The organism is Segetibacter sp., assembly GCF_025963695.1.
GTDB lineage: Bacteria > Bacteroidota > Bacteroidia > Chitinophagales > Chitinophagaceae > Segetibacter.
Map to the genome: position 1 here is coordinate 1 of NZ_JAOQAH010000028.1, position 57,671 is coordinate 57,671.

The following is a 57,671-nucleotide window of genomic DNA, read 5'->3' on the forward strand; positions in this document are numbered from 1 at the left end:
ACCGAACAGAGAAGTTAAGTCCCCCATGGCCGATGGTACTGGTACACCAACCGGGAGAGTAGGTAGCTGCCATATTTATTATATCTCTAACCCTTCACAAATCAATGTGAGGGGTTTTTGATTCTATCATAAATTGGCGCATCAATTTTACCCGTGTCTTCATTATTGCTTAGTAGCTTCATCGTTCTACTATGTTTTGGGAACTTCAGGATCAGGAGTGGCTCGGGCAAAACCTTAATTTCCTTAAGATCTATTTTTTAAATTGGGTATTGTTCCCGATGTCTTTCATTTTCAGCAGTTTTACTTTAATCGAGATAATCCTAGAGTTTTTTATCTCCTTGTTATCACTATAGGTTTAATCTGCCCGCACACCTGTATTACCAATCTTACTTTCAAAATAAAATTTTAATACTTGTCTCTTATTGATTGCCTTCCTGTCTTTCAATAAGGTTTTTTATTATTTGCGGCACTTCCGTTTCTTCCTCTATCATTTTCATAAATTAAAGACACCTAGTAATAGTGATCTTACCATTTGCCAGTCTTCCGGTAACCTTTCTAAAACATCTATCTGTATAACAAAAAAAGTCCGGCAATAGCCAGACTTTACAGTTTTTTGAGTAACAGGATTAATAACGATTGTATCCACCACCGCTACCGCCAGTGCTTCCACCGCTACCGCCACCGCGATTGCGATTAAATCCACCACCACCGCCGCTTCCGCCACGGTTAAATCCACCGCCACCGCCGCTTTCGCCGCCGAAGCTTCTCTTTTTAAATCCACCACCACCAGAACCGTCTTTTGGACGTGGCTGTGATTCGTTAACAACGATTTTGCGACCCATGATGTCGCTTTCGTTTAACTGACTGATTGCAGTACGACCTGCTTCATCATCAGACATTTCTACGAAACCAAAACCTTTGCTACGGTTACCGTTAAATTTGTCGGTAACAATTTTTGAAGATACTACCTCACCGAATGGAGTGAATAAATCGGCTAAATCCTGCTCAGTCATTGTCCAACTGAGGTTTCCTACGTAAATGTTCATTTGTAAAAAATTAAGAAAATAAAAATAAAAAATCCATAATGAACACAGTGAACAATATACCAGAGAAACATTTACTTAAAACGTCCAGAGAAAAATTGTGAAACTGTAAAGATCATTAAGGCCAAAACGAAGATAGACATTTTATTTATAAATCAAATAATTCTTGAAGAATAATATTAATGTGTACAAGTTTTGTAAAAGCCTTCACTTTTCAAGGGGTATAAATGAATTTAGAACAGGCTTTAGACACCACGTCTTGCTGTTTAACGAATGGGATTGTACAAGAACGCTATAAGCGCTGCTAATGTCTCGTTAGTTTCAACTTAAAATGAATTTGCCTAATCAAAAACTCTTTGCAGCCAAGCCTTTCCTCGAATGGATTATTACTTCTTGCAGAGTGTGGTTCTGCTACCTGAATGAGTTTAAAATTGACCGTTCGCGGTCAATAGAAGAGTAGAACTTTTAAAGCTGCAGGCAAGGGGTTTTGATTTGTATAAAGCAGGGTTATGAGCAATAAAGTAGTAACAGAAAAAGAGAATAAAAGATGGTTGCAATGCCACTGATAAAACCAAACTCAGCTGGAATAGACATTTGATAAGGCAGTACCTGGGGATGCTTGGACGAGAGCGTTTCAAGGTGTAACTGGTAAATTCAAAACATGCAAAAATGCAACCCGGGCGGAATACAGAGAAAGATGGTTCAAGGCGGATCCAGAAGATGCACGGGTGCGGGTTTCTAAAGAGTTCCTATTTACCTTATGAGCAGGGCAATTTGTGGCCCGTGGTAAGATACGGCAGAACGTTATACAAGGCGGCTGCGGTTTTGTGAACCGGATGCTAAATCAAAGGAATCGATGGTCATTCAATTCCTTACCATTATTAGTGACATTAGAAGTAACAGGCATAGCTGTTGTAGAAGCAATTATTGGAGTAATAGAAACTGAAAAAGCAGCGACAGAAGAAAGTGATGCTGATAACTCTAAAGGCGCTAAAAAAGGTGAAAAGATGAGGAGGAAGGACAAGAACCCCCATCTTTGAATGTAGGAGGGTTGTTGCAGAAATACATGTGGATGTACTCGCTATTTATAATTTTAGTGAAACAGGTAACCTTGAAATACTGTCAGAAATAGACTAAGCGGTGGGGAAAGCGGAGCGCACGTTAGGTCGTGGCTAAAGTCCCCAATAATATAATATCCGGCGGAAAAATCATAAGGAGTGCGACCCATCCATCTTACATAGTCGCAATTCAACTTACACCATAACAACCTCTTCAATACTACGCTGAATGCAATAAAAAAGTCCGCCTAAAAAAGACGGACCTAAAGTCATTATAACAATGGAGCTATTATTCAGCTACAACTTCAAACTCAACATCAGTAGAATTACCGTTGCCAAAATCAATGCTTGCTTTGTATGTACCAAGTTCTTTAACCTCATCGTTAATTGAAATCCGCTTACGGTCTATTTCGTAACCTTTTTGGTCACGAATAGCGCGGCTGATCTGTAGCGATGTAACACTTCCGAAGATCTTGCCACTTGTGCCGGTTTTTGCCCCAATTCTTAAAGGAGATTGGTTTAGAACAGCAATTACGCTGTTGATCTCAGAAAGTAGTTTAGCTTCTTTCTTCGCCAGCTGCTTTTGCTTTTCCTGCATTTGCTTTAGGTTAGAAGAGTTCGCTTCAACAGCTTTTTTCTGAGGAATTAGAAAGTTACGTGCATAACCATTTTTAACGTTCACTAACTCGTTAGTGCCGCCTAGGTTGTCTACGTCTTGAATTAATATTACTTGCATGGTTGCCTCCTACTTTAAAAGATCAGTTACGTAAGGTAATAAAGCCATTTGACGGGCTTTTTTGATTGCTACAGAAACCTTGCGCTGGTACTTAAGAGAGTTACCGGTAAGGCGACGAGGTAACAATTTACCTTGTTCGTTCAAAAATTTCTTCAGGAACTCAGCGTCTTTGTAGTCGATGTACTTAATGCCATACTTTTCGAAACGGCTAAATTTCTTTGCACGCTTCTCTTGTTTGATGGCCGTTAGATACTTAATTTCATTTGCTTTTGCCATGATTTACGCCTCCACTGCTTTTTCGTTTCCTGTTGGTAAGCCACTTCTCTTTTTGTAGTTGTACTCGATGGCATACTTGTCGAGTCTTGTAACCATGTGACGAAGCACCTGTTCGTCTCTCAGGAGCTGGATCTTCAGCTTCTCATTGAAGTCGGATTGCCCTTTAAATTCCGCTACCCAGTAGATGGCTGTTGTCTTCTTCTGGATGGGGTAGGCAAGTGATTTTAATCCCCATGGGTTGGTGCTAACGACTTCACCACCATTGCTGGTGATCATGTCTAAAAATTTGCTCTGAGCGGCTTTAAAGTCCTCTTCAGAAAGCACCGGGGTAAAAATCACCATCAATTCATAATTGTTCATTAATCCCTGATTTGATTGTTAAAAAATAATTTGGGCTGCAAAGGTAAGGGTTCAACATTAGAAACCGATATTGAGTTTGAAAAGAGATGAGAGGAAAGGTTAGGAGATGGTTAAAAAACTCAACTTCACAAGATAAATACACGCCTTTTGGAAATACCTTTTCTATTTTACTTATTTTTTGGCTACAAACATTTGTACTTTGATGAGTCATCGTTGCGTCGCATTACGTTCATCTGACAGTAATGCTATTAGCGTTTTTTATGTTTTGCTTTTGGAGCCGTTGCTAAGAGATGTGCCACACCTTATAGAGTGCAGCACATCTGCATTTATTGTCTGACAAACGAAACTCCTTCGTTCGAGCCTACAAAAGGCGTTGAAAAGTTAGAAATTATTGTATCATTAATTTCTCAGTTATTACGGTTTTGTTATCTATGATTTTTAAAAGATATAGCCCCTTAGATACAGCGTTCAATTTTAATGCTGTTCTGGTTGCACCATTATTGACTAACTGTTGCGCAACTATTTTACCATTGATATCTACCAGTTGTATTAATACCTGCTCTCTAACATTATTTAAAGTGATATTAACAACATCTTTTGCAGGATTTGGGCTAAAGCTAACTGTAACACCCGAACCTAAAATTACATTCAACACTTTAGACAGTTCCTGTTTGTTATCCTTATCAACTTGTCTCAGGCGATAATAATTATAACCATCGTACGGGCTGTTATCAGTAAAAAAATAGTTTTGCTGACTGGAAGTTCCACCGCTGGCTGCTACAGTTCCGATAACGTTGAAGTTAATCCCATCCGCACTACGTTCTATTACAAACTCTTTGCTATTAATTTCCTGTGCTGTTTTCCACGTCAAATCAACGGAACTTGCTTTTTTAGCAGCGCTAAACTCAATTAGCTTTGTTGGAAGGCTCGTGCCATCAAATGCATAACGGCTGTAAACAGGGTAGTGGTCAGTTGTTGTAGAACCATAATTTGATACGAGGCTTGTGACATCTGTAAGTACGCTTGCAGAGCCGCTTATGTAAAAAGGTCTCATTTCATTAGATACAACTACATGGTCAATCATGTCGCTGAAGCTAAGGCTAGACTTTTTTCCAACACGGCTAAGAGGCAATGTAAGTGTAGGGTAATTAACCGAGTCGTTTACAAATGAGGAGTAAGAAGTAATGCGTGGAGTAATTCCTGAAGTGATCGTTGAGTCAAAATCATCGTTGAAATCGCCCAAAATAATAATGTTGTCTGTAGGATAAGTGGTGTTCAAAAGTTTGTACAGCGAGTCAGCCCCTTCCTTTCTGCGATTATAAGAAGTTACGGTTGGGGAGGTATTTGCTTTTGCATGTATTACAATAAACTTGATGTTTTTGGTAATACCATGTAAAGTAACATCTGCATTCATCATAAAAGGATAACGCCCGCTTGACCAGTTGTCGTAATTTTTACTTGCCGCGTCCCCGGCAGTGTTTGTCGCGAGGTTAAGTAAAGGGGTTGTGGTTATGTTACTAAACATAGAAGTCTTGTAAACAAAACCAAGTTTCTGAGCTTCTGATAAAGGACCGTCGCCAGTGACGGTCGGATTTGTATGAGACCCGTAATTAGAAACGACATAACTATACCCCGGCATTGACCTAACTACGTTTCCAAGGCGGGTTGTGTCTACAATCTCTACCAAAGCGTATAAATCTGCCCCGATATTCTGAAATATTTTCTTTACGTTTTGTTCCTGAAGGCTATCGTTTGCAGGACCGTTAGCCGAACTTCCAAACCATTCAATATTCCAGTTTACTATTTCAAGTGTCTTACCAGGATCGATACTTGTTCCTGTAAGGTTTATGGTGGTGGTTAAACCTGATGAAGCAACTGTTACAGTGCCATTGTAGTTCGTGTCGTTTTGTGTTGGATTGAATCTTACAAAAATTGTATCAGCTTTATTATTAGCTGCAGCTTGTGGCGATGTGATTGAGTAACTAAAATCAGTGCCATTTAAAGAAAGCAGAAAATTAGCACTAGAAGTAAGCGTAATATCAGATGTTATATCATTTCCGGTGACGACTAAAGTCTTTGTAGTGCTGCTTCCCGAAGCGGCGTAACCAAATTGAATATCGGAAGTATTTGTTGCAAGATTTGCTGAAGGCGGATTTAGTGAATTGTCTATGCTAATATCATCTAATGTCCACCGGGCACCCTCTTCGGCAGTAGCTTTATAGACAAAGGCGAAATACACATTGGATTGTTTAAAAGCTGAAAGATTGATTTGCGAAGAAAGTGTCCAGGTGTCTGAAGCCTGTGAAGGAAAACGTCCTTCAATATCAGTCCATGTTGCTAATCTTGGATCTCCTGAACCGGAATAATTTGTAGAGACTTTTAATTGAAGGGGTGAACCATTGAATGCCGTCCGGCTATAGAAAGTAAGCAAAGGATACGTGGTGGCAGTTAAGTTTAACGGAGGTGAAATAAGCCAATCTTCGTTAGGAACGTTGGTGCCTCCACTAAAGCCATTAATCTGAATACCGTTGGGAGCGCTTCCGGATGGTGAATTTAAAGAGTCTCTCCCAAACGTTGTACATGCCCAGGTTTCAACGCCTGTAATACTATATTGCGTAAAACCTTCCGTAAGGGCTGATGAGCAAACACCGAAGGCTGCATTCAATAACAATCTACCTGTAGTAAACTTTAGCGTACTGTTTCCTGAAATACCTGCAAAATCATTATTAGCTGTGTCTTTGAAAGCACCAGCAGCTATTTCAATAAAATAACCGGTATTTTCAGATAAACCTGAATAAGAAAACGTAACAGATTTATCGGATACACTTACCTCGCTTGAGGTTACATCAATTGTTTTGATGATGGTATTATCTGAGAACTTTTTAAGATTGATATTTCCGGTGCCTTTTTTTACGGTTTCAGCGAAATTGAGGGTAGCGTTGACTGATATTGCAACGTTAGTAGCATTGTTTGCAGGTGATGAAGCTGTGATGGTTGGCGGTGTTACATCAGCAGTTGCACCGGATGCAGTGGGGCTTGGAGAGCCTGTTTTAAAATCAGTGCTGTTATTATTGGTGTCGGTACCAGTAGGGGTTCTTTGAATGGAAGTTGTATTGGATGGAGCCGGAGCAACTGCACCTTCGAAACAGGTAGCGGTACCAAAACCAACAAGGTCGATTATTTGGGTTCCGGTTGGGCAGCTTCCGGAAAGAGCAGTGGAGTTATTAACTAACGCAACTTTACCTGTTGTTCCACTTAAGCTCAGATTTCCAGTAGCATTTGGCGTTGGCAGGTTTGTAGTACCCCCTGTTCCTGCAGCTTGCTGTATCAGGTAATAACTTTTGGGTGGAATTGAACCTGACAAAATTGTTGTGGCCCAAGTAGTGCCTGTTGCAGATGCATACTGCACCGTCCAGCCACTGACAGTTACAGCAGCGTCACCGTTATTATATAACTCAATAAAATCGTTCTTGTATGTAGTACCTGAATTACCGCCTCCACCGTATACTTCGTTAATTACGACTTGCGCTTTAGCTGATAAGCTTACTAAAAAGATGAAAACAGTAAAAGCCGGAAAATAAATTTTTTTCATTTTTGATATTTTTTCAAAAGGTGAACGGAACTGCCGGACATTATATGAAAGAATTAGCTATACGGGCAAATTTAGGAGATATGGTGTACTAAAGATTGGGAGATAGAGGAACAAATTATTAAGTCGGTAAATACAATTGACAGAGTGTCAGAAATTGCAGGATGGCACTTGCTTTGTTAAAACCTTGCCCAATAGCACTAACAATTGTTGCAGTGTGCGACGCAACGGCTGTTGACCAAATCTGAAATGTTGACATCATAAAAATAAAAACTATGGCTAAAGGAAGTATCAGGGTGCAAACGGAAAACATTTTTCCGATCATTAAAAAATTCTTGTATAGTGATCACGAAATTTTTGTGCGTGAATTGGTAAGTAACGCGGTGGATGCCTCCCGCAAGTTGAAAACGTTGTCGTCAATTGGTGAAGCGAAAGGTGACCTCGGTGATTTGAGAATCGACGTTGAACTTGACGTTAAGGAAAAGACTCTAAGCATTATTGACCGCGGTGTTGGTATGACACAGGAAGAAGTTGATAAATACCTTAACCAGGTTGCTTTTAGCGGAGCGGAGGAATTTCTGAAAAAATATAAGGGCCAGAATGAGGAGAACATTATAGGAAAATTCGGTTTGGGTTTCTATAGTGCTTTCATGGTAAGTGAAAGAGTAGAAGTGTATACTAAAAGTTTTAAAGATGAGCCCGCGACTTATTGGAGTTGTGATGGCAGTCCGGAGTTTGAATTATACTCAATTGAAAAGCCTGACAGGGGAACTAAAATTGTATTACACATAAACGAAGAAAGTAAGGAGTTTTTAGATGCCGACAGAATTAAAGGAATTCTAACCAAGTTTTGTCGCTTTCTTCCTGTTCCCATTTATTTCATTGATAAAAATGCCGTAACAGAAGATAAAGAAAAAGAGGGTGCGGAAGAAGAAAAGCCAATTAATAATACTACTCCCGCCTGGACAAAAAAGCCGGCAGATTTAAGCAAAGAGGATTACGAAAACTTCTATAAAGAACTGTATCCTTTTGGAGAGACTCCTTTGTTTTGGATTCATCTTAACGTAGACTATCCGTTCAACCTTACAGGTATTTTATACTTCCCTAAAATTAAACAGAGCTACGAAATTCAGAAGGATAAAATACAGTTGTACAGTAACCAGGTGTTTGTAACGGATGAGGTTAAAGATATTGTTCCTGAATTTTTAATGCTGTTGCATGGTGTAATTGATAGCCCTGATATTCCATTAAACGTTAGCCGTAGCTACTTACAAGGCGATCCTAACGTAAAGAAAATAAATGCACACATAACTAAAAAGGTTGCTGACAAACTTGAAGAAATATTCAGAAACGAAAGACCATCATTTGAAGAAAAATGGGAGAGCCTGGGACTTTTTGTTAAGTACGGCATGATGACAGACGATAAGTTCCTGGATAAGGCAAACAAGTTTTTGGTAATGGAGGACGCTCTTGAGCAAGACGGTAAAAAGAAGTTTTATACACTTGATGAGTATAAAATGGAAGCTGAAACTTTGCAAAAAAATAAAGATGGTAAAGTTGTTGTTTTATATACCACTGACCCCGTACAACAAGATGCTTATATACAGTCAGCGCAACGCAAGGGTTATAAGGTTATAAAGATGGAAACTTTAGTTGATGCTGCATTTATAAATCAGATGGAAACAAAATGGGAGAATGTACAATTTACCCGTGTAGATGCTGACATTACTGAGAATTTGATTGATAAGAATGAGGAACAATCGAGCGTACTGAGTAAAGAGGAAGAAGAGAAACTAAGGGGCCTTTTTGGAATACAAATTCCTGAATTACATGTGACAGTGGAGGTAAAGGGGTTAAGTACTGATGCACCTCCGGTTGTTGCTACCCGGCCAGAATTTATGCGTCGTATGAAAGACATGGGGGCAATGGGTGGTGGTATGGCGAGCTGGTATGCAAACATGCCTGATGAAGTAACCCTGACAGTAAACGGAAACCACAAAATTTACCAGGCGTTATTGAAGGAGGACGATACACAGATGCAGGAAAAACAGGTTAAAAACCTTGCAGACCTTGCCTTGCTTGGACAGGGATTACTAAAGGGGAATGCACTTACTTCATTTATTAATCGTAGTGTGGAATTGATGCAGGGAGAAAAGAAATCAGATCTTGTTATTGAAGCCTAGTAACATAATTGTCAAGAAAAAGCCGTCTCAAAATTATGAGCGGCTTTTTCATTTTTACCAAATTCTGAATATTTTTCCTCCGGTTCAATCTTTCCTTATGCGGTTCGCACAAGATATGGGAAGGAATAATAAGACCCTACCTGTAACCTGATAGCAACGATTTTGTATGATGAGGTTACATAAAAAAAGCACCTGATAAGGATGCTTTATAGAAATTATTCTTGTATTACCGGTAATCTTGGGTTTGGTCCTAGTCCTGTTGATCGTTTGCACCTTCAACAATGACGGGTAATTCTTCATCCAAATTACCCTCGCCAACTAATCCTTCATTGCGCATTTCGCCGTCACCAATATTTGTAACTCCATCTTTCTTAGGCTTGTCTACATCATAATAATGATCCTTCTCATTCGTCTTATCGTTCTCAAACTCTTGCTTAGACTGTAATACCCCATCTCCGGCGAAAATTCTACTTGTATCGTTTTTTGCTCCTAAAGCTTCTTCAGCAGCATTCTGTTCTTCGTTCATTATTATAAGTTTTAAAATTTCTCTTATGGTTACCAAAGTTGTGCCACGAGCATAAAAGTAAATTTTGAATAATACTACATACAATCCTATATTAAACCTCTATGGCCGTTTGATTCAGGGTAAATAAGCAGAAGCAATGGCAGGAAAATTGCACTTCTGCTTCTATTCACTATTATCTCAAACAATCATTCTACAATTATGACACTTCATCCAAATGAATTTCCGATTACTATCCAGGCGTTTGACATAAGTGACAATAAAGAGTTTTTTGTTGCAGAGCAGATTGTAAATAGTCAACAAGAAGTAGAAACCTTTTCTAACAGGTACGCAGGTAAGGTAATAAAGGCAAAGGCACTATCATCAACCGAGAAAAGTACCACTGTTACCAAGACCCGCAAGAGCACAGGATCAGGTTTGAGAGTTTTTCTCTTGATTTTAATTATTCTGATTATTCTGATAGCAGTCGGTTTTTACACAGGTTGGATACAGAGAAATACAGGTATTTCACTATAAAGTACAGGTGTAGCCTTAATGATAACTAGACTTATTGTTGATGGGTCCGTTCTCATTCAACCCAATTAAAAACAGCGTCAGTCACTTAGAATTGTCTGCTAAAAAAGCTTGTACTAATTTTTCCCATTCATCATTCAAACTATCCGAAGGTCTTGTCTTTCCTGCACGGTTATACCAGTAATCCGCATTCCAGATATCACCTTCTTTTCTATGCAGATAGGCATGTACCCAACACGCCTTTTTATCGTCTAAATCATCCACCAGGTTATGCGCCGACTTCCAGTTGTCTTTCGCATCGAACCATAATGCTTTCAGGTAAACCGATAATTCGGGTGGTGAGTTTCCTCTTAAACTTTCGGTGAAGGTTGATAAATGCATACGCTAGGTTTATTTCTAAAGATAAAACTCAGTAGTCAGAAAAGATCTCAATGGTTATTAAAAAGATCTGTTTAATTGAGGGATATGTAGCGCCGACAGTTATAGTTGAGATATTGGCTTAAAATACGGTACGAAAGGCTACATTTTCTGATACCTGCTGACGCGGGGTAAGAGACGGTAACAATTACAATGGTTCAGTTTTTATGAATTAATATATTAAGACAGGTTTTATTATGGTTCTATTACTGCACTTTCTGATTTTTATTGCTTTTTCTATTACCACCTTTGGCCAGTTGATTGTAAATGTTGAAAATAGCAGAATTCAGTCAGATACAACAGGCTGGAATGGTAGTGTTGGAACTTCCTTTTCTTATAGCAAAAATGTGCAACAAATTCTTAATATCAATGCAACTGCGCATGTGCAATACAAAACGGAAAAAGATTTATACCTTCTGTTAGCCAATTATAACAGGCTTACCAATTTTAATCAGCAGTTGCTTAACAACGTATTTTACCACTTAAGGTACAATCGAAAGCTAGGAAAAGTAGTACGGTGGGAAGCATTTACCCAGTGGCAGCAAAACAGGATTAGCAATATTGATTTGAGGGCTTTGTTTGGTACAGGACCCCGGTTTAAAGTACACGAGGATAAGAAATTTAGAATATATTCGGCTGCTTTAGCCATGTATGAATACGAGGTTGACCGCGATCCTAGAGTAGTGCTTCATGATATTCGAAGTGACAATTATGTTTCTTTTACCTTTAAGCCAAATCCTGTTTTTGATGTAACAAGTACTACTTTTTATCAGCCGCTTTTTAAGCAGTTTAGTGATTTTCGAATACTGAATCAGATTGTATTTAACATTAAAGCAACGCGGCATTTTTCCATCTCTACCAACTGGGATTATTCTTATGACTCCTTTCCTGCGCTCGGTACTCCGAACGTAAATTTTACTATCACAAACGGTTTTAGTTATACCTTTTGACCGTTAATTGCACTATATGTTCGGGGTTTTAATTACATACTTACCCTCATAAGTATTACGATGGAGGAATAAGTTTTGCACCTTCAATTTTTTGAATAAATACGTATTATACACTGTTATGATAAAATTAATTCCTCTTATTTTTCTTGTTTTTCTAATGGGTTGTTCCATCTCGCCTAAAAAAGAAAGTCCGTTGATCGTAAAAACGATCTTACCTAAAGAATTAAAGGAAATATCAGGAATTACTTCGGTAGGAGACGACCTGTGGGTGATAACAGACAAACCTAAGTCAAGAGTTTTTAAGCTGAGTGCTCAAGGCAGGCTTTTACAAATTGTAAATGTTTCAAATGTTGAAGCAACAGATGTTGAAGCAATTGCTTCTGACGCTACTTTTATTTATTTGGCAGATGTTGGTGATAATATGGGAGATAGGGTAGAGCGAAAAGTTATTAGAATTGCTATTGCAAGCATTCCTGCAGGAGAGGAAGTTGAGATAACTGGTGAGACAATTGAATTTACTTTTCCAAACGAGGTTGTAGTGGAAAGCAAGAAGCAAAATAACTACGACTGTGAATCCATGTTAAGCTTCAAAGACTCCTTGTATTTTTTTACAAAGGACAGAGAAGATAAGGAAACTAAATTGTATGCTATTCCTAAAGCTCCTGGTAAGTATGCAGCCCGGTATATCAATACTTTTAATAGTGAAGGACTAATTACAGATGCCGCGTTAAACAAGGCAGGTAATGAACTAGCGCTACTTGGATACCGCAAGGGTCATACTTTCCCGTTTATTTATTTATTCAACGATTTCCGGGGAGAAAATTTTTTTTCCGGCAAACATCAAAAGATTGAGCTGGCCGATAAAAACTGGGATTGGCAACTGGAAGGAATAGCTTATGGCAACAACAACAATCTCTACTTTTCGTGCGAGGAAACCAAGGAGGTGACGGCCACCTTATATGGAATAAACAGGAGTAGCCTTTTTAAATTAGCAAAACAGAAAAAAGAGAAGAAAAAGACTAAAGATAAAGAGGAGACAAGTGAAGATGAGCGTTTGAAAAGGTAGATCTTCTCATTCTTACTAAAACAATTTATCTAAACCGCATCGGCCTTATTACTCTTCCTTTTTGGGCCATGCCCCATTCTCTTCTTACGCTAATTCATCCCGCAAATCTTATTTAATCTGCTCTCAATACGTGAGAGGTGATAGTAATATGAACCGGTGCGTTCTGCCGCTGGCAGGTTTATAAGCCGCAACAAATTCTGTAGTAGGTGGCAAGTAGGAATTTTACGAGAAACGCTCTAGCCCTATTGCTTCTCTCATTAAAGAAAACTATTTTTAGTTCCAGGGATCTATTACTTTCTTTTTAAGATAATAAGAAGCTAACGGTCCTTTTTGATGCCTCGTCTTAACGCTAGTTTTATTAACCTACTAACTGCAAAAGAAATGGAAATTAAAGTTGTACGTTCTGTTCGTAATGAAAATTCAACATTTGGAAAAATGTTTATGAACAACGAGTTCTACGCATACACCTGCGAGGATAAAGTGAGAAACCTAAAGGGAGATAAGAGTAAAAAGATATACGGAAAAACAGCAATTGATGCTGGTCGTTACGAAGTAGTATTAAGCTACAGCGAACATTTTAAAAAGTACCTTCCATTATTGTTGAATGTTCCTTGCTTTCAAGGTATTAGAATACACGGAGGAAATACTTCAGAAGACTCCCTCGGCTGCATTTTAATTGGTGCGAACGGTGATTTAAAAAGTTGCATCTCTAATTGCGCAAGCAAGGTAAATAACCTTGTGTCGATATTAAAAGGAGTAGAAAAAAAGGAAAAAACCTGGATAGAAATAGTTGAGGAATAAGTTCTATTATTCAGTCGCATAAATTATCCCACCATTGGCTATTTCAATTAGCCGGATTATTCTTTCAATTAATTATTTTTCTACTACTGAGCAGAAGTAGTTTTTAGTCTTAGCGTTTGAACTGCCTCTTATTTTTGTTTCTACTTGCGCACTTCTTCTCCTATTTTTCTTCTTCTAATAAAGATTTTAAATTGTCTTACTTGAAATAACACAAGTGCAAGCAATTTTTCTTTTAGAAAGTAAAAACTCTTTTTGCTGTATTAATTGTAGTGCTTCACTTATTACTCGCTGCAAATAATAAATACGTATCCCTTTAGATGATATTGTTTTGTTTTAGATTTGGGAAGTAACTGAACGACATGTTTTAGTTAGGGGGCTTTTCTTATAGTTTCAATGGCGTAGAATTAACTTTGAGTATAAAAGCATCTACACACAGAACGGTGATCAATTTTAAATAAAAAGTAAAAATTATGTTTAGCCTTCAGAATAAGCAGGCAGTTATAACAGGTGCGGGAAGTGGAATAGGTAGGGCAGTTGCTGAATTATTTGTGGCGCAAGGTGCCGTAGTCCACGCAGTTGATTTGAATGCAGAAGCTCTAAGCGCATTTGAAGCTGAAGCGAAAGTAGGCGCTATAAAAACTTATGCTTGTGATGTAACAAATCAAAAGCAGGTAAACAAGATATTCGCTGAAATTGGGGTAATAGACATTCTTGTCAACAGTGCGGGCATTTCGCATATTGGTAATGCAGGTAATACTGAGGAGGCTGACTTTGAAAGGGTATTTAATGTGAATGTAAAAGGCGTTTACAATTGCCTTCATGAAGCTATTCCTGTAATGCAACAGGGTGGCGGTGGAGTAATAATTAATCTTGCTTCTATTGCAGGCAGTATTGGTTTGTCTGATCGCTTTGCTTACTCTATGAGCAAGGGGGCCGTTTACGCTATGACGTTGTCTGTAGCTAAGGATTACATAAAAAACGGCATTCGTTGCAACTGTGTATCTCCTGCTCGTGTTCATACCCCGTTTGTGGATGGCTTTCTGAAAAAGAACTATCCTGGTAAAGAGGAGGAAATGTTTGAAAAGCTAAGTAAAGCCCAGCCAATTGGCCGAATGGGAACGCCGCGGGAAATTGCTCATCTTATCTTGTATTTGTCTTCTGATGAGGCTTCTTTTATTACAGGGAGCGACTACCCGATTGATGGGGGTGCTATAAAACTAAACAACTAACAATTAATACAGACATATGAAATTGGTACGATTCCTAAACGGTAGCCAGGTTAAGCAAGGGGTAATGATAAATGAAGACTTGTACAATGCATCTTCTTTTGGAGAGGACTATGATGAAAAATTTTTCGAGAATGACGGCCTGGGTCGGTTGGAACAATTTATAAATGAAAATAAGCTAGAAAAATTGGCTGCGGACACGCCATTAGCAAGTCCTGTAGGCAGGCCTTCTAAGATAATTTGTATCGGTTTAAATTACATAGATCATGCACGCGAAACCAATGCCACCCCTCCTTCTGAGCCTGTTATTTTTCTAAAGTCAACCTCTGCTTTGTGTGGTCCTAATGACGATGTTATCATGCCCAAAAATTCAAAGAAAACAGACTGGGAAGTTGAGTTGGCGGTGGTAATTGGTAAGAGAGCAAGTTATGTTGAAGAAGCTGAGGCTATGGATTATGTAGCGGGATATTGCCTGCACAACGACATTAGCGAGCGAGAGTTTCAATTAGAAAGAGGTGGTACGTGGGATAAGGGAAAGGGGTGCGATACGTTTGCTCCTTTGGGTCCCTGGCTTGTTACAAAAGACGAAATAAAGGATGTAGGAAACCTGCGCCTTTGGTTGAAGTTGAACGGCAAAATGATGCAGGATGGCACTACCGCTAATCTAATTTTTAATGTACCCTTTGTTGTGGCATATGTTAGTCAGTACATGACGTTGCTTCCCGGAGATATTATTTCTACCGGTACACCTGCAGGTGTTGGGTTGGGAATGAACCCTCAATTGTATTTGAAAGAGGGTGATGTGATGGAACTGGGCATTGACGGGTTAGGAACTTCAAGACAGACTGTGAGGGCGTATACTGCAAAATAAGTATTGAGCGTCGGCAAGAAAAGCTCAATAAAGAATAACAAGTACAAGGGAGTGACACAAGGATGTTGAATACAGTTTTAAAAGCTCGTCTACAAAAAATGACATAAGCTTTCGAAGGGCTGACGATTACTTTTTTATTAATGCCATAAACGATTTTAAATGGATTTACAGTTAAAAGACAGAATAATTATAGTAACGGGTGGAGCAAAAGGCATAGGGCAAGGGATTGCAAAAGTATTGGCAGCCGAAGGAGCCATCCCGGTTATTGTTGGAAGGAATGCGGAGGATAATAATAAAGTAATAAATGAAATTGCTGAAACAGGCGGAAAAGCTTTCGAGGTGGAAGCAGAATTGACGAGGCCAGAGGAGTGTGAAAAAGTAATTAAAACTATTATTGAAAAGTTTGGTAGAATAGAAGGATTGGTGAATAATGCCGGCGTAAATGACGGAATAGGGTTGGAAAAGGGAAGTTATGAAGGTTTCATTTCATCTATGCATCGAAATGTGGTACACTATTACCTGCTGGCGCATTTTGCACTTCCGCAGTTGATTAAGTCGAGAGGGAGCATTGTAAACATTACGTCTAAAACGGCTGAGACCGGGCAAGGTAATACTTCTGCTTATGCTGCTGCTAACGGCGCCCGAAACGCTTTGACGCGGGAGTGGGCAGTGGAACTATTGAAATATCGCATTCGTGTAAATGCCATTGTAGTTGCCGAAAGCTGGACGCCTCAATATGAAACCTGGATACAAACGCTGTCAAATCCTGAAGCGAAGTTGAAAGAGATAACAGCAAAAATTCCGTTAGAACAAAGAATGACGACCCCTGAAGAAATTGCAAACATGGTTGCTTTTTTATTGTCCGAAAAATCGAGTCATACAACAGGCCAGATAATACATGTGGACGGCGGTTATGTTCATCTTGACCGGTCGCTTGCTAATGCATAGCACATTAACGGTACTCACAGAACGTATAATTTAAAAAAATCGTTATGCTAAAACACCTAGCCACTTTTTTGTTTCTTATTGTAATCTCTTTTACAGCCTGTTGCCAACGGGTAAGTATCATACCTCAACCGGTAAGTGTGAAGGAAGGAAAGGGGGATTTTGTAATTAGTCAGAAAACGATCATCTCAGCAATTGACAAGGAAGACGTTAAATCGGCGAACTTTTTTAATGATTACCTTTTTAAAATCTATGGATTTAAGCTTCCTGTTAACAAGCAAAAATCGGGTAAATTTATCGAGATTTCTACCAGGAAATCTACTAGAGCGCCTGCTACAGATAGGTATACTTTAACAGTTACTCCTAATGCAATCAGACTTGTTGGCGACACCTACAATGCCTCTTTTTATGGTATACAATCTTTAATTCAATTATTGCCTGTTCAGGTCAGTTCTTCACTTGCAGTTCCTGCGGTTACGATAGTTGATTCTCCTCGTTTTGCTTATAGGGGAATGCATCTTGATGTTGGCCGCCATTTCTTTCCTGTATCATTTGTAAAAAAATATATTGATTATATCGCTCTTCATAAAATGAATTACTTCCACTGGCATTTGACTGAAGACCAGGGTTGGAGAATGGAGATTAAAAAATATCCCAAATTAACAGAGATTGGAGCTTGTCGCAATGGAACAATTATCGGGCATCATCCGGGTATTGGCAACGACAGTATTCGCTATTGTGGTTTTTATACACAAGATGAAATAAAAGAAGTAGTGAAGTATGCAACTGACCGCCGTATTACTGTTATTCCTGAAATTGAAATGCCCGGTCATGCTGAGGCAGCGCTTACTTCTTACCCGTTTTTAGGTTGTCCCGGTACAGGCCCTTACCAGGTTCAACAGGGATGGGGCGTGTTTAATAATGTTTTTTGCGCTGGTAAAGACTCAACTTTTCAATTTATACAAGATGTGTTAGACGAGGTACTCACCTTGTTTCCTTCACAGTATATACATATTGGAGGTGACGAAAGCCCGAAAACAAATTGGAAAATTTGTCCGCGCTGCCAGGCAAGAATTAAAGAGCAGGGGTTGAAGGATGAGCATGAACTGCAAAGCTATTTCATACAAAGAATCGAAAAGTACCTTAATGGCAAGGGAAGACAAATAATTGGCTGGGATGAAATACTGGAAGGCGGGCTCGCACCTAATGCTACTGTTATGAGTTGGCGGGGAGAAGAAGGCGGTATTGCTGCAGCAAAGCAAAATCATAAAGTGATAATGACACCTGCTACGTACGTGTACTTTGATCATTCCCAGGTACAAAAAGAAGATTCTTTGCATATCGGCGGTTATCTTCCTCTTGAAAAAGTGTACAGCTACGAACCCGTGCCTAAAGAGTTAAACGAGGAGCAGGGGAAGTATGTATTAGGCGCCCAGGCAAATGTTTGGACAGAATATATGCCTTACGAAAGCAAAATTGAATACATGGTTTTTCCAAGGATGAGCGCTTTAAGCGAAGTGCTTTGGAGTCCTAAGGAGGCCCGCAATTGGAGCAATTTTCAACCGCGTCTACAAAACCAGTTTAAGCGCTATGACCTATGGAAGGCTAATTATAGTAAAGCGTTTTTAGAGGGAAAAGATAAATAATCGGGAAATCTTCAAAACACGATTTGGGGCGAAGACGGGTTTAAAATTTAAAAAATTATGACCCAGCTGTAAGTTGCTATTTGTGCAGAAGTAAACTAAAATAGGTTAAATAATAGGTCTGCTTTGATGCTTCGACCTGCCAGTTCGGGTTTCCCTGATTAGGCGCGTACCAAGAGCGATTTTTAAAAACAGCTTATTTAGCTGCAGTGTAGTTTTTCCTGATGTTTAATTTATACCGCATAATCACTTCATCGTTCATTACAATGCTTAACCACTTGTCAGCATCTGAAGAAACGATGTAAGTATATTTTACTTTATCGCCTGAAATAACTGCCGTGTTTTTAAATATATCGTGCCTGGCGGTAGCAATAACGGCAGAGTCTACAAAGGCAGTATCCAGCACCATCATGTGGTTCTTTTCGTTAAACGTTTCCAACTCGAAACGTAGAGTATCTCCTACGACGGCGTCAATCACTCCCGCCTGTGGTTTAAAAGAACGTACATTAAATTTTAAAAAACCATGGGTTTTAAAAGGGGAACTGCGAAACTCGCTTCGGTAAGGTGGCTCAGGCAAAAGAGTCCAGTGAAGGTCTTCGGGGTAATGATCCCGGGCAAAGTCCTGTGCAGGGGTTAAAAAGTAGTGATTGTTATAGGATTGTATAAAATCGTTGGTGCTGTAAGTTAAGTGACCACTTGCCCACGTCGGGTCAAGCAAATGCCATGCGCTATCCAGATACACTGCATTCCAACGATGATTAGACCTGAATTTTGCTCTGCCGATATTAGTAGAAGCATACCCGGTAATCACTTCTGACTTGATACCTGAGTAATCGCACATCGTTTTAAATAATCTCGCATACCCATCACAAAAAGCAATTCTTCTTTTTAAAACATCAACAGCCACTCTTTCGCTTAAGGACTTTAGCGCCGCGGTATCGTCATCATCCGGCAAATGTGCAGTGGAAGGGTTGTGAGTAGCGTTATAGAAAGGTCGTACGTTGTAGGTGATGTTTTCTGTTATCCAGCGAAAAATGGAAGTAACCTTTTCGCGATCAGTTGTATAGTTAGCAGTAAGTTGGCGGGCGAGAGAATCAGGAGTTAAAACATATTCAGGGCGTTTAATCGTATGCAAGTTTTTGGTTGAGTACTGGCATACAGCAAACAACGGTAACAATGCAATAACTGAACTTACCAGCAATTTCATACAACTTAATAATTAGCAAAATTCTTAATACAAACTGTAATTACCTATTTAAAACCTGTTGATTCTAGTAGTTTAACAATTCAAAATTTGCTTAAGCCTCTTCTAACCTGGGTAAAAAAACAAACAGGGCAATTATTAGTTGCCCTGTTTGTTTTTTATTTTTTTTCGTTGAACTTTTGCCCCCTGCCGGGCTTTTGTTGTGTCACTCACTGCAACAGTTTATTGCTGTTCAACTTCTTTGGCGTCTGGCTTATTGCTGCTTATTACTTCAAACCCAGGCCTTCCATCATCCTTTCTGCAACAAAAGTGTTGCCTTTTTCATTCAGGTGAACCCGGTCGGTAGTTAGTATGCCCGACTCTTTGTTATCTGTGTTGTTCTTTACGTTATAGTCGTGAAAATCCTTTCTCAAGTCAATTAACTTACAGTTATTGGCTTTTGCTAGCCTCCTGATAATATTGCTATAGTTATTCAAATCCCCATCCTGCTGATTTGAGTAATCCGTCTTTTCACCAATTGTTGAGGGCGTGCACAAGGCCAACTGTACGTTTTTTGCCTGGAACTTCTTAATCATTGCAGTATAAAATTTTTCAAACTTGTCGGCGTCTGTTCCTGTTCCTGAAGAAGCTTTGTGCCACACGTCGTTTACGCCTACCCAAATTACTACTACATCAGGATTTTTGGCAAGTGCATCATCTTCCATTCTCAGATACAAGTCGTATACTTTATTACCTCCAATGCCTGCCCCCATTAATTCATATTGTGCTGCTGTTCCTTTTTGCTGAAGCATCTCCTGCATCTTGGTAATATAGCCCGTTTTACCAACGCCTGCCTGGGTAATCGAATCTCCGAAAAATACAATTCGTGTCTTTTTTTGTTTTATCATAGACATAGCTGTTACACATAAAATTGCCAGAAGAAAAGTGCGGGAAAGAAATTTCATAAAGCTTATTGTTTTAGAACTGGATAAAGTTATAAGATAGAAGCGGGAAGAAAATAAAAAAGTTTAGAGGTAAATCTTGCAGCCACTATGATCACGCTTGTTGCATCTGGTGCAAACGTCTGTTGTTTATGTCGCGGCGGGTTTTGTAAGCAAGGGATTAGGAAACCCGGTGTAGAGATGCCGTACACGTGCTACCCGGTCGAAACACCTCCTGGCAACCAAGGGGGAAGGAGGGAAAGAAAAAGGTTCTTGTGTTGACGTTCTATAAGAATGTTTGGTGTAGAATGAAACCTGTATTATTGAAACAACGGACATCCCAAATGGGACGTTAAAAAGCATCTTCAAACTTCTATCTGCTAAATGTTCCGCTGGCACGTTGACACCTGTCACGTGGCGATTCTCGCACACGCAATTACAAGTAATTTTGCACAACCAGAGAAGCAATAGAAGCAAGCTACCGCTTACCATAAAAAAAATCCTCTATTTCAAATTCACCCATTCACTAACATTGTTATTTCTGTCAATGGAAGAAATGAAAATTCTTTCCCTGTCTGGTGTAGGAATGTCATCGAGGTTTATATCAATGGTTTTGTCTGCAACAATTACTTGAACCAGGGTAGCATTGTTTATGTTTTCGTCTTCACGCCGCGGTAAGGTGTAAACGGCAAAACCTTTAATTGGCTCTGCTCCACGATAATAAATCCTGAACTCGTCACGCTTTAGTTTATCGAACAAAGGAGCCAGCGGTGGTACGCTGTCTATCCAATGCATTGGCGGAACCAGCGCCGGATATTTATAATAATTATTTCTAAGGGAGTCGTTCCAGCCATTCGGATTTTTTGAAAAGGTAGCACTGCTAAAATAGACACTGCCCTGTGCGATACCATTTTCCCTGATTGCCTTTATCTGGTTAGGCAATTCGTTTTTCTTATGCCATGGAAGACTTTTTGGTTCCAGTGCCCTGTAAATACCCTGGCCGATAAACAACTGCCTGTCAAAAGTGTTGTTGGCCCACCAATCAAGAAGCATATAAAATCCAACGTAAGGATGCGTTGTTTCCCAATACAACTGTGGCACTACATAGTCAATCCAGCCATTTTGTAACCACAGCAGAATGTCGGCATATAAATCATCATAGTTAGTAACGCCGGCTTTAGAGTCGCTTCCACGCGGATCGGTTCTTTTATTCCGCCATACACCAAATGGGCTAATACCAAACTTTACCCTGGGATTGGCGCTTTTAATAGTTTTGCCAAGCATTATTATAATAGAATCAACATTGCTTCTACGCCAGTCACCTATGGCCATCCCGTTGCCATATTTTGCAAAACTTGCAGCATCTGGAAACTCTTTGCCTGCTATCCGGTACGGATAAAAATAGTCATCGAAATGAATGGCATCAAGGTCGTACCGCTCCACTAAATCTCTTACAACTTTGTTTACATGATCACGCACCTCTGGTAGTCCCGGATCAAAATACCTGGTACTTCCATAAGTGAGAAACCATTGAGGAAATAGTTTTGTAACGTGGTTTGGCGAAATCGAAGAACGATTAACATTGAACACAGCCCGGTACGGATTCATCCATGCATGAAATTCCATTGCCCGTTTATGCGTTTCTTCAATCATAAACTGCAAAGGGTCGTAATACGGATTTGGCTCCTGGCCTTGTTTACCTGTCAGGTATTCGCTCCAGGGTTCGAAACGCGAGGGGTAAAAAGCATCTGCAACCGGGCGTATTTGCATCACCACCGCGTTCATTCCGTTTCGTTGGTGCATGTCGAGCAGCCGAATAAATTCTTCTTTTTGTTTTTCAACAGGCAATCCTTTTCTGCTTGGCCAGTCGATGTTGTCAACTGTTGCAATCCATACTGCTCTGAATTCGTATTGTGGTGATTTTTGTGCTAGCGAAACAATTGAAAAAAAGATTGAAAATACCGTAACAATAAAACTCCTCATGCGCTCTTACTATTTTTTTTTTTTGATGTGTTGCAACAAAACCCCCCTATCCTTTTTCTCTCAATTTGTCCAACAAAGCATTAAGGGAGTCTGTTTCATGGTCGGTGAGGTTGGAAATAATAGAGTCTAGCTCATCCGTTTTTTTATCCAGCTTTTGCAAAAGTTGAACCCCCGTTTCGCTAATGGTTACATCCACAAGTCTTTTATCATAAGAGCATACTTGTTTGTTTACCAATTTCTTCTTTAGCAGACGTTCAACAATGCGGCTTGTATCGCTCATTTTATCCATCATCCGTTCTCTTATTTTCAAAGTAGAAAGGGGAATGTCGCTGGTTTGAAGAATGCGGAGAATGTTATATTGTTGAGGAGTAATATCGTCAGCTTCAAGAAATTTTTTAAGTCTTTCAGAAATCCAATTGGAAGTGAATAAGACGTTTACCAGTGCCTTATGCCTGTGGCTGCGAAAATAGCTTTTAGGAATTTCTTTTTCGATGCCCATTCTGCTTATTTTGAAAATTGATGTAATTGAAGTTAGGTAATTGCAATAATTAAAACAAGGCTAGTCTTCCCACACTTTCAGCCCCTCGCTACAGTTCGCACAAATGTCAATGTTTTTGCGGCTGGTCATAATTTCCTTCCGAAACTGTTTATAGTTATCATTGTTCCATACTTCTTTAAAGGTTTGCACCTGCAGGTTTCCCAAACGGTGTGCAGCATCTTTATCAAAACAACATGGTACAACTAACCCGTCCCACGATATTACATTGCCCTGCCAAAGCTTCCAGCAGTGGTTGCCCAACCCGCTTTTCGACTTCATTTTTCCGTCTTTACCTTTACGGTAGCGGCTATATTTTTCTATAGATGGAATTAGGTTGTTTGGATCGTTTTCATAGTCATACACCTGGGCTGTCTTAAACCGCACCTGGTCAACACCTATTTCCTTTGCCAGTTGTTTAACCTCTTCAATTTGGTGCTCGTTGTGTTTAACTACCAAAAATTGAAAAAACACAAATGGCTTTTTGCTGTTCAGCTCTTTTTTCCACTTCACTATGTTCTTAGCGCCCTGCATTACTTTCTCAAGGTTTCCGCCGACCCTGTATTGTTTATACACGTCTTGCGTAGTTCCGTCTATTGAAATAATCAAACGGTCAAGGCCGCTTTCCACGGTCTTTTTCGCATTTGCGTCTGTCAGGTAGTGCGCGTTTGTACTGGTTGCTGTGTAAATGCCTTTATCTGTGGCATATTTCACCATGTCTAAAAACTCAGTATTCAGGTAAGGCTCGCCTTGAAAATAAAATACCAGGTAAGTAAGTTCTTTATAAATATCATCGATAGTGCGTCGAAAAAAGTCTTTTTTAAGCATCCCGGTTGGACGGGTGAAGGCTCGTAAACCACTTGGACATTCGGGACAGCGTAAGTTGCAAGATGTAGTAGGTTCAAACGAAACGGATATTGGGTAGCCCCATTGTATTGGCCTGCCTAAAATTCTGCTGAGCCGGTAACTGGACCAAACCTTCAATGCATTCCAGCCACGCGCAGGCGTTATCTTAGAGATTAAGTTTAAGCTGTCATTCAGATTGAAATAAGGCATGATGTAAAATTAAAGCTTGTATTGCGTATTAAAGCAGTTAAAATTTAATCAGCCATATCTGCGGTTATTAGATTGAGCAAAGAATTAAGCACGTAATGTTCTTTTTGAGGCCAGGCGTAATAACATGTTTTAGCTGTTGTTGCGTCGCACTCTTGTACCTACATGCACATGGCATCAGCAACAAAAAGCCCTTCTTTTTATCTGCAGCTTACCACTTTGTAGCCGGTAAAAGCTGCGCATTGATACCGTTTTGAAAGGAGCGTCGCAAGCAATGCTAAATAGAATACTTATGCCGGCTACCTGAAAGTTTTCAATTTTACTTCACACATTATTAGTCATATTTGTTACAGCAGATGCTGCTGTGCTATGGCGAAACGCAAAACCAAAAGAAAAAAGTCGGTTAATAAATGGTGGTTCATTATCCCTGCTATTATGGTTGGAGCTGGTTTGAGTGCCTACATTTGGTACAAAGTTTTAAAAATAAACCATGCTCAATTTGTACGTTATCCTGCCTTTGGAATTGACATGCCTGCCTCTTATGAAATACATGGTATAGACGTAAGCAAATACCAGAGTTATATAGACTGGCCGTCGGTTAAAGAGATGAAAGTACGTGATGTGCGCATCGGTTTTGCCTTTATTAAAGCAACTGAAGGTTTGGGAAATACAGATCGGTTGTTTAAGCGCAATTGGAAGAAAACGAAGGAAGCGGGTATTGTAAGGGGCGCATACCATTTTTTTCTGGCTACCAAAAGCGGTAAAAAACAGGCAGAAAACTTTATCAGCCGGGTAAGCCTTGAACCGGGAGACTTACCCCCCGTTTTAGATATTGAACAGTTATACGGGGTAAAGCCGGAGAAAATGCGCAAAGAAGTACAGGACTGGCTTACCATTGTTGAGGATTATTATAAGGTAAAACCTATTATATATACTTACGTAAATTTCTATTCAAGCTACATGTCTGGCGAGTTTGATGACTACCCTTTGTGGGCGGCTCACTACCTCGAAAAAGATCGGCCCCGCATTCGCCGTCGGTGGATCTTCTGGCAACACAGTGAAAAGGGAAGAGTAAATGGGATTGGGATGCCAGTTGACTTTAATGTTTTTAACGGCGACAGTGCAGACTTCGAAAACCTGCTGATTAAGTAATACAAGACTTACATGTAACTTTACATCTACCCGAAAATTTATATAAATCATTACAGATGGAACCCGAGATGGTCGCTTTTTTAAGGCGTGTTGGTAAAAGCCTGACGATTGCTTTTTGCTGGCTCGCTATTACTGCCACTGCTGCCATAAAAGGCGACAATGCTTTTGTAGGAGAACATATTAGAACGGGGAATATTTTGTTTTATATATGGTTAATAGTAAGTACCATTATTCTTATTGTTATTTATAAAAAGATGTGGTTTACGAAGGGGTAAAGTGTGTATGCTAGCTACTATGATCTGAAATAATTACCCAGTTGTTTTTTATCTTTTTAAAGAGCAAAGTAAAGTAACCCTGCACATCGCCTATCGATCTTTTCAATGCCCATTTGCCTGTTACGTAATAATAGTCCACAGCCAGTTTCTGCAATTGCAACAAATCAAATTGAAGCTTTCCCATGGCTGCAGTGTCGGCATAACCTTTCTTGTAATTCTCAAGGGTAGTCTCATAGCCCCATTTCGGACCGCTCTTTCCAATAAACAGTAGGCTATCGCTTTGCCAATAGCCTTTCATGTATTCTTCCATATTGCCTTTGTTCCACCCTTGTAATTGTTTTTCAAGTACTTGTTTTATTGCCTGTTCATCTGCACTTTGGGCTTGTGCTACAATCGGCAAAACAATAATTATGAGGAGATAAAATATTTTTTTAAAAACTACAGTTGGTTTGTTTGTTTTCATGCCATTTGGTTTTTGTATCAGCCATCACACAATGTAAGGCACGATGTATTAATTTTAAAAAATGGATTATCTACTTCACTTGCAGAAAGATAAGAAACTGGCAAAAGTTCTAAAAGAACCTTTACCGCTGTTACAAATGCGCCAGAACATTCCGGTAAGATTAATGGCCAGCATTATGAGCCAACAGCTAAGTACCAAAGTGGCCAAAGTAATTTACAACCGCTTTCTTGAAATATTTGGTGGAGAGGAACCTGAGCCGGGTTTGGTACTTGATACCCCTTTTGAAACTTTGCGTGGTATCGGCCTTTCAAATGCCAAAGTAAATTATGTACAAAACGTTGCAAGATTTTGCCTCGAACATGAAATAACAGATACAAAACTTTTGTCTTTAAGTAACGAAGACATCATCAGTCTGCTAACCCAGATAAAAGGTGTAGGTAAATGGACTGTAGAAATGTTGCTGATGTTTACACTTGGTCGCGAAGATGTTTTTGCTGTAGACGATCTTGGCATTCAACAAGCGATGATAAAGGTGTACAAAATAGCATCTGAAGATAAAAAAGCAGTAAAGGAAAAAATGCTTAAAATATCTTCAAAGTGGGCTCCTTACCGCACCTATGCCTGCCTGCATTTGTGGAACTGGAAGGATGCGCCCGTGGTGGCGGAATAGCCATTACTACCAAAAGTTTTGCTGATAAAACAAATCTTCAATGTGCAGTAGGCAGTGTGCAATGAAATTGCTTTTTTTAAACCTTGCCTAATATTGCACATTGCATATTGCATATTGCTTCTTGCCTATTGCACATTGCACATTGCACAATTGCACATTGAAGTACTCTTCATCAAATCATTCCTGTTTCTTCAAGTTTAAAGCAGTAACAATAATTGCTGCGCCAAAAAAAGAAAGAATTAAAAAAGAAGTCTTTAAGCTGGTGGCACCTGCAATAAAACCTATGATAGGCGGACCAATCAAAAGACCAATCATACCAATTGAAGACACGGCAGCGATTGCTACCGGTGGAGGCAGAATTTTAGATTTACTGGCAGCACTAAAAACCAATGGAACCCCGGGCGATACACCCATTCCCACTAATAGCAACCCTATTGTTGCCGGCAACAAATAGGGAAAAAAAACAGTAGCTAATAAACCTACAGTCGTGAAAATGCCGCACCAAACAATTATCTTTTTAAACCCAATGCTTTCTGTCAGCCAATCGGTAACAAACCTTATTACCGCCATCGAAATCATAAAGGCTGTATAGCCAATTCCAATAAATGCGGGTTTAGCCATTACGACTTTTTTAAAATAAACACCACTCCAGTCAAACATCGCCCCCTGGCAAATCATTGAGCAAAAGGCAATAATTCCTAGCCCCCAAAAAGCCTTATCCGGCTTTGTAAAAAAGGGTCGTCTGTCCTGTTTCTTTAGGGTCTCTTTTAACAGGTAAGAAGAACAAAGTAAAAAGCTGGTAAGTGCTATTGCTGCAATCAGCAAAAAATGAGACGAAACAGCAAACGACCTACCAATGAAGTAGGTACCTAATGAAGCAGCTGCTAAGCCGGCCACGCTCCACATACCGTGAAAAGAAGAAATGATAGTTTTGCTATATAATTTTTCCAGCTCAAGAGCCTGGGTGTTTATTGCAATATTCATCATGTTTCCTGCAGACCCAAACAAAAAAAGGCAGGTTGTTAGCTGCCAGACTGTTTGCGAAAATCCTATCCCTAAAAAAATAAAAGAATATATTGTTGATGCTCCAATAACTACTTTTCGGCTTCCAATTTTTGACGTCAGGTAACCCGAAAAAGGCAGGGTTATAAAAGAGCCTACGGGCATTGCTAACAGAACCGCCCCCAACTCGGTTTCAGACAGGTTCAGTTGCTGCTGAATGTTGGGAATGCGCGAGGCCCAGGAGGCAAAGATGAAACCATAAAAAAAGAAAAATAAGCTTATTCTAATTCGCCTTGCCGTAAGAAACTGTTGATTAACTTCCATTCAAAAAATTAATAGATACAATGGTTATGAAATAACAGATGTTAGCAGGAGGTAGGAAAGAAAATTTTGTTGTCACAGCTTTATAACATCATCAACATTGTTGTGTCACTCACTTGTACTACAAACCAATAATCTTCACCTCCCGGCGTAACCGTCATTTTATAATCGTTTTGTTTATGATCGTTTAAAAAAACTCATCATTTCCTATCTATTCCCGCGCCACTTTCGTCCTTCATATTAATATTTACCACGAAGACCCCTGCAAAAATTAATAGTGCAGAAATGATTTTTGTAATTGTTATTCCTTCTCCAAATGCCAAAGCAGCAATAACAGCGGCAAAAACAGGCTGGGTGTAGATGTAGGTACCAGTTGCCGAAGATCCCAGGGTTTTAATGCCGTACACGTTTAGCAGGTAGGCTAGAAAAGTTGCTCCTATAGTTATGAATCCCAGCGCCACCCAATGATAACTGCTTATCGTTTTCCACTCAACCTCAAGAAATTGGTTCCAGCCAAAAAGAAGAATCATCAAGGTGCCCAGCGTAAATACCCACCGCAGCACGTGGATCGGAGAATATGCGTCCATTAAAGGCCGAACCAACACAAGAAAGAAGCCGTACGAGATAGCGTTTATTAGCACGAGCATATCTCCAAAAAAAATGTCGCTTCCGTGGCCTGCGAACTCTTTTGCAGTAATTAATAAAACACCGCCTGCAATTGCCAGCATTAATCCTGCAATTTTATTTATAGTAAGCTTTTCCTTTAGCAGCCATGCTGCAATAATCGTTATAAAGACAGGTGTCCCAAGGCTTAGCAGCGATGCATGAATAGAGGTTGTAAGCGACAGTCCTTTTATAAAAAGCAGTTGATTAATTACAATACCTGTTGCAGCACAGATAATAAAACGTCCAAGGTCTTCTTTCCGAATTCCTGGTTTTGACGGTTTCATCAAATAAAGTCCCCAAAACATGAAAACACTGACCAGGGCCCGCAACACGTTTAGACCAAAAGGTTTTATAATGGAAGGAGTTACGATTTTTACGATACTATAATTGGCAGCAAAAATCAGGTTGGCAGCCATAACGGAGAAGTGAGCCTTAGCACTATTACCCAAATGAATTAAAATTTTGTAAGATTACGGCTTAATGAAAAACTATCCATTAAGCGGAACTATTCGTATTTATTAAGAGCCAATCTTAATAACTGGACCAATAAAAAAGCTATTTATTGTTGTGAGATAACAACACTAATTGTAAATAAAAGTCGAAGCCCGTTTATTCGGTTTTAAAGCTATACAACCTGCATTAGCATTAGTTAATAGCTAAGTTTATCAACGAATTCCTTCACCACACTTTTGTAAGACTGCATACCCAGTTGAGGAAGCTTATACTCAAACTGTCGTGCATCGTTTAATAGTTTTTGTAGCGAAAAATTAGCCTGTGAAGCTGCAATGCACCAACCCTGGTGTTCGAAATGTGAGGCCAGGTATTCTTGCTCAGTCTGCCCCGGCGTGGCAATTAGGATCGATTTTTTTTCGAGTTTGCAAATGTCCATCAGAGTGGTATAACCGCTTCGGCTAATAACAAGATTGCTTTCGCAAAATGCATCTTGCAGTTCTTCAGAAGCTAAATGGTTTTTTATCACAATATTTTTTCTTGCTTCTAGTACTTTCTTCTGCCCTGGTAAACCGCGGACTAACAAAACACTGCCTTCAAAAGTTTCCAGTTCCGTCAGCATTTTTTTTTCGAGTAAAGTTCTTTGTGGTTCAGGGCCCGACAGGATAATAAGGAGATCGTATTTTATTTTACAGTTCAACTGCTTTGTCAGCCGGCTTAAGCCCCCCAGATACTGCAACTCTGTTTTAGGTAATTTTTTAGGATGCGATAATTCACCTCCAAGATTAATTTGTCCCTTTTCATCAGGAACCCAGCAAGCAGTAAACTTGCCTATCAAAGCATAATTTACCCGTTGCACCATCTTTTCAAGAAAAGTAAATGGTGCTTTAATAAGTAGCTGGTGCGTAATAAACACGCACGGCAAATGCTTCAACCGCATGCCATAGCGATTGTCAGAGATGACAGCATCTACAGGGGTGTGAGAAATAAAGGATTTTAGCCATCGGTTCTCTTTTCTTACAGCAAAAAAAATTTTCGGAAGCTGAAGGATAATTTTTAATAAAAAAAAACGTTGGTTACTAGAATATTTAATGCGGTAGCCAGGTAAGTGTACGAATACAAGATCGGGGAATTCTGTTTTTAACAATTTTTCCTGCGCTCCTTCTGCAGCAATTACTACTTTGCAGCCCAATTTAAGTAAATCAGTTATAAGGGGGATACATCTTGTTGCATGTCCCAAACCCCAATCTAGCGGAGCAACAAGGATTTTAATGTTAATTTTTTTTGTCACAAACAAATCTGCCCGCTTTTTGTAAAGAAATAAGAGAGTAATTATGAAAAAGATAAATCAAATATCCGCATTATTGTTTTTTACCCTTGCAATAGTTTTAACGGGATGTGGAGCCAGCAGATCGGCGAAAGGATGCGGTTGCCCGATGGTCAATAAAAAATCGGTTGGTTAAAAAGGAGATAACAATTTTCAGTTTAGTATTCCAGACAATTTAGAAAGTATGAGATCGTCGAAAAGAGATTTGTTGGTGTTAACAAAAAAAGTATCGGTTGACGAGAAAGAGTTGCAGTTAGAAGTAGAAAAGTTGCACAACTTGTTATTTCATGTTGAATCTGTAGATAATTTTTGCATTGCAAATGAGATTATTGACTTGAATAGTTACAGGATTATTGGAGATCCGATCAGAATTAAAAGAATAATTACAAAGAATAAATTAAAGTCGTTTCAGTTTGTCAACAATAAAAACTAGGTTGACAATAGTAAATTAAAAAGGGACCTAGAAGGTCTCTTTTTAATTTACTATTGTAGCTTTAACAGCGACTCCCTTAGTTTTCCTATCATTTCATTTATTTCCTCTTTTTTGCAAGTACCTACACTTAGCCGATACCACGAAGACGCCTTATCAGCTCCAAATGCATAAAAAGGTACTACAGCAAGTTTTGCTTCACTAAGTAAATAATCTGTTACATCCGACTGAGTTTGAAGCAAACGACCACCTTTTACAGTCTTTCCAGCCAAGTCTAATTTAATTGTCAGGTATATAGCAGCCTGGGGCGAAACTGCATCTACTTTAAATCCTTCATTTTTCAGACTGGTAAACCCCTCATATATTCTTCGTAGCCTTTCCTCGATTTCTGCTTTAAAATGTACCAGGTAGTTTTGGATATTTTCTTTTTGTAACAGGTATTTAGCAGTAGCTTTTTGTTCCGGCATTGGACTCCATGCGCCGAGGTGACTAAGGATAGCTTTCATCTTGGCAATAATAGTTGCAGGTCCTAAAGACCAGCCAACACGAACACCAGTGGCAGCGAAAACTTTAGAAATGCCATCAACAAAAATGGTATACGCTTTCATCTCAGGTCTAACAGAAATGGGATTATAATGAACCGTGTCACCATAAGTTAGAGTCCAATACATTTGGTCATACAACACGTACAATTTTTTGTCACTTTCGCCTCGTCTTTTGTTTTCCTGTAAAACGAGGTCGCATATTTTCTCAAGTTCGTCCTGCCTTATAGTGGTGCCGGTAGGGTTTTGTGGCGAACAAAGACAAAGTAAGGTAGCGCCATTAATATGTGGAGCGATATCAGATGCTAATGGCATGAAGTCGTTTTCAGGCTCCGCATTAATCATGCAGTGAACCCCCTCGGTCATATGCACGTAATGATTATTATTCCATGACGGGGTTGCATAAATTACTTTATCGCCTTTATCTACAATGGTTTTAAAAATGGTATAAATAAGCGGGCGACCGCCGGCAGCAATAAGAATTTCATTGTTACTGTAATCCAAACCTTCCCATTCTTTTAGAAAAGAGGAAACAGCGTTTCTTAATTCAAGGATGCCATCTGCAGGAGGATAATTTGTGTAGTGTGACTTATAAGCCTCTATAATCGCTTCTTCGAGTTCGGGTGGTATAGGAAAAATTTCGGGATCAAAATCGCCAATAGTAAAGTTGTAAATCTTTTCGCCCTGGCGTACCCGCTCACTAATAGCGTTTCCGAGTTTTACGATTTCTGAACCGATAAGGGTTTCAGCAAGGTTGCTTAATTTCATGCAGCAAAATTAACCCTAAACCCCTAAAAGGACTTTAAATGCTGTTAAATTAAATGCTGATTTTCTTACTATAAGTTCAAGTGAGTGACACAACGATGTTGAATAGAATTGGGGATGCTTGCTCAAAAAAAACTTTTGCAAGAAAACAGTTCAAACAAATAATGCTGCTAAAAAGATTTGATCTAAGTAGCAGCATTATTAAATAAAGGGATGTGGAAACAATTAGCTCGGGTCTTTAGGTTTAGCTGGTTGTGCATTAAAACTTTTTTCTGCAGCCTTTGCTTTTTCGAAATCCAACACTACACCGTTAATACAATATCTTAAACCTGTAGGGGGAGGGCCGTCTTCGAACACGTGCCCCAAATGAGACTTGCATTTTCCACATTCAACTTCAGTTCTAGTCATGCCGTGCGAGTTGTCAGGCAGATAGATAATGGAACTTTTACTAATAGGTTCGTAAAAACTCGGCCAGCCGCATCCGCTCTCGAACTTTGTATCGCTTTTAAAAAGTGCATTGCCACAAACAGCACAATAATAAGTACCAATCTCTTTAAAGTTTTCAAATTTGCTTGTCCCCGGCCTTTCCGTTCCTTTTTGGCGGGCTACGTAAAACACCTCCGGTGAAAGAACTTTTTTATATTCTTCATCACTCAATATAGCCTTACTGCTATCAGGTGTTGGGGTAGCAGAGTTGTCTTTTTTAGTAGTATCCATAATAATCTTTTTTTCTGTTTGAGAATAACAACCGTACCATGCGAAGGTTGTAACGACGATAAAGATCCAAAATTTCATAAAAGCTTTTTCATTTAAAGAAATACGATTTATGTTTCTAAAGGGTTTTATAAAATTATTGTGACGGATGGGCAGAAACACTAGCAAAAAACCGGAACTGTTAAAGGAATTTTAATACTCAACCCTTATATTTGCTGCTTATTCAAGATAAGTTCGATAATGTTCAATATTATTTTGTTTGGTCCTCCAGGCAGCGGTAAAGGTACACAAAGTGAAAGGCTTATTTCTAAATATGGATTGAAACATCTTTCTACGGGCGACATTTTGCGAAGTGAGATTGCGAGTCAAACAAGATTAGGACTGGAAGCAAAAAACTTCATGGATAAGGGAGAACTCGTACCGGACGATGTAGTGATAGGAATGATACGGTCTGCCCTTGAAAAAAATCCACAGGTAAATGGATTTCTTTTTGACGGTTTCCCCCGTACAGAAGCTCAATCAGAGGCTTTGGACAACTTGCTTCAATTAGAACAGACAGAAATTGCGGTAGTACTGGCTTTACAGGTAAGTGAGGAGGAACTGGTGAAACGTTTATTAAACCGCGGCCTGACGAGCGGAAGAAGTGATGATAATAGTGAAGCAGTGGTAAGGGCAAGAATTATAGAATATCACAAAAAAACTTCGGTAGTAGCAGATTATTACCGTAAATTCAATAAAGTAATTGATATACCTGGTGAGGGATCTGTTGACGAGATTTTTAACAGTCTCTGTGTCGAGATAGATAAACGAAGCTAATAAACTTTACATCGCACCAATACCAACTGCACGCCTTCCTTTTATAGGAGGGCTTTTTTTGTACCGTCATTGTTAGTCAGGAGCGGGCATATAAATTGAAGTTGGTAACCGTCGACATAGAGGTACAGCACATTTGGCACTAAGCAAGTTTGCAATTGTTAGATTAGCCCTCAAAAGTAACGGCCTAAAATTAAAATTATGATTACAGAACTTGATGCCGGGTATGTAAAAACGGATAAGGAACATGGTATAACGACCATAGAATTTTACCATGAGCAAAGCAATTCGATGCCTGCAAAATTATTGGAAGCACTCGCCCAAACAATACATAGCGAAGGGGTTAATGCAAATACAAAAGTTATTATTCTGAAGTCAGGAGGTGATCGGGTATTCTGTTCGGGTGCATCTTTTGGTGAGCTTGAAAAGATTACAAGTGCGCAGGAAGGGGCACTTTACTTTGGCGGAGTGGCGAAGGTTATAAATGCAATGCGGAAAGCATCTCAATTTGTAATAGCACGCATACATGGAAAATGCCTTGGAGGCGGGGTTGGGATAGTAGCCGCGGCAGACTATGCTATCGCGGTAGAGGGTGCAGACATCAAACTCACAGAGCTTGCAATAGGTATTGGACCCTTTGTTATTGGTCCGGCTATTCAGCGTAGAATTGGTCTTTCTTCTTTTTCTCAATTGACCATAGACTCTAATACCTGGCGTTCTGCTGATTGGGCCAAACGCAAGGGTTTGTATGCAGAGTTACACCCTGAAGCTGCCGGTATGGAAGAGTCGATTGAAAGGCTTTCCTTTACCTTATCTCAAAGTAATCCTGAAGCGATGAAAGAATTGAAACGAGAGTTTTGGGCAGGTACAGAAGATTGGGATGAACTCTTGAAAGAAAGGGCTAGCATCAGCGGCCGTTTAATCTTAAGCGAACATAGCAGAGCTGCGATTCAAAAGTTTAAGAGCAAGAGTAAGTCTGTATAAATTTTCATCTCCCGACATGATTTGTGGTTGGAAATAAAAGTTTGAAGAAATTTCTTAGTCAACTTCTGTGGCCGTAAATAATATCCGTTTTAGATTTTCGATATGCACTTCCATTTCCTTTGCAAGACCAAGGTGACGTTCAGATGTTTTGGCATAACCTCGTTCAACATCTTTTTTAAACAGGGTCATTAACAATGTGCGCCTTTCTTCCATCATTCGTAACGAGGTCCAAAAGGTATTTTCCATGACTTCAGATACGCGGATTAAAAGTTCTCTTTCTGAATAAGAGTGACCGACATGGCATCGAAAATGAACAGGAGCTTCCTTTTGAGCTAAATAAAGCCCTCCACCGCAATCGGGGCAATTGATATCTATTTTTTCGAATTGGCTTACATCATCAATACGCGTAGATACTCGTAGGTCAATTATTGCCTCCGTTAACACGTCTGGGGGTACAGGTGTTTCAATTAGATCATCACTATTATCCATAATCTCAGAAAGTACCGCGCCCATTTTCGATAATGATACAACGTGATCAACCTCCATTGCATCAAGTACTGATAATGGCATATCAGGATAATCAGCTTCATTAGGATCCTGAACAATGCCGGCTCCGCCACATCGAATAACTGATCGCATACCTGTAGCACCATCATCAAGCAAGCCGGTGAGAATAATTGCAATAACTCTTGAGTTATAAGTGGCAGCCGCCGAACGAAATAAATTATTTATAGATGGGCGCCATCCGTTTTCGCGGGCACCTCTTCCTACAACTACATTGCCCCGGGAAACAAGCAAATGATTATCAGGGGGAGCAATGTAGATTACCCCTTTTTCGATGGCTTCACCATTTGTAGCTACTCTGCACGGAAGTGACGTGCTTTTTTGAAGGCGTTGAAAAAGAAACTCGCCAATACCCTTTCGTGATAAATGGAGTACAACAAAAAAAGCGGCATCCATATCTGGCGTAAGTTGGGCAACTAATTCTTCCAAAGCTCGAACGCCACCGGCAGAAGTACCCGCAACAACAATAAATTTCGGAGAATTTGACATAGAAAAAATAGCATAAGAACTATGCCATAGATGGTAAGTAGAGTGGTAGATACTAGATTGTTAGTGAACCTTAGGGTCTTAATTTATTTTTTGTTACGAGCTCTGTACATACCCGTTTGATAGTTTCGTGGAGTGGAGTATACACGAATGAAGGCAGATAACTTTGCAGTTTAGTGTTATCAAATAAAACACGTTGTTGAGCAGCTTCAGCTGTTTCTTTTGTAAGCAGAGGTTCTGTACCCGATAACATCGATTTAATTGCTTCGAAACGACGTGCCATATTAGCCATTAAACGACTAACTTTTTTATAAGGAGGTTTTTTTCCAAATGCATTTGCCGCCATTGTAAAAACATCTTTGAATTGCCTGTTTTCCGCACTTAAAATAAAACGTTGTCCTGTAATGTCACTGTCTAACAAACGTATTATAGCGTTAGCCACGTCTTCTACATCTACGAAACCTGTACTTCCATCAGTATACCACGGAAACTCCTCGTAAGCGGTTTTAAATATTTTGGTTGAGCCATTGTTCCAATCTCCTGCTCCTAAAATAATTGCAGGATTAACTATTACCGCTGGTAGCCCTTCTGCAACCCCCCGCCAGACTTCTACTTCTGCTAAATATTTACTTTTACCGTAGTTGCTGTTATTATTTTCTTCGTCCCAAATTAAATTTTCACTTGTTATACCGCCATTTTTGATTTTACCAATGGCGGCAACTGAACTGACAAAGCAAAGCTTTTTTACGCCAGCGCTCAACGCTGCATTTACCACATTGGCTGTCCCTTCTATATTTGTGAGAAATAGTTCCCGTTTTCGTTTTAAGCTGAACGATACAATGGCAGCACAATGAATAACGTGGCTAATGCCCTCAAATGCTTCATCAAGTGATATCACATCCAAAATGTCTCCTTTTACCCATTGAACCTTTTCTTTTCCTGGAACGTGTGGTATTTTTGATCTGTATAAACCTCTAACGCTCCTGCCTTCTTTAATAAGTTGTTGTATTACATATGATCCAACCAGACCTGTACCACCGGTAACAAGTACCAAACTTTTTCCCGTTACAGAATACTCATCATGATTAGGTGCATGTTCATCTACCGATTGCTCAATCATAGTTACTTTAGCCAAATTTCGAAATAAAAAAAATCCTGTTTTATTCTTTTAACTTAAAAAGAATAAAACAGGAAACAAAACTAATGATATAACGAGTATTATAATTGGGTCTGATAAGAAGTGTTATTACTTCTTAAAGCAGTGGGCTTTAGGCGAATAATACGTACAGTATGTAACGCCCGCATTATTAGATAGGTCATGTCAAATTCAAACCACTTTTTAGCAAAATTAGCACTGTCTTTTGCGTAATGATGATTGTTTTGAAACAGCTCACCCATTAAAAGAATTCCAAATGGAGTTGAATTTCTTGAATGGTCTCCGTTTTTGAAATTTTGATATCCTAGCTTGTGTCCGAACCAATTAACAATAGCTCCTTGTATTGGTCCCATTAAGAAATGAAACGGCAACAGTAAAAACCACCAAATTGACGGGGCAAAGTAGATATAGAAACTGATGTAAGCTGCAGAAAATAATAATCTTGAGGGCCAGCTATATCCAATACGATCTAGTTTTTCCCAAACGGGCAGATATTCTCTTGTGAATTTCTCTTCAGGTAAAGTTTCGTTGGTAAGGAAAGAATGGTAAATTCTGGCAGTGTGTAGCATCATGTGCCAAACGTCCTTAAAAAAGTGGGGAGAATGAGGATCCTTTTCCGTATCGCTATACTCGTGGTGCATTCTGTGCATAACCCCGTATGCTCTTGGCACTAAAAACGACGAACCTTGGGTAAACCAGGTCAGAAAATAAAACACTTTTTCCCAGGTTTTACTGGTCGTGTACATCTGGTGGGATGCATAACGATGCAGGAAAAATGTGTGAAAGAACAACGATAGAAACCAGTGAGCGAAGAAAAAAGTAAGAATAGCTAACATTAAAAACTAATTAAAATATTGAAGGCGCAAATGTAAACCATTAACGCCAGAGATGATTTAAGTGTTTAAGTAAGGATTGTTAAAAAGGTTGAGGTAATTAAAGCCATGTTGCAGATTTAATGCCAAAGTGAAATAATAGCAATTGGTAAACGCTGTAAAATTGTTTTAATTGTACAAGGGTGCGACGCAAGAATGCTTCATTATAGCACATGTTCGACACAGAAAACTTCCTCAAACAGCACCTGTAAATTGTCGAAGAAATCTAATGTCGTTCTGCGAATACAGTCTCAAATCGTTGACACGAAATTTAAGTTGGCAAATGCGTTCTACCCCCATTCCAAAAGCAAAGCCGGTGAATTTGTTAGAGTCTATATTAAAGTTATCGAGCATTTTAGGGTGCACCATACCACAACCTAAAATTTCTACCCAGCCTGAATGTTTACATAAACTACAGCCACTACCTGCGCAAACCGTGCAGCTAATGTCCATTTCTGCACTTGGTTCGGTGAAAGGAAAATAGCTGGGGCGAAAGCGAACCTTAACATCTTTCCCAAACATTTCCTGAACAAAGAAGTACAACGTTTGCTTTAAATCCGCGAAGCTGACAGTTTCGTCAACATACAACCCTTCTAATTGGTGGAAGAAACAATGAGCGCGGGCACTAATAGTCTCATTTCTGTATACGCGACCGGGGCATATAATGCGAATTGGAGGTGTTTGCTTTTCCATAATGCGCGCTTGCACACTGCTTGTGTGGGTGCGCAGGAGGTAATCGGGGTTCTGATTGAGGTAGAAGGTATCCTGCATGTCGCGGGCGGGATGATTTTCAGGAAGATTTAGGGCTGTAAAGTTGTGCCAATCATCTTCAATCTCAGGTCCCTCAGCTATGGCAAATCCAAGCCGTTTGAAAATGGAAGCCATTTGGTTGCGAACAACGCTTAAAGGATGACGCGTACCTACAAGAATAGGATCGCCCGGAAGCGACCAGTCAATATTAGATGCGGTTTGGGTGGTCGCAGCTGTAAGGCTTTCTTTTAGCGTTTCAAAGCGTTCTTCTGCAAATATTTTAAAAGCATTCAGAACCTGGCCAAATTCTCTTTTTCTTTCAGCAGGAACATTTTTCATTTCGGCCATTACGTTCTTCACTGCGCCTTTTGTTCCTAGGAATTTAATACGAAATACTTCCAGATCATCGGCATTTAATATCTGGAAACCTGATATTTCTTCTTTGCAAGATTCGATTTGTTTCAACAATTCTTCCATTTTGCGAAGATAGAAGAAGATATAGTAACTTTTTTAGAACGAAAAAAGTGTTTATGCTAAGGGGATATAAAGTTTTTCTATTGAAACCAACGGTCAGATCTATTCTTTTCGTCGCGGCAGAAACAATAGAAAGATCTAAAAAATTTGGATGCAGCTTGAAAATTATGCCGCACGTCAATCAATACTAGTATTAATAAAACTTTTTTTTAAAAACGACCGTAAATTAATACTCGTGTTCACCATCATTCTTATACAAGTGTTTTTTTTTAGTTATAAGGATATGAAATCGGTTCGTATACAAGAAATTTTAAAAAATGCAATAGAAGAAGTAAATTTTTTTTAATTATTAATTCTACACTTAAATTGCACTCACATTTAAAAGATATAGATAGTTTTTTATGATTTGTGTTGTTAGATCTCCTGACTATTCTTATAACTATCAAAACTCGTTTGTCTTTCCTGTTTGGAATGCTTGTTCGAAAAGCAGAATTTGATTGTTTTATAAATGCTGCCTTAAGCAGCAGTTCCGGTGTTTTCGTTTGCTAAGTGTTTTGTGCCTTTTTATTTTATCAATGCGTTCTATTTTTTTAAACAAAAAAACATGAGAAAAATTTTATTGTTTATGCTGTTGTGCATATCCTTTGCTAATACGCAGGTATTTGCACAAACAAGAACAGTAACCGGAAGGGTTACTGATGAAGCTGGAAACCCTGTTGTTGGTGCTTCTGTGCAACCGAAAGGAAGCAGAAGCGGTACTACTACAGATGCAGCTGGAAACTTTTCACTCCAATTACCGACCAACTCCGGGTCCTTGACTGTTTCTTCTGTAAATTATACCGCACAGGATGTTGCTGTAACTAATACAGGCACTTTAGTAGTTCAGTTAAAAGCATCGGCAGGTAATTTATCTGAAGTAGTAGTGGTTGGTTATGGCACCCAAACTCAAAGAACAAGAGTTCAAGCCGCTTCGGTAGTGAAAGGAGAAAGCTTTAGGAATATGGCTATCGTGTCTCCAACACAAGCTCTACAAGGGCAAGCTGCGGGTGTTAATATGGTTAACTCATCAGGCCTGTTGGGTGCTGCCTCAAACGTGCAGGTTCGTGGTGCTTCTTCACTTATTGGGGGAACACAGCCGCTTTATGTAATAGATGGAGTACCCTTAAATGATGAGGTACTGTCTGGTGCTCAGGGGGGAGGTACTGGTTTAAATCCCTTGCTTGATTTAAATCCTAATGATATTGAATCTATGACTGTTTTAAAGGATGCTGCGGCTGTTTCAATTTACGGCAGCCGTGGTACAAATGGCGTTATTTTGATTAGAACCCGAAGGGGAGCTAACCAAAAAACGAGAGTAAGCCTGGATGTTTTTAAAGGCTATTCAAAACCGACTGCTACTTTGCCATTATTGACCGGGGATGAATATAGAAAATATATTGGAGAATACAGGGCAGCGCGCAGTCAGGCAGCGCAAACGCTTCCTCAAGGTGATTTTGACTGGACGAATGCTGTTCTTCGCCAGGGAAAAGTAAACTCTTACTCTTTGTCCGCTGCGGGTGGCAATGAAAGAACAAGGTTTTATTTAGGTGGAACATACTATAATGAAAGCGGGTACACGATAGGCAATGATATCCGCAGGTTGTCAGGAAGAATTAACCTGGATCATGATATTTCAAAGAGAGTTAAAGTAGGGGTGAATTACAGTTTATCTAACACTAATAGTGATCGTATTGGCGCGGAAAATAACACTTTTGCCCCGCTTACCGCCGCCGCGTTATTCTTACCTTATGTTCAACCAAGAGACGCAAATGGCAACTTCATTAATACAGGTTTTATAGCAAACGTGCTGGCGATAGAAGAATTAAATACAAACAATTTTATATCGACCCGTAACACAGGTAATGCGTTTGCTGAGTTTACGCTAATAGAAGGTTTACGTTTTAGAACAGACTGGGGTATAGATAATGTTCAAGCGGAAGAAAGGCAAAGGAGCGTTGAACTTATTACCCCAGGTGGTTCTGCCTCACGTGCCGTTTCGCAGAATCGCAAATGGTTAAGCACTAACACACTCAACTACGAAAAGCGTTTTGATGAACACTATTTGGGTGTATTGTTAGGACATAGTATAGAAAAGACGAACTACGATAACATTACTGTTGCTGCTACAGGTTTTGCAAGCGACCGTTTACCAAACGTAGCCTCGGGATCAACCCCAACGACTACTTTTGCATCACGAAGCGCTTACGGTATCGAAGGCTACTTCTCAAGACTTAATTACCGTTTTAAAAACCGTTATTTATTAGAGGGTACTATTCGTCGTGATGGTTCTTCACGTTTTGGTGCTGAAAAAAGGTACGGTACTTTCTACGCTGTTTCCGGAGGATGGATTGTTTCAGATGAAGCTTTTTTTAAGAATGTGACGTTCATGAATAACCTCAAACTAACAGCTAGCTATGGTACCTCAGGAAACGATAGAATCGGTGGCGATTTTCCGTCTCTTGGTTTATTTGGCGGAGGTACTCTTTCTGATTATGGTGGTGCGGCAGGATTAACACCAAGTCAAATTCCTAATCCGAATCTTCAATGGGAAGAAACCAAACAATGGGACATAGGCGTTCAGTCTTCGTTTTTTCAGTCAAGGATTAATCTAAATGTAAACGTTTATAACAAGCGTACAGTAAATAATCTGATAGGCGTTCCTTTACCATTTACAACGGGCTTCCCTTCTGTTAATCAGAACGTGGGAGAGATTGAGAACAAAGGGATTGACGTTGAATTTAATACTGTAAATGTCAGATCGAAAAATTTTGAATGGAGTACCTCGTTAAATATGGGCTTCGTTAGCAATACGGTGCTTTCGTTACCTAGTAATAAAGACGAGGCCGGTCGGGATTTTCTTTCAATTTCTGCTGCTCAAAGGGCGATAGTAGGTTATTCACGCAATACCTTCTATTTAAACAAATATATTGGGGTAAATCCAGAAACCGGGGACGCAGAGTGGGAGGATAAGACGGGTAAAGCTGTTAAAACGCTTCTTGCCGCTGACAGACAAATTGTTGGTAGCGCAATTCCCAAGTATACCGGCGGCTTTACAAATACTGTTCGTTTTAAAGAGTTTGACTTAACCGCTTTTTTTAATTTCGCTTATGGAAATCAAGTCTTGATAAGTGGTTTAGGTTTTACCGAAAACTTAACTCAGTCGGGATTTAATAAATCAACAACGGTATTGAATTATTGGAAGAACCCGGGCGACCAGGCTTTTGCGCCAAAATTGTCAAGCACTACTGCGCCAATATTTCATCAAACATCAACCTTGCAATTACTAAACGGTTCTTATGCCCGTTTAAAAACTTTATCGCTTGGTTACAGACTTCCAACTTCTGTGTTAAGTCGGTTGAAGTACATATCGAACGCTAGATTTTACGTTCAAGGGCAAAACCTGTTTATCATACAAGATAAAAATTTCAGAGGACCTGACGCTGAAGTTTCTGCTAACGGCAGCAGCCAGATTATGGGAGAGTCTTTTTTTGCTTTACCTCAGTCAAGAACTATCACTTTCGGCTTGAATATTGGCCTTTAATACAGTTTTTAAAAAACAAATTATATGAACTTAAAGAAAATATCACTAATAATAATGCTTGCCGGTTCTTTAGCAGCATGCAAAAAAGAGCTGGTTATAGAACCTGAACAATCAGTTTCTGACCAAACTGTTTTTACTTCCAAAGCCGGAGCGCAGGCTGCACTGACAGGTGTTTATAGTTCTGCCCAGATTTTAGACGTTTTTGGTGCTTTGCCCCAACTAATAAATGACTACCTGGGAGATAATGTAGAATTTGTTGGCTCGTTTCCGACGCTGCAAGAGATAAATCAATTCACTACAATTGCTACGAATACAAATGTCCAGTTGATTTGGCAAAATCATTACAGAGTTATAATCAGAGCAAATACCATAATTGAAAGAGTGCCCGGCGTTACTGAAAATAGCTTTACCGATGCTCAAAAGAAACAAATGGTAGCAGAGGCGAAGTTTATGAGGGCTATTACCTATTTTCAACTCGTTAATTTGTTTGCACAACCCTATAATTGTAATAGCGGTAATACTCCCGGCGTTCCTTTGGTATTGAAAGAATTTACTGCAGGACAGGTTGAATTTCCGGGAAGAAGTACCGTGGCTCAAGTACATGCGCAAATTAAGAAAGATCTTGAAGAAGCTGTTCCCGATCTTCCTGCTACCCATACTACTGCTGTTAATACCCGAGGCAGAGCTACTAAGGGAGCGGCAAGAGCCCTTTTATCAAGGTTTCATTTATATAGAGGAGAGTGGGCGGAAGCTGCTTCTCGTGCTAATGAGGTAATCACTGCAACACCGACCTATGCTCTCGCCCCTAATTACAGTCATTTTGATCAAACTACCGCCGAAGATATTTTTGTTTCTATTATGACTACAACAGATAACTCCCGTACAGGGTCTGGGGGGTGGGGCTCTTATTACCGCCCAAGTCCGGCTGGTCGCGGTGATGCTCCGTTTAGTACAAGTCTTGTTCAGGCTTTTCTGGCAGAGCCTGGAGACAAGCGTTTAAGCTTAAGCGATTCTGCAGTAGCGGCAGATAACGTAAGGAGAAGATTTACTTTAAAATACCCCGATGCCACAAATAATTCAGACGACGCACCCTTGATACGTGTTACCGAGATGTACCTAAACAGGGCTGAGGCGTTAGCTGAAGCTGGCGGGATTAATCAAACTTCTATTGATTTGATGAATGCTTTACGCAGAAGAGCTGGCCTGGCAGAATGGAATGTTACCACATTCTCTTCAAAACAGGAGTTTGTTGATGCAATCTTAAATGAAAGACGTAAAGAACTTGCTTTCGAAGGACATAGAAGAATGGATTTATTAAGAAAAGGTAAACCGTTAAGAACTACAGGACCAACCGCCGCTATCTCGGCACCTTGTACAGGTCAAAAAATCATCTTACCCATTCCTCAAAGAGAACTTGATATCAATCCTACTTTAAAAGGACAACAGAACCCGGGTTATTAGTTTTATATTCGTTATTAATAAAAAGGCGGCTAACTTTTACAAAAGTTAGCCGCCTTTTTATTAATAATTATTTGATGTTTCTTCATTCTGCTTTTTACTTCAACACTTCGCCCAGCTTCTTCACTAACTCTTCTCCTCTTAAAGCGCTTGCGATAATTTTTCCATTAGGATCAACTAATACATTAAAAGGAATTCCGTCAAAACCATAAGCGGGTACAGCGGCACTTTCCCATTGTTTTAGGTCGCTCATGTGCGTCCATGTTAGTTGGTCTTTGGCTATCGCTTTTTGCCAGGCTGCCTTGTCCTGGTCGAGAGATATACCGAGAATAGTAAAATTTTTATTCTTGAACTGGTTATATGCAGCAACCACATTCGGGTTTTCCTGCCTGCAAGGTCCGCACCAGCTTGCCCAAAAATCAATCAACACATACTTGCCTTTAAAACTACTAATACTAACAGGTTTTCCATTTACATCCATCATAGTTAAATCAGGGGCCTGCTTATTTAAAAGTGCATAACTGCTATTTGTATTGTCGCTTGTTGACGGTGCAGGTGTTTTAACAGCTAGCAGGCTTTTGATCTTAGCAAGACCAGTATGCTCCGGAAATTTTTGAGCAGTAGCATTCACCATAGAAATTATTTCTTCATTTGGTATCGTTTGGCTTGCAATACCTAAGGCATATAAGGAGGCGGCTGCACTAGGTGAACTATTTATATAATTTTTGAGTAAGTTGTTTAGACTGGCAACCTGTTTATCATTCTTAGTCTGCAATGTTTCTGACAAACTATCCTGGCCTTGAAGGGCTTTAATACTATCTATTACCTTGAAGTTGGCAAGAATTGCCGAGTCTTTTGCTCTGTAGTCTTCAAACAAGTTATGTAAGCTCTCCGAAGCTGGGGAACCTTCCACAGAATAATTTCTGTAGTCATTCACATTAAGATGAACTTTAATGCTGTTGTTGTCATTTATTAAAATCACATCGGGTCCGTTGTCTATCACCAGCCTGTAAATTCCTTCTTCATTTGCTCTCCCCCTTAACGTAAACGAACCTTTATCTTTTAAAATAGCCGAGTCAAGAACTACCGGTTGTGCATTTGCATAGGGAGTTTCCATCAGTGTCACTTTCTTTCCCGGCGCATTTTCTATAACTCCTGATACGACAAATCCCCCGTGTTTTTTCTCCTGGCAAGATGTGAGGATGCTAATTAGCAGTACCAGGTATATCATGTTTTTCATATTGTAACAACAAAATTTAAATGCTACTTTTTATTTTAATTTTTCTTCCAATAGTTGAGTTGCCGCCTTAGGGTCTGCCTTGCCTTTGCTCACTTTTTTTATTTCACCTACAAAAAGCCCTATTAAACCTTTTTTACCTTTTTTATATTCTACTACTTTTTCCGGCATTTTTGCCAGCACTTCATTTACCCAGTTTTCTATATCGGCACTTTCGCTAACCTGTAAAAGATTGAGTTCATTAGCTACCTGTAAGGGTTCTTTTGCAGGGCTTTGTAATAAAACCGGTAGAATTTTTAAAGAAGCAACCGAGAAGTTTACTTTTCCTTCCTCAATAATAGCCACTAAACCTGCAAGTGTTTTTGGTGTTATTGAAAGTTCGTTGAAAGAAATACCTCTTTCATTAAGTATTTGGCGCAAAGGCCCCGTCATCCAGTTTACAATTGCTTTGTAATTTTTTGAATAGGAAATAGCCTGTTCAAAATATGCTGCAGTTGCTTTCTCATCGCACATTTGCTGTGCGTCATATTCATTTAAACCCAACAATTTGTATTTCTCAAACAATTCGTTAGGTAAGGCAGGTAGCTTCGCTTGTATACCAGTTATAAATTCTTCACTTAACCGAAATGGAGTTAAATCAGGTTCGGGAAAATAGCGGTAATCATTCGCTTCCTCTTTATCGCGTATAGCAAATGTGGTATCATTATCAGCATTAAAGCTTCTTGTTTGCTGTATGATTGTTTCACCTTTTTCAACCATTGCAATCATTCGTTCAATTTCGTATTCAATTGCCTTTTTTACGTTTCGGATAGAATTCAGATTTTTTACTTCCACCTTGGTTCCAAGAGCAGTTTCACCTTTTAATCTTATCGACACGTTTGCATCGCAACGCAAGCTTCCTTCCTCCATATTTCCATCGCAAACCCCAATCCATCTAACAAGTTTTCTTATTTCTGTAACGTATTGAAAAGCCTCTTCAGCCGAATGCATGTCGGGTTCTGTAACGATTTCAATCAGCGGAACGCCAGCCCGGTTTAAATCGATGCACGTATAATCTTCGTCAGCATCATGAATGCTTTTGCCGGCATCTTCTTCGAGGTGGATACGGTTTAGTTGCACTTTTTTCTCTGCATCTTTTGTCTTGATAAAAACCCATCCTCCTTTGCAAATCGGGGTAGTATGTTGAGAAACCTGGTAGCCTTTGGGGAGGTCAGGATAAAAATAATTTTTTCGAGCAAAGTAATTGAAGCGTTCTATCTCGCAATGACAAACAAGCCCCATCATAATTGCGTATTCTACGGCCTTTTTATTGGTTTTTGGCAAAGTGCCGGGATGGCCCAGAGTAATGGGACTGATGTGCGTGTTAGGTTCTGCTCCAAATGATGCACTGTCGCCACTAAACAATTTGCTTTGTGTTTGTAACTGTGCATGAACTTCAAGTCCAATTACAACTTCATATTTTCCGTTTACATCCATAGTATAAAAATAAAACCTGCTGTTACGGTGTAAAGGTATTAGAATTAAGATAAAGGCTTGTTTAAGCCTTGTTACAAATGTTTGTGAGTAAGGAGGGTTTTATAAATGGACGTTTGTAATTTCAATCAACATCGTTGTGTCACTCTCTTTGTACTGCAAAGCTTTATTCAGGCCTTCTGGCAAATGCAACATAGCTCATTGATAAGCACCAAAGGCGGCAATAGCTTGCCTATGCTTTTAAGACTTTTAAGGAAAAGCTAATGGTAGATAAAGTAAAACAGGTGGCAGCTGAATATAGAATAAAAAGTACAAGGGAGTGACACAACAATGTTATATGCTTGTTCTATCGCTACATTAAAAAAAGCTCCAAATAATATATAAATAAAAAAGCCGCCACACTTCTGTAACGGCTTGCGCAAAAGATAGCTTTTGTTACAAGTCTGCTGTTTTTAATCTCTTCGGAACTTTAACTTCTGCAGTCTGAGACTTTCCACCTCTTTTATAAGAAAATTTAACGGCTTCGCCTTCTTTCAAATCTTTTATAGCAGTACGCAACTCATCTACTCCTGCAACCTCCTTACCGTTTACCTCAGTTATTACATCGCCATCTTTAATACCTGCTTTTGCTGCGGGCGAATTTTCGTCAACATCTTTTACGGTAACCCCTTTGCCCTCTTCAACATCCTGTATTTGTAAACCAATTTTCGGTTTTCTATTAAAGTTGAAATTGAAGTTTTCCATGGGAGGCATTACGCCTTCAGGCAGAGTGAAGTTGAAGTCTTTATTGAAGTTGTACGCAAAGGAACGTGCTTTGTTTTCACTTAAAACAGCAGTAGTCTTACCTTCTTTGCCATTGCGTTTGTAGGTGATGTCGACTTTATCGTTTGGTTTTTGGCCAGCAATTGCTTTAATAAGGTCGGCGGGTTCTTCCACTTTTTTGTCACCTACTTTTGTAATGATATCGTCTTTTTTTAAACCCGCTTTCTCTGCTCCACTCTCTTTAGTAACATCAGTTACTTTTACTCCATCATCGGACCTGGAAGTGATTACCCCTAACAAGGCTTTATTTGAGGGAGCCGCAGGGGTGAAAGCGCGATCAAAACCTTCGCCGTTCATTAAACCTTTTGGGTTTGAAAAAGCCCTTACCCGTGGAGGGGCAGTACTTGAGCGATCTCTTTTGAAAACAGTTACGTCTTTGTTTTTAAATTCATCTACCGGCTTGCCGTTGATAGTTACATTGTCACCATCAACTACGATTGTCATTTTTTCTGTTTTGCCACCTTTTTTGCGAATCACAATTTCCTGTGATTTCTCTTCCTGGTCTCCTGGAGATTTTTCTCTTTGATCCTGTGCGGAAGCAGCGGTACCAATAAATGCTGTTGCCAATACCGGTACAACATATTTAATCCAATTCTTCATAATGTTTTATTTTTTGATTTACGAAAGTGTTAGTACATCAAATGTAAGAAAGATTTTTAAATACGAAGGCTTTCGGAATTGTTAATTTAAAAAAATAAAAAGCGATTTACAGGTGGTTTTAACGAGCTGAAAATAAATAGAAAAAGCCCACGCGAGGCGTAGGCTTTTCGAACGAATGCTTGCTGCTTTTATTTTTTTGTTGTCTTAAAATTTGACACTCCGCCTGTGCCGGTTACTCTAAGTATTACAGACTCTTTATCGTTTTCTGCAGCTATAAAATATGCTGTTTCTTCCATTCCCTCCATTTCAACAGCTTCTTTTACAATATAGTCGCTATAGTCTTTTGCAAAGGCTCTTTTAGCTTTAACAGGTAATTCGTCTATTGATATAGTTCTGCTGATTGCAACTTTTTCTCCTCTTGCATTGTAAAAAGCTTCCATTTTTTCAGCGCCTATATTAAAAGTTGCTTTGTAGTAGTTCTCCGCTGTAGACCATGAGACGTTTGAAGCTTTTGCAAACTCGAACCTGAAGTTGTTGATTGCAAGGTTGCTAATCTTTTTATCAGGGGTTGCGAATGAGCTTGCAGCAACTGTAATGGTAAGTAAAGCGGCGATAAATAACTTTTTCATGATGTGGTTTTTTATTTTTTTTGATAATTTATGTCAGTTGTTTTTGATTGACTAGTCAAAAGTATATAGGGGAAAGAGGCAGATGAAGCGAAATAGGATGAAGCCTGTTTGTATTTGAAGCGTTATTGATGAGCGGTATTAGCCAGGCTAAAATAAATGGCTGAAAAGCTAATGCTGGCGTGGGTTTGCCGGTTTTTAATGCAAGAAGATAAAAAAGCGTAAAATCAGTGATAGAATGAAAAGATTAATGAACCCCTTTGGATGAGCGGTAGATGTTTTGAGGCATAAAATGAAAAACCTCCGCGATTGCAGAGGTTTTGAGATTAAAACAACATTCTTTAAGTATTACAATAAGCTTTTCACTTTTTCAATAACCTGTAATAAGGTACTTGCATCTTGCCCACCGGCCGTTGCCAGTGTCTTTTGTCCACCGCCACCACCTTTAATTAAAGGGGCTATATGTTCTTTAATAATTTTAGGTGCTTCCAGGTTTTTCGCTGCCGCAACTGCCTCATCTAGCATAATTACTACATGGGCTTTTCCATCAGCCTTTGCTGCTAACACCACTACGTAATTTTGTAATTCCTGTTTCAGGTCCAGACACAGTTTCTTTAAACTTTCCACGTTACTTACTTCAACAATTTGCCCCAGAAAGTTTATCCCATTTACTTGTTCGACCTTTTTTAATAATGTGGGTCTTATTGCAGCAAGTTGCTTTGCTTCAAGACTTTCTATTTTTTTCTTTAGTTCTGCATTTTCCAACTGCAGGCTTTCTACTGCTTTCTTTACATCTTTGGGATTTTTCAATAATTCTTTAATTTGCTGCAAAGAAGAAAATTGCTCGTGTATAAGTTGTTCGGCAGCTTTCCCGCTTACTGCTTCTATCCTTCGTACACCTGCTGCAACAGCAGTTTCGTGTTTAACTTTAAAGAATCCAAGTTCGCCGGTATTGCTTACATGGGTTCCTCCACACAGCTCAACTGAATAGGACGGATCCATAACAACCACTCTCACTACATCCCCATATTTTTCTCCAAACAGCGCCATTGCCCCCATTCCCACAGCTTCTTCTTTGCTCATCTGCTTGATGACAACCGGCACATTTTCTCTTATTTTCTGATTTACAATTGACTCTATTTGTGCAATTTCCTCATCTGTCACTTTCGAAAAATGAGAAAAGTCAAACCTCAGATGTTCGTTATTTACAAGGCTACCTTTTTGGGCTACGTGCGTTCCCAGAACCTGTCTTAAAGCTGCATGCAGTAAATGTGTTGCACTATGATTTACTTCGGTACTCCTTCGAAACGCTTCGTCAACCCTGGCTATCACCTCCCCCTCAATTTGTTCAGGAAGCTTTTCTGTAAAATGAATAGTAACGTTATTTTCTTTTTTTGTGTCTATTACCTCAATTGTCTGCATTCCAAAAGTAAGCACACCTCTATCACCTACCTGTCCACCGCTTTCTGCATAAAAGGGCGTCGTATCTAAAACCAACTGAAACGCTTCTTTGCCTTTTGCTTTTACCTTTCGGTATCTCACAACATTACTTTTAACTTCCAGGCTGTCGTAACCAACAAATTCAGTTGATGGAGTTTCGTTTAATACGATCCAGTCTTCAGTATCTATTACAGTAGCTGCCCGGCTGCGGGTCTTCTGTTGTTGCAATTCTTTTTCAAACCCCTCTTCGTCGACCTGTAAATTGTTTTCGGAAGCAATCAAACGTGTTAAGTCAATAGGAAAGCCGTAAGTGTCAAATAATTCGAATGCTGCTTTCCCATCAATAACACTACTAGAAGTTTGAGCCATCAGCTCATCAATCTTTTTAAGGCCTTTTTCCAGCGTTCTTAAAAACCCCTCTTCTTCTTCCTTCACAACCTTCGTTACAAAATCAAGCTGAGCGTACAATTCAGGAAAAACAGAACCAAATTGCCAACCTAACACAGGCATTAACTCAAATAATAAGGGTTGTTTATAATCGAGGTATGAATAGTAATACCGCACAGCTCTACGCAGAATTCTTCTGATAACATATCCGGCTCCCGTGTTTGATGGAAGTTGGCCGTCAGCAATCGTAAATGCAATTGCCCGTATATGGTCGGCTATTACTCTAAATGCTACATCTTTCTTATCATCGGTGTTTGTGTAGTTCTTGCCGGTTAATTTTTCTGTATGGGCAATTGTTCCAGTAAAAAGATCAGTATCATAATTACTGCTCTTTTGCTGTAGTACTCTAACCAAACGCTCAAGCCCCATACCCGTATCTACATGGCGCGAAGGCAGCGCTTCAAGATCGCCATTCTTCAACCGGTTGTATTGAATAAATACATTGTTCCAAATCTCTATCACCTGTGGGTGATCGTTGTTCACCAGCGTTTTTCCCTCAACCGTTTTTCTTTCCTCATCGCTTCGGCAGTCAACGTGTATTTCAGTACAAGGGCCACATGGCCCGGTGTCGCCCATTTCCCAAAAGTTATCTTTCTTATTTCCTAAAATAATTCTGTCTTCGTTAATAACCTTCTTCCATTCATTGTAAGCTTCGTTATCTTTTGGAAGGTTTTCTCTTTCGCTTCCTTCAAATATGGTTACATATAACCGGTCTTTATCCAGTTTGTAAACTTCCGTCAGCAACTCCCAGCTCCATGCAATTGCTTCGGGTTTAAAATAATCGCCAAAGCTCCAGTTACCCAACATTTCAAACATGGTGTGGTGATAGGTGTCCACACCTACTTCTTCCAAATCGTTGTGTTTACCACTTACACGAAGACACTTTTGCGTATCGGCTATGCGCGATTTCTCAGGGTTTTTATTGCCTAAAAAATAGTCTTTAAACTGGTTCATGCCTGCATTGGTAAACAGCAGGGTAGGGTCATTCTTAATAACAATCGGCGCAGAGGGAACAATCAGATGTTCCTTTTGAGCAAAAAAATTTAAAAATTCCTTTCTTATTTCTGCACTCGTCATCATAACAATCAAAATTATTTGATATCAAATTTTAATTTAAACCCCTAAAATTTCAGGGGGCGAAGGTAAGAAATGAAAACACTTTCCTCGCTCGCGGTTGAAGAGTTTATGCTCCAAATTGTTTTAAAGCGATTATTGACGGAACTTTGTCGGGAGTAGCAGTATTTTTTAAAAACGGAAAATCAGGCAATTGAAGAAAGTAAAATATTTCTACAATACACACGCACTCCGTTACGAAAAGCTTACGGTTCCTTTGCGGGTTAAGCTGTTACGCGTGTTTGGATTTATTGCAACTTCACTTGTATCGGCTGCTATAATTGTATGGGTAGGTTTCAAATACATAGGTTCTCCCAACGAACGCATCCTACGAAAACAAGTTGAAAGCTACCAAAATAATTACTCCCTGCTAAGCAAACGCGTTCAGGAATTGCAGCAAAAACTAGGGGAACTCGAAAAAAGAGATAACCAGGTTTACCGTGCAATTTTTGAAGCGAGTCCCATCCCCGATAGCGCGAGGGCAAAGCAAATTGAAAGGTCGCAGGAAATAGCGCTTATTCAAAAGATGGACGATAATGAACTTATTGGCAGCATAGTGGGTCAATTAAACAATCTAAACGCAAGGGCCGCTTTCCAGGATAAAAGTTACCAGGAGATAGACGCGATGCTGCATGATAAAGAAAAACTGTTGGCTTCGATACCTGCTATTCAGCCTGTTAGTAACAAAGAACTTACCCGCATTGCGTCGGGTTTTGGCTCACGTATAGACCCTGTTTACAAAGTTTCAAAGTTTCATGCAGGTCTCGATTTTGCGGCTCCCATTGGAACCCCTATTTACTCAACTGCCGATGGTAAGGTAAAAAACGCGGGTCGCGAAGAAGGAGGGTATGGAAATAATGTGGTGATCGATCACGGTTACGGGTATGAGACGTTGTACGCACACATGTCCAAAATAAAAGCACGTGCAGGTAAAGTTGTAAAGCGTGGTGAAGTAATCGGCTGGGTAGGAAGCTCAGGTAAAAGTACCGGACCTCATTGCCATTATGAAGTTCGCAAAAATGGAGACCAGGTAAATCCCATTTACTTCTTTTATAACGATCTTACTCCAGAGCAGTTTGATCGCCTGGTTAAACTTGCTGCCACAATTAACCAAAGCTTCGATTGATGGACGCCCATATTTTTTATAAAAAACTTTGTTGAACACGGCTTTAGAAAATCTATTAAACATCCTTGTGTCACTCACTGGTACGGCAAATCATTTTGTCAGCAGGTTGCAGCTGTTACTAATTTATTAAATGGGGTTTTGTTTCAAATCTGTGGAAAAACTCCCTTTAGTGTTGCGTCTTCATTGACTATTTTTACAGTATGCGCCAGCTTGACTTGTTCGGTTCTGTTTTTGAAACCCCTCCACAGGAAAAAAAGCCTGAGGAAAAAGCGGTTGTTTCAAAAAAAGAAGAAAATGACGCAAATGCCGCCAAAGCCGTTTCGCATTCTTATTCTGGAAACGCCTTAAGAAGTGAGCGATTATACCTTGAAAAGTTGCCGACGGGCAAAATGGAGGAGGTAGTAGGGGAGATGCAAGTGCCCGCGGCTGAAATTTTACCACCCACACCAGCTTCCCCATCTCTTTCTTCTTTATTTAATACGCCTGCTGTAGTAGAAGCAACCGAACAAGAGATACAAACTATTATAGAAGAAATTAAGCAAGAAATTCAAGGTTCTAATGAGGCTTACTATGAACCAGAAAAAGTAGAAGACTTTAAAGACCAGGTGAATACAACAGAGGTTTTTGAAGCAGTATCGCCAATACCGGAAATATTAATTGTAGATGAGGTAGAAATATCATCAAAGGTTTCTCTTATAGCAGAACCACCAGTAGTAGAGGTGAGGAAAAGAGCGGTATCTCTAAAACAAAAAAAACTACAGGTACCTGAACTTCAAAGAAACGGATCAGTAATTTTTGATGATGGAAAGATTACGGTTAAGATTAAAAATGCCAGTCCTTTTCCTGCACCAATTGTAAAAGTAAAAAAGGAGAAAGTAAAGAAGCCTTTACAAAAAAGAGGTAGAAAATCTTTTAAAGAGATTGACGCAGAAGTAGACTTAATAGAAATTCCGGAAGATGAAATTTTGTTTCAAAAACAATATTACCCGATAAGTGAAGTGGCAAAATGGTTTAGGGTAAACACTTCCCTGCTGCGTTTTTGGGAAAATGAATTTGATGTTCTAAAACCACGAAAGAACCGGAAGGGCGATCGCTTATTTAGACCGGAAGATGTAAAAAACTTACAACTCATTTACCAGTTGCTGCGCCAAAGAAAATACACAATTGAAGGCGCTAAAGAGTACATTAAAACCCATAAGAAAAAAGCCGATATACAGTTACAGCTGACGAACACGTTGCAGAAGTTCAAAAGCTTTTTATTGGACCTAAAGGCGAATTTAGAACCATAATGAAGACTGCATTTCTGTGAAAGCATTGCTGAAGTGAATTGTGGAATTAATTGATCGGGTACAAGTGTGCGACGCAACGGAAGCCTCAACAGCGATGTAGCGTTGGGTACAAAGCGTTTTTACAACACTACTTTACTACCTTAAAAATTTGCAACTGATCATTATTGGTAAGGCAATACAGCAAACTGCCATTGAAATTAATCTTTCTAAAAACGCCCTGATCAGCAAAAGCTTTAAAAGATGATAACTGGAGGCTGGTAGGTTTATACAAAAAAATATACGCGCTATCTCTGCCCGTTATGGTGTTTTTGTCAATTACCTGTAAGTCGGTAAGGTGCAGTAATTGATAATTGTTCTTTCTGCCTCCATAATAATCAAAAACAAGCAATCCCTTTGATGGATCGTACAGGTAGAGTTGGCCATCGCGATCGTACATGGCATTTGGTGTAGGAACAGAATCGAATATTTGCCTGAAGTCAGACGATTCTGTTAATACCCTACCAGTATCATCAATCTTCTTCAGCTTGTTTTCTAACTCGTCAAATACCCAAATATTGTTATCGTAGCTAGTGGTTATTGCAGTGGCCTGTAGAATGTTCTGCTGTCTCAAATTCACCATCCCCCGAATATTCAATAGGCGATCTAAAATGATGATCGTGGAAAAATCTTTGTAATAAACTAAAATCTTTAGAGGGTTTGTAGCGTCTATTGAGTAAACCTTGCCATACCTTCTTACATCGTTATAAACAGCAATTGAATCGCCCCTCTCGTTTACCTTTTTTACCTGGTTTGTTGCCGTTAGCAGGTACATGTTTCCAAGATGGTCAGTTGTAAAGTCTTTTACGCTTGCTTTTAATGTTTGAAGGAGAGATACTTTTAGAATTGCCGGCTCCTGCGCGTTAGAGAGCATGACGGCAAAGCAACATACAAGTATGATGAGCGGTTTTTTCAATCTAACTGATCCAGTTTTTTAAGTTGGGTTTGGTTGCCATCAAATTCGGCAAAAGTAAAATGCTTTATCCAATCGCCGAGGTTTATATACCGGCTCTTTCCCGAAAGCGAGACATCCAGAGGTAAATGCCGATGCCCGAAAATAAAGTAGTCGTAGTGTTCTTTTGCTAAAACCTGTTTCGAAAAGATTACGAGCCATTCATTCTCTTCACCTAAAAACACATCATCAGAACTGCCCGTTTTCTGCCTGCTTTTACGACTGAAAAAATTTGCTAATCCAATACCCCAACTGGGGTGCAACATTCCGAACAGGAGTTGACTCATCCTGTTTCTGAAAACTTTTTTCATAAGCTTATAGCCGCTATCGCCGGGCCCAAGACCATCTCCATGACCAATAAAGAAACGTTTACCGTTCCATTCAAAAGTCTTCGGCTCAAAGTAAACAGGGATGTTTAACTCTTTCTCAAAGTAACCACGCATCCACATATCATGATTGCCAACAAAAAAATGGATTGGGATGCCGCTATCAGTTATTTCTGCAAGCTTTCCGAGCAGGCGTACATATCCTTTAGGCGTCACCTGCTTGTATTCGAACCAGAAATCAAACATGTCTCCAACAATAAAAATGGCTAAAGCAGTCGGCCTGATTGACTCCAAAAAAGCAACAATTATTTTTTCTCTTTTTAAACTGCTTTCGTAATCAGGCGCGCCTAAATGGAAGTCGGATAAGAAGTATATTTTTTTTCCTGCAGGTACTTCCATCCGCTATACCTTGCTTTTAAAAGTGGTGGCTTCAAAGAAATCTCCCGAAGCTATTAAAGGTTTCCCTGTCACATCTTTGTTGTACCAGTAAATCCACGCCTGCGTAGATTGATGATTGTAAAACACCTGCACTGGTTCACGCGTATACAATTTTACCTCTCCCTCCTCCGGGTTCAACCCTTCATAGTCGTCCAGTTGGTCAATTACCCAATCAAATTCACCCGCTTCTTTTAATTCATACAATTCGCCTTTGATAAAAAGTTCTTCGTCGGTCGGTATAGCTGCCGGGTACTCTCCCAAATCATACAACTCCCCTTTAACCTTCGCTTCCCCAATCCAATTAAAGTGCTTGCTGATATAGTCGTAAGCAGCATTATGAAAGCCTTTTCTCAAAGTGCCATATACAAATAGACTGGTTATATTATTCTTCATACTGCTAAAGGTAAATAAGGATGCGACTACAAATAATTACAATTGTACAAATTGCATTTATTACTGTCATTAAAAAAAGATGGTAGGATAATTATGATACCAGCGATAGATTTTCATTACGTCATTCTTGCGACGCATTTCGTTCAACTTTTACAACAACTTGCAGCTTTGGCCTTTGCTGCAACATCGTTCATATTTGCATCTTAAACTTTAATGCGAAGATGGATGGTGATAGCTAGGAAAGCGCATCGCCGGCAATCTTATAATTCGTACTTTTTATTCGACACAAAAAAGCCGGCAATTATCCTTCAACTAAAAAAACGTAAACCTCTGCAGGTCCATGTACCCCTACTACTAATGTCTTTTCTATATCTGCGGTGCGACTTGGCCCAGTTGCTAAGGTGATTAACGAAGGAAGCTTTCCAGCATATTTTTCTTTTACATTCAATAAGGCTTCTTTAATGTCATATACTAACTGCCTTGTATAAGCTACGCAAATATGAACCGGGGCATACACACTTACTGTTCTTCCGCTAGTTTGAGCTGAACTCATTAGCAAGCTACCGGTTCTGGCAATCAACAGCTCACAGCCGGTAATACTGGCATCGCAAGAAGCTACGTCCGTAGCAGAAAAATTATTAAAGCCGGCCGTTACTAGTTTCTGCCTTATTTCTTTTTCATTGCAAAAAACTGATTCTAGTTTTTTAGCGACAGTCAATTGTTGAAGTTGCTGAGCCAATTCTTTTTCATCTATACAGAAAGAAAATTTTCCTAATAGTCCTGTAAAATTCTCGGCAAATTCAATTTCAAGTTCTTTAGTTGAAGGCTGGAAAACACTTGTATTTCCTTCGCTGTTAGAAAAAGGAACAGGCACCGGGTTTGCCAGTGCCTGTCTTATTTTTTTTAAAACATTTTCCTTAGAAGAAGATATCTGCATATTTATACTGCTTGATCGTTTACATATCTACCACTGTTTTTTCAGGAGGTGCGCTAAGTTCTGCGTTAACTTCCGGCTGCACGTCGAGAATTTTTTTGTCTTCAAAAGGTCTTTTTCCTATCAAAGTCTCTACGTCACTTTGGAATAATACTTCTTTTTCCAAAAGTTCTTTAGCTAATATTTCGACCTCTCTTCTTTTCTCAGTCAGTAGGTTTTTTGTACGCACATACGCTTCTGCAATAAGATTTCTTACTTCCTCATCAATCATTTTACCCGTTTCCTCACTAAAAGGCTTTGTAAAAGTGTTCTCCTGGGTTGGATCGTAGTAACTAATATTCCCAATCTTATTATTCATACCATAAACAGTTACCATGGAATAAGCCATCTTGGTAATCTGTTGTAGATCATTACTTGCTCCGGTCGAAATTTTTCCAAAAATGATCTCCTCTGCAGCCCGGCCACCCAAGGTCATACAAATCTGATCAGAAAGTTGATCAGTATTATACAAGTATTGTTCACGAGGCGTGTATTGAGCATATCCTAAAGCTGCAGTTCCCCGGGGAACGATGGTAACTTTTAGCAGTGGATAAGCATGTTCCAAAAACCA

At 39.5% G+C, this 57,671-nt stretch carries 52 protein-coding genes (1 of these 52 running past the window's edge); 20 read left to right on the forward strand and 32 right to left on the reverse strand.

The annotated features are described in order from the left end of the window. Positions 1-626: 626 nt before the first annotated feature. On the reverse strand, positions 627-1,046 hold the full coding sequence (locus JWR87_RS03420) for an RNA-binding protein (protein ID WP_147204532.1): 420 nt from the start codon (positions 1,044-1,046) through the stop codon (positions 627-629). Between the two features lie 881 nt (positions 1,047-1,927). Between JWR87_RS03420 and JWR87_RS03425 the strand changes: the two genes are divergently transcribed. After that, positions 1,928-2,083 (forward strand): hypothetical protein, encoded by a 156-nt coding sequence (locus JWR87_RS03425; protein WP_297815600.1) that lies wholly within the window; start codon positions 1,928-1,930, stop codon positions 2,081-2,083. A 307-nt stretch (positions 2,084-2,390) separates the two neighbouring features. On the opposite strand, the gene rplI is transcribed toward JWR87_RS03425, so the two are convergent. From rplI to JWR87_RS03445, 4 genes are all read right to left on the reverse strand, one after another. After that, positions 2,391-2,837 (reverse strand): 50S ribosomal protein L9, encoded by a 447-nt coding sequence (gene rplI, locus JWR87_RS03430; RefSeq protein ID WP_297815601.1) that lies wholly within the window; start codon positions 2,835-2,837, stop codon positions 2,391-2,393. Between the two features lie 9 nt (positions 2,838-2,846). Then, on the reverse strand, positions 2,847-3,113 hold the full coding sequence (gene rpsR / locus JWR87_RS03435) for a 30S ribosomal protein S18 (RefSeq protein ID WP_147204530.1): 267 nt from the start codon (positions 3,111-3,113) through the stop codon (positions 2,847-2,849). Between the two features lie 3 nt (positions 3,114-3,116). Further along, on the reverse strand, positions 3,117-3,473 hold the full coding sequence (gene rpsF / locus JWR87_RS03440; protein WP_297815603.1) for a 30S ribosomal protein S6: 357 nt from the start codon (positions 3,471-3,473) through the stop codon (positions 3,117-3,119). Between the two features lie 388 nt (positions 3,474-3,861). After that, on the reverse strand, positions 3,862-7,065 hold the full coding sequence (locus tag JWR87_RS03445; RefSeq protein WP_297815605.1) for a choice-of-anchor J domain-containing protein: 3,204 nt from the start codon (positions 7,063-7,065) through the stop codon (positions 3,862-3,864). 272 nt (positions 7,066-7,337) lie between these two features. Between JWR87_RS03445 and htpG the strand changes: the two genes are divergently transcribed. Then, complete coding sequence (htpG, locus tag JWR87_RS03450; protein WP_297815607.1) at positions 7,338-9,245, forward strand: molecular chaperone HtpG; 1,908 nt, start codon at positions 7,338-7,340, stop codon at positions 9,243-9,245. A 250-nt stretch (positions 9,246-9,495) separates the two neighbouring features. Here htpG and JWR87_RS03455 read toward each other — a convergent pair whose 3' ends face one another. Next, a complete protein-coding gene (locus tag JWR87_RS03455; RefSeq protein ID WP_297815609.1) occupies positions 9,496-9,771 on the reverse strand; it encodes a hypothetical protein in 276 nt (91 codons plus the stop codon). A gap of 198 nt (positions 9,772-9,969) precedes the next feature. On the opposite strand from JWR87_RS03455, the gene JWR87_RS03460 reads away from it, so the two are divergent. Continuing rightward, on the forward strand, positions 9,970-10,284 hold the full coding sequence (locus tag JWR87_RS03460; protein ID WP_297815611.1) for a hypothetical protein: 315 nt from the start codon (positions 9,970-9,972) through the stop codon (positions 10,282-10,284). A gap of 81 nt (positions 10,285-10,365) precedes the next feature. On the opposite strand, the gene JWR87_RS03465 is transcribed toward JWR87_RS03460, so the two are convergent. Then, positions 10,366-10,662 (reverse strand): hypothetical protein, encoded by a 297-nt coding sequence (locus tag JWR87_RS03465; RefSeq protein ID WP_297815613.1) that lies wholly within the window; start codon positions 10,660-10,662, stop codon positions 10,366-10,368. 233 nt (positions 10,663-10,895) lie between these two features. On the opposite strand from JWR87_RS03465, the gene JWR87_RS03470 reads away from it, so the two are divergent. From JWR87_RS03470 to JWR87_RS03500, 7 genes are all read left to right on the forward strand, one after another. Next, positions 10,896-11,648, forward strand: a complete 753-nt coding sequence (locus JWR87_RS03470; protein WP_297815615.1) for a DUF481 domain-containing protein — start codon at positions 10,896-10,898, stop codon at positions 11,646-11,648. Between the two features lie 118 nt (positions 11,649-11,766). After that, positions 11,767-12,714: a hypothetical protein gene (locus tag JWR87_RS03475; protein ID WP_297815617.1), complete on the forward strand. Its 948-nt coding sequence runs from the start codon at positions 11,767-11,769 to the stop codon at positions 12,712-12,714. Positions 12,715-13,095: 381 nt separating this feature from the next. Continuing rightward, positions 13,096-13,515: a DUF5675 family protein gene (locus JWR87_RS03480; RefSeq protein WP_297815619.1), complete on the forward strand. Its 420-nt coding sequence runs from the start codon at positions 13,096-13,098 to the stop codon at positions 13,513-13,515. Between the two features lie 470 nt (positions 13,516-13,985). Beyond that, positions 13,986-14,744, forward strand: coding sequence for an SDR family oxidoreductase (locus JWR87_RS03485; protein ID WP_297815621.1), 759 nt, complete (start codon positions 13,986-13,988; stop codon positions 14,742-14,744). 16 nt (positions 14,745-14,760) lie between these two features. Further along, a complete protein-coding gene (locus JWR87_RS03490; protein WP_297815623.1) occupies positions 14,761-15,612 on the forward strand; it encodes a fumarylacetoacetate hydrolase family protein in 852 nt (283 codons plus the stop codon). 159 nt (positions 15,613-15,771) lie between these two features. Further along, complete coding sequence (locus tag JWR87_RS03495) at positions 15,772-16,560, forward strand: SDR family oxidoreductase (protein WP_297815625.1); 789 nt, start codon at positions 15,772-15,774, stop codon at positions 16,558-16,560. A gap of 44 nt (positions 16,561-16,604) precedes the next feature. Next, the gene (locus JWR87_RS03500) at positions 16,605-18,203 is read left to right on the forward strand and encodes a beta-N-acetylhexosaminidase (protein ID WP_297815627.1); all 1,599 of its coding nucleotides are present in this window, start codon (positions 16,605-16,607) and stop codon (positions 18,201-18,203) included. Positions 18,204-18,396: 193 nt separating this feature from the next. On the opposite strand, the gene JWR87_RS03505 is transcribed toward JWR87_RS03500, so the two are convergent. The 5 genes from JWR87_RS03505 to JWR87_RS03525 all read right to left on the reverse strand — a co-directional run bounded on the left by JWR87_RS03505 (position 18,397) and on the right by JWR87_RS03525 (position 23,898). Next, positions 18,397-19,407 carry a transglutaminase domain-containing protein gene (locus JWR87_RS03505; RefSeq protein ID WP_297815629.1) on the reverse strand — a complete coding sequence of 337 codons (1,011 nt, stop codon included), beginning with the start codon at positions 19,405-19,407 and terminating at the stop codon, positions 18,397-18,399. A gap of 263 nt (positions 19,408-19,670) precedes the next feature. After that, positions 19,671-20,291, reverse strand: a complete 621-nt coding sequence (locus JWR87_RS03510) for a GDSL-type esterase/lipase family protein (RefSeq protein WP_297815631.1) — start codon at positions 20,289-20,291, stop codon at positions 19,671-19,673. Between the two features lie 537 nt (positions 20,292-20,828). Beyond that, positions 20,829-22,307: a family 10 glycosylhydrolase gene (locus JWR87_RS03515; protein ID WP_297815633.1), complete on the reverse strand. Its 1,479-nt coding sequence runs from the start codon at positions 22,305-22,307 to the stop codon at positions 20,829-20,831. 46 nt (positions 22,308-22,353) lie between these two features. Continuing rightward, on the reverse strand, positions 22,354-22,806 hold the full coding sequence (locus JWR87_RS03520; RefSeq protein WP_297815635.1) for a MarR family transcriptional regulator: 453 nt from the start codon (positions 22,804-22,806) through the stop codon (positions 22,354-22,356). Between the two features lie 60 nt (positions 22,807-22,866). Beyond that, entirely contained in the window at positions 22,867-23,898 is a 1,032-nt protein-coding gene (locus tag JWR87_RS03525) for a radical SAM/SPASM domain-containing protein (protein ID WP_297815637.1), read from the reverse strand. Positions 23,899-24,264: 366 nt separating this feature from the next. Between JWR87_RS03525 and JWR87_RS03530 the strand changes: the two genes are divergently transcribed. Together JWR87_RS03530 and JWR87_RS03535 are read left to right on the forward strand one after the other, a co-directional pair. Further along, complete coding sequence (locus JWR87_RS03530) at positions 24,265-25,047, forward strand: GH25 family lysozyme (protein ID WP_297815639.1); 783 nt, start codon at positions 24,265-24,267, stop codon at positions 25,045-25,047. Positions 25,048-25,103: 56 nt separating this feature from the next. Beyond that, positions 25,104-25,322 (forward strand): hypothetical protein, encoded by a 219-nt coding sequence (locus tag JWR87_RS03535; protein WP_297815641.1) that lies wholly within the window; start codon positions 25,104-25,106, stop codon positions 25,320-25,322. A gap of 10 nt (positions 25,323-25,332) precedes the next feature. Here JWR87_RS03535 and JWR87_RS03540 read toward each other — a convergent pair whose 3' ends face one another. After that, the gene (locus JWR87_RS03540) at positions 25,333-25,785 is read right to left on the reverse strand and encodes a nuclear transport factor 2 family protein (RefSeq protein ID WP_297815643.1); all 453 of its coding nucleotides are present in this window, start codon (positions 25,783-25,785) and stop codon (positions 25,333-25,335) included. Between the two features lie 61 nt (positions 25,786-25,846). Here JWR87_RS03540 and JWR87_RS03545 point away from each other — a divergent pair, with 61 nt between their 5' ends. Continuing rightward, the gene (locus JWR87_RS03545) at positions 25,847-26,455 is read left to right on the forward strand and encodes a DNA-3-methyladenine glycosylase 2 family protein (RefSeq protein ID WP_297815645.1); all 609 of its coding nucleotides are present in this window, start codon (positions 25,847-25,849) and stop codon (positions 26,453-26,455) included. A 177-nt stretch (positions 26,456-26,632) separates the two neighbouring features. On the opposite strand, the gene JWR87_RS03550 is transcribed toward JWR87_RS03545, so the two are convergent. The 3 genes from JWR87_RS03550 to JWR87_RS03560 form a co-directional block, all read right to left on the reverse strand. Then, a complete protein-coding gene (locus tag JWR87_RS03550) occupies positions 26,633-27,781 on the reverse strand; it encodes an MFS transporter (protein ID WP_297815647.1) in 1,149 nt (382 codons plus the stop codon). A gap of 197 nt (positions 27,782-27,978) precedes the next feature. Further along, a complete protein-coding gene (locus tag JWR87_RS03555; protein WP_297815649.1) occupies positions 27,979-28,893 on the reverse strand; it encodes a DMT family transporter in 915 nt (304 codons plus the stop codon). 200 nt (positions 28,894-29,093) lie between these two features. Continuing rightward, complete coding sequence (locus tag JWR87_RS03560; RefSeq protein WP_297815651.1) at positions 29,094-30,185, reverse strand: glycosyltransferase; 1,092 nt, start codon at positions 30,183-30,185, stop codon at positions 29,094-29,096. Between the two features lie 220 nt (positions 30,186-30,405). Here JWR87_RS03560 and JWR87_RS03565 point away from each other — a divergent pair, with 220 nt between their 5' ends. Further along, on the forward strand, positions 30,406-30,654 hold the full coding sequence (locus tag JWR87_RS03565; RefSeq protein ID WP_297815653.1) for a hypothetical protein: 249 nt from the start codon (positions 30,406-30,408) through the stop codon (positions 30,652-30,654). Between the two features lie 50 nt (positions 30,655-30,704). Here the strand turns inward: JWR87_RS03565 and JWR87_RS03570 are convergent, their stop codons facing one another. Both JWR87_RS03570 and msrB read right to left on the reverse strand, forming a co-directional pair. Beyond that, complete coding sequence (locus JWR87_RS03570; RefSeq protein ID WP_297815655.1) at positions 30,705-31,961, reverse strand: pyridoxal phosphate-dependent aminotransferase; 1,257 nt, start codon at positions 31,959-31,961, stop codon at positions 30,705-30,707. A gap of 222 nt (positions 31,962-32,183) precedes the next feature. Further along, positions 32,184-32,753: a peptide-methionine (R)-S-oxide reductase MsrB gene (gene msrB / locus JWR87_RS03575; RefSeq protein ID WP_297815656.1), complete on the reverse strand. Its 570-nt coding sequence runs from the start codon at positions 32,751-32,753 to the stop codon at positions 32,184-32,186. Between the two features lie 159 nt (positions 32,754-32,912). On the opposite strand from msrB, the gene JWR87_RS03580 reads away from it, so the two are divergent. Both JWR87_RS03580 and JWR87_RS03585 read left to right on the forward strand, forming a co-directional pair. Then, positions 32,913-33,488 carry an adenylate kinase gene (locus tag JWR87_RS03580; protein WP_297815658.1) on the forward strand — a complete coding sequence of 192 codons (576 nt, stop codon included), beginning with the start codon at positions 32,913-32,915 and terminating at the stop codon, positions 33,486-33,488. A gap of 198 nt (positions 33,489-33,686) precedes the next feature. Beyond that, positions 33,687-34,469 carry an enoyl-CoA hydratase/isomerase family protein gene (locus tag JWR87_RS03585; protein WP_297815660.1) on the forward strand — a complete coding sequence of 261 codons (783 nt, stop codon included), beginning with the start codon at positions 33,687-33,689 and terminating at the stop codon, positions 34,467-34,469. Between the two features lie 54 nt (positions 34,470-34,523). Here the strand turns inward: JWR87_RS03585 and JWR87_RS03590 are convergent, their stop codons facing one another. The 4 genes from JWR87_RS03590 to pheS all read right to left on the reverse strand — a co-directional run bounded on the left by JWR87_RS03590 (position 34,524) and on the right by pheS (position 38,774). Next, the gene (locus JWR87_RS03590) at positions 34,524-35,522 is read right to left on the reverse strand and encodes a chemotaxis protein CheB (protein ID WP_297815663.1); all 999 of its coding nucleotides are present in this window, start codon (positions 35,520-35,522) and stop codon (positions 34,524-34,526) included. A gap of 70 nt (positions 35,523-35,592) precedes the next feature. After that, positions 35,593-36,639 carry an NAD-dependent epimerase/dehydratase family protein gene (locus tag JWR87_RS03595; protein WP_297815665.1) on the reverse strand — a complete coding sequence of 349 codons (1,047 nt, stop codon included), beginning with the start codon at positions 36,637-36,639 and terminating at the stop codon, positions 35,593-35,595. 98 nt (positions 36,640-36,737) lie between these two features. Next, complete coding sequence (locus tag JWR87_RS03600) at positions 36,738-37,511, reverse strand: acyl-CoA desaturase (protein WP_297815667.1); 774 nt, start codon at positions 37,509-37,511, stop codon at positions 36,738-36,740. A gap of 231 nt (positions 37,512-37,742) precedes the next feature. Continuing rightward, the gene (gene pheS / locus JWR87_RS03605) at positions 37,743-38,774 is read right to left on the reverse strand and encodes a phenylalanine--tRNA ligase subunit alpha (protein ID WP_366090084.1); all 1,032 of its coding nucleotides are present in this window, start codon (positions 38,772-38,774) and stop codon (positions 37,743-37,745) included. Positions 38,775-39,375: 601 nt separating this feature from the next. On the opposite strand from pheS, the gene JWR87_RS03610 reads away from it, so the two are divergent. Further along, positions 39,376-42,351 (forward strand): TonB-dependent receptor, encoded by a 2,976-nt coding sequence (locus tag JWR87_RS03610; protein ID WP_297815671.1) that lies wholly within the window; start codon positions 39,376-39,378, stop codon positions 42,349-42,351. Between the two features lie 24 nt (positions 42,352-42,375). Then, the gene (locus JWR87_RS03615; protein WP_297815673.1) at positions 42,376-43,812 is read left to right on the forward strand and encodes a RagB/SusD family nutrient uptake outer membrane protein; all 1,437 of its coding nucleotides are present in this window, start codon (positions 42,376-42,378) and stop codon (positions 43,810-43,812) included. Between the two features lie 94 nt (positions 43,813-43,906). Here JWR87_RS03615 and JWR87_RS03620 read toward each other — a convergent pair whose 3' ends face one another. From JWR87_RS03620 to alaS, 5 genes are all read right to left on the reverse strand, one after another. After that, positions 43,907-45,049, reverse strand: coding sequence for a redoxin family protein (locus JWR87_RS03620; RefSeq protein WP_297815676.1), 1,143 nt, complete (start codon positions 45,047-45,049; stop codon positions 43,907-43,909). Between the two features lie 30 nt (positions 45,050-45,079). Continuing rightward, positions 45,080-46,522 carry an Asp-tRNA(Asn)/Glu-tRNA(Gln) amidotransferase subunit GatB gene (gene gatB, locus JWR87_RS03625; RefSeq protein WP_297815678.1) on the reverse strand — a complete coding sequence of 481 codons (1,443 nt, stop codon included), beginning with the start codon at positions 46,520-46,522 and terminating at the stop codon, positions 45,080-45,082. A 432-nt stretch (positions 46,523-46,954) separates the two neighbouring features. Further along, positions 46,955-47,941 carry a PDZ domain-containing protein gene (locus JWR87_RS03630; RefSeq protein WP_297815680.1) on the reverse strand — a complete coding sequence of 329 codons (987 nt, stop codon included), beginning with the start codon at positions 47,939-47,941 and terminating at the stop codon, positions 46,955-46,957. A 188-nt stretch (positions 47,942-48,129) separates the two neighbouring features. Next, positions 48,130-48,570 carry a hypothetical protein gene (locus JWR87_RS03635; protein WP_297815682.1) on the reverse strand — a complete coding sequence of 147 codons (441 nt, stop codon included), beginning with the start codon at positions 48,568-48,570 and terminating at the stop codon, positions 48,130-48,132. A 345-nt stretch (positions 48,571-48,915) separates the two neighbouring features. After that, entirely contained in the window at positions 48,916-51,534 is a 2,619-nt protein-coding gene (gene alaS, locus JWR87_RS03640; protein ID WP_297815684.1) for an alanine--tRNA ligase, read from the reverse strand. Positions 51,535-51,721: 187 nt separating this feature from the next. On the opposite strand from alaS, the gene JWR87_RS03645 reads away from it, so the two are divergent. Together JWR87_RS03645 and JWR87_RS03650 are read left to right on the forward strand one after the other, a co-directional pair. Next, positions 51,722-52,693 carry a M23 family metallopeptidase gene (locus tag JWR87_RS03645; RefSeq protein WP_297815686.1) on the forward strand — a complete coding sequence of 324 codons (972 nt, stop codon included), beginning with the start codon at positions 51,722-51,724 and terminating at the stop codon, positions 52,691-52,693. Between the two features lie 200 nt (positions 52,694-52,893). Beyond that, positions 52,894-53,982, forward strand: coding sequence for a MerR family transcriptional regulator (locus JWR87_RS03650; RefSeq protein ID WP_297815688.1), 1,089 nt, complete (start codon positions 52,894-52,896; stop codon positions 53,980-53,982). Between the two features lie 127 nt (positions 53,983-54,109). Here JWR87_RS03650 and JWR87_RS03655 read toward each other — a convergent pair whose 3' ends face one another. From JWR87_RS03655 to ftsH, 5 genes are all read right to left on the reverse strand, one after another. After that, positions 54,110-54,934 (reverse strand): hypothetical protein, encoded by an 825-nt coding sequence (locus JWR87_RS03655; RefSeq protein ID WP_297815690.1) that lies wholly within the window; start codon positions 54,932-54,934, stop codon positions 54,110-54,112. Next, the gene (locus JWR87_RS03660) at positions 54,931-55,695 is read right to left on the reverse strand and encodes a UDP-2,3-diacylglucosamine diphosphatase (protein ID WP_297815692.1); all 765 of its coding nucleotides are present in this window, start codon (positions 55,693-55,695) and stop codon (positions 54,931-54,933) included. Before JWR87_RS03660 ends, JWR87_RS03655 begins: the two co-directional genes overlap by 4 nt. Positions 55,696-55,698: 3 nt before the next feature. Next, on the reverse strand, positions 55,699-56,127 hold the full coding sequence (locus tag JWR87_RS03665) for a gamma-glutamylcyclotransferase family protein (protein ID WP_297815694.1): 429 nt from the start codon (positions 56,125-56,127) through the stop codon (positions 55,699-55,701). A 301-nt stretch (positions 56,128-56,428) separates the two neighbouring features. After that, complete coding sequence (locus JWR87_RS03670) at positions 56,429-57,064, reverse strand: LUD domain-containing protein (RefSeq protein WP_297815696.1); 636 nt, start codon at positions 57,062-57,064, stop codon at positions 56,429-56,431. Positions 57,065-57,083: 19 nt separating this feature from the next. Next, positions 57,084-57,671, reverse strand: partial view of an ATP-dependent zinc metalloprotease FtsH gene (gene ftsH / locus JWR87_RS03675; RefSeq protein WP_297815698.1) — the end only. 1,470 nt of this gene lie beyond the right edge of the window; 588 of the gene's 2,058 nt are visible here — the last part of the coding sequence; its start codon lies off the right edge, out of view — the gene reads right to left on this strand; the stop codon is at positions 57,084-57,086.

Excerpts from the sequence above, each read along its gene's own strand:
- JWR87_RS03420 (WP_147204532.1), bottom strand. The coding sequence starts at position 1,046 with ATGAACATTTACGTAGGAAACCTCAGTTGGACAATGACTGAGCAGGAT.
- rplI (WP_297815601.1), bottom strand. The coding sequence starts at position 2,837 with ATGCAAGTAATATTAATTCAAGACGTAGACAACCTAGGCGGCACTAAC.
- rpsR (WP_147204530.1), bottom strand. The coding sequence starts at position 3,113 with ATGGCAAAAGCAAATGAAATTAAGTATCTAACGGCCATCAAACAAGAG.
- rpsF (WP_297815603.1), bottom strand. The coding sequence starts at position 3,473 with ATGAACAATTATGAATTGATGGTGATTTTTACCCCGGTGCTTTCTGAA.
- JWR87_RS03445 (WP_297815605.1), bottom strand. The coding sequence starts at position 7,065 with ATGAAAAAAATTTATTTTCCGGCTTTTACTGTTTTCATCTTTTTAGTA.
- htpG (WP_297815607.1), top strand. The coding sequence starts at position 7,338 with ATGGCTAAAGGAAGTATCAGGGTGCAAACGGAAAACATTTTTCCGATC.
- JWR87_RS03455 (WP_297815609.1), bottom strand. The coding sequence starts at position 9,771 with ATGAACGAAGAACAGAATGCTGCTGAAGAAGCTTTAGGAGCAAAAAAC.
- JWR87_RS03460 (WP_297815611.1), top strand. The coding sequence starts at position 9,970 with ATGACACTTCATCCAAATGAATTTCCGATTACTATCCAGGCGTTTGAC.
- JWR87_RS03465 (WP_297815613.1), bottom strand. The coding sequence starts at position 10,662 with ATGCATTTATCAACCTTCACCGAAAGTTTAAGAGGAAACTCACCACCC.
- JWR87_RS03470 (WP_297815615.1), top strand. The coding sequence starts at position 10,896 with ATGGTTCTATTACTGCACTTTCTGATTTTTATTGCTTTTTCTATTACC.
- JWR87_RS03475 (WP_297815617.1), top strand. The coding sequence starts at position 11,767 with ATGATAAAATTAATTCCTCTTATTTTTCTTGTTTTTCTAATGGGTTGT.
- JWR87_RS03480 (WP_297815619.1), top strand. The coding sequence starts at position 13,096 with ATGGAAATTAAAGTTGTACGTTCTGTTCGTAATGAAAATTCAACATTT.
- JWR87_RS03485 (WP_297815621.1), top strand. The coding sequence starts at position 13,986 with ATGTTTAGCCTTCAGAATAAGCAGGCAGTTATAACAGGTGCGGGAAGT.
- JWR87_RS03490 (WP_297815623.1), top strand. The coding sequence starts at position 14,761 with ATGAAATTGGTACGATTCCTAAACGGTAGCCAGGTTAAGCAAGGGGTA.
- JWR87_RS03495 (WP_297815625.1), top strand. The coding sequence starts at position 15,772 with ATGGATTTACAGTTAAAAGACAGAATAATTATAGTAACGGGTGGAGCA.
- JWR87_RS03500 (WP_297815627.1), top strand. The coding sequence starts at position 16,605 with ATGCTAAAACACCTAGCCACTTTTTTGTTTCTTATTGTAATCTCTTTT.
- JWR87_RS03505 (WP_297815629.1), bottom strand. The coding sequence starts at position 19,407 with ATGAAATTGCTGGTAAGTTCAGTTATTGCATTGTTACCGTTGTTTGCT.
- JWR87_RS03510 (WP_297815631.1), bottom strand. The coding sequence starts at position 20,291 with ATGATAAAACAAAAAAAGACACGAATTGTATTTTTCGGAGATTCGATT.
- JWR87_RS03515 (WP_297815633.1), bottom strand. The coding sequence starts at position 22,307 with ATGAGGAGTTTTATTGTTACGGTATTTTCAATCTTTTTTTCAATTGTT.
- JWR87_RS03520 (WP_297815635.1), bottom strand. The coding sequence starts at position 22,806 with ATGGGCATCGAAAAAGAAATTCCTAAAAGCTATTTTCGCAGCCACAGG.
- JWR87_RS03525 (WP_297815637.1), bottom strand. The coding sequence starts at position 23,898 with ATGCCTTATTTCAATCTGAATGACAGCTTAAACTTAATCTCTAAGATA.
- JWR87_RS03530 (WP_297815639.1), top strand. The coding sequence starts at position 24,265 with ATGGCGAAACGCAAAACCAAAAGAAAAAAGTCGGTTAATAAATGGTGG.
- JWR87_RS03535 (WP_297815641.1), top strand. The coding sequence starts at position 25,104 with ATGGAACCCGAGATGGTCGCTTTTTTAAGGCGTGTTGGTAAAAGCCTG.
- JWR87_RS03540 (WP_297815643.1), bottom strand. The coding sequence starts at position 25,785 with ATGAAAACAAACAAACCAACTGTAGTTTTTAAAAAAATATTTTATCTC.
- JWR87_RS03545 (WP_297815645.1), top strand. The coding sequence starts at position 25,847 with ATGGATTATCTACTTCACTTGCAGAAAGATAAGAAACTGGCAAAAGTT.
- JWR87_RS03550 (WP_297815647.1), bottom strand. The coding sequence starts at position 27,781 with ATGGAAGTTAATCAACAGTTTCTTACGGCAAGGCGAATTAGAATAAGC.
- JWR87_RS03565 (WP_297815653.1), top strand. The coding sequence starts at position 30,406 with ATGAGATCGTCGAAAAGAGATTTGTTGGTGTTAACAAAAAAAGTATCG.
- JWR87_RS03570 (WP_297815655.1), bottom strand. The coding sequence starts at position 31,961 with ATGAAATTAAGCAACCTTGCTGAAACCCTTATCGGTTCAGAAATCGTA.
- msrB (WP_297815656.1), bottom strand. The coding sequence starts at position 32,753 with ATGAAATTTTGGATCTTTATCGTCGTTACAACCTTCGCATGGTACGGT.
- JWR87_RS03580 (WP_297815658.1), top strand. The coding sequence starts at position 32,913 with ATGTTCAATATTATTTTGTTTGGTCCTCCAGGCAGCGGTAAAGGTACA.
- JWR87_RS03585 (WP_297815660.1), top strand. The coding sequence starts at position 33,687 with ATGATTACAGAACTTGATGCCGGGTATGTAAAAACGGATAAGGAACAT.
- JWR87_RS03590 (WP_297815663.1), bottom strand. The coding sequence starts at position 35,522 with ATGTCAAATTCTCCGAAATTTATTGTTGTTGCGGGTACTTCTGCCGGT.
- JWR87_RS03595 (WP_297815665.1), bottom strand. The coding sequence starts at position 36,639 with ATGATTGAGCAATCGGTAGATGAACATGCACCTAATCATGATGAGTAT.
- JWR87_RS03600 (WP_297815667.1), bottom strand. The coding sequence starts at position 37,511 with ATGTTAGCTATTCTTACTTTTTTCTTCGCTCACTGGTTTCTATCGTTG.
- pheS (WP_366090084.1), bottom strand. The coding sequence starts at position 38,774 with ATGGAAGAATTGTTGAAACAAATCGAATCTTGCAAAGAAGAAATATCA.
- JWR87_RS03610 (WP_297815671.1), top strand. The coding sequence starts at position 39,376 with ATGAGAAAAATTTTATTGTTTATGCTGTTGTGCATATCCTTTGCTAAT.
- JWR87_RS03615 (WP_297815673.1), top strand. The coding sequence starts at position 42,376 with ATGAACTTAAAGAAAATATCACTAATAATAATGCTTGCCGGTTCTTTA.
- JWR87_RS03620 (WP_297815676.1), bottom strand. The coding sequence starts at position 45,049 with ATGAAAAACATGATATACCTGGTACTGCTAATTAGCATCCTCACATCT.
- gatB (WP_297815678.1), bottom strand. The coding sequence starts at position 46,522 with ATGGATGTAAACGGAAAATATGAAGTTGTAATTGGACTTGAAGTTCAT.
- JWR87_RS03630 (WP_297815680.1), bottom strand. The coding sequence starts at position 47,941 with ATGAAGAATTGGATTAAATATGTTGTACCGGTATTGGCAACAGCATTT.
- JWR87_RS03635 (WP_297815682.1), bottom strand. The coding sequence starts at position 48,570 with ATGAAAAAGTTATTTATCGCCGCTTTACTTACCATTACAGTTGCTGCA.
- alaS (WP_297815684.1), bottom strand. The coding sequence starts at position 51,534 with ATGATGACGAGTGCAGAAATAAGAAAGGAATTTTTAAATTTTTTTGCT.
- JWR87_RS03650 (WP_297815688.1), top strand. The coding sequence starts at position 52,894 with ATGCGCCAGCTTGACTTGTTCGGTTCTGTTTTTGAAACCCCTCCACAG.
- JWR87_RS03660 (WP_297815692.1), bottom strand. The coding sequence starts at position 55,695 with ATGGAAGTACCTGCAGGAAAAAAAATATACTTCTTATCCGACTTCCAT.
- JWR87_RS03665 (WP_297815694.1), bottom strand. The coding sequence starts at position 56,127 with ATGAAGAATAATATAACCAGTCTATTTGTATATGGCACTTTGAGAAAA.
- JWR87_RS03670 (WP_297815696.1), bottom strand. The coding sequence starts at position 57,064 with ATGCAGATATCTTCTTCTAAGGAAAATGTTTTAAAAAAAATAAGACAG.